Consider the following 57,671-nt stretch of genomic DNA (forward strand, 5'->3'; position numbering starts at 1 on the left):
TTTTATTCCTTTTGTAACCTTAGGCGACCCTAATTATGAATGGAGTTTTGAGATTATCAAAACACTCATTGATAGCGGTGTGAGTGCCTTAGAACTAGGCTTTGGCTTTTCTGACCCTGTAGCTGATGGAGCCATAATACAAGCGAGTAATTTAAGGGCATTAAAACACGCTAAAATGGACAAAAACTTTAAACTTCTCAAAGAGATTAGAGAGTATAACGCTCATATTCCTATCGGGCTTTTAGTATATGCGAATTTAATTGTGGCTTTTGGAATAGAAAAATTTTATGCCACAGCTAAAGAATGTGGTGTGGATAGCATCTTAATAGCGGATATGCCTTTAATAGAAAAAGAATTAGTAGAAAAACACGCTAAAAAACACGAAATCAAACAAGTTTTTATCGCTAGTCCTAACGCAAATCTTAAAGACTTAGAACAAATCGCTAATCATTCGCAAGGCTACATCTACACCTTAGCTAGAAGTGGGGTTACTGGTGCGAGCAATACGCTAGAAAATGACGCCACTAACATTATCAAAACCTTAAAATCCCTTTGTGCTACCCCATGCCTATTAGGCTTTGGCATTTCTAAAAAAGAGCATGTGAAAAATGCTAGAGATATGGGAGCAAGTGGCGTGATTTGTGGCTCAGCATTAGTAAAAATTATAGAAGAAAATTTGAGTAACAAAAACGCTATGTTAGAAAAAATTAAGGGGCTTGTAGAAGAGATGATGAAATGAGTTGGATTGGTTTTTAATGCCACCAACAACAAAGCTAATCCTAACACTTAAAGATTTGTTTTGATGTTTTTAGGCTTAGCGAAAGCCTAATCTTTTATGTTTTGGTATTTATCGCAGTTTTATCAGCCTAATAAATTTATCCCCCCTACTTTTTGTTGTAAAAAGCTAAGGTTTCATGTGCCTAAGATTTCCCCAAGAATTTATTTTTCTTGAAACAAGATTTTATTGTAATAGATTTATACCAAGACTATCTATTCGCCCTTTTCTTTTAAGTTTACGCACACTTTTTCATACCATTTTAAAATGGTTTGTGAAGTCATGGCAAGCCTCTCTCTATCTAGGTCACATATTTTCAAAGTCCCTTGTAGCACATAACATTGCCCAATACTATTGTCAGCCCAATCTAAAACCCTAACCGGTCGTCTATAAATAAGCCAATCATATTCTATTTTTGACACAGAATAATGGGCATCTTTCCTAATATCATACGCCCCACCAACCACTTGCACTAAAGCAATAAAGGTAGCTCCAGCTCTCATGGCAACAATATTATTGACTTTTACTTCATTTAAAAACTTAGCGATTTGGTTATTGTCATGTTCCCAATCATTTAATCCAATCAGACTATATTTCTTTAAGATATTAGTCGTATTTTTATGCATTCTTCGCTGGATTCGCCTTGATGCATTTGCCAAAAATGTGTTCCATTCAACATGTTTTTCTCCTATTCTTAATCTTTAATTAGATTGCTTAACTTATATTTACTAAAGCACAATAATAAACTTATTTTAGTTTTAGTGCTTCTGGGTTGCATAAAATAAAACCATCTCTAAATGGCACACTGGAAACCATTTTAAGATTTATCTCATGAGAAAATTCTACATAATTCAATAAAATTGTCCATAAACACTTCGCCTTTTAACCCTTTAGTATGAAATTCGTTTGCTATAGTCACACGAGAAGTGGTTGTAATATATAAGCTTTTTATTACCATTAAAACATTCGACACATCTATAAAAATATTCTAAATCTTATCCATAGCACTATCACTTCTAATGATACTAATGTGATAGAACTATTTTTGTAAGTTTTATATCAAAAACTATCCTTTATTGTTATGAAGCACGATAGCTCTTGCCTAAACCATTCATTGCAAAGAATGTAATTCTTTCGCAAAATTGGTCTAGTCGCAAATTCTTAAACGATTAGTTCATCTATTAACACACGAAATTCATTATCAATACTAATATATCCTCAATACCTTGTAGCTTTTGGTAGATTTTTTCCATATTCTTTTGTCTACTCTTAATTGCATTGCAATTTTTTATATAATTTTTTCCCTACTCTTTGAAATCGCAATGCCAAAGCTTTTGGATACTTAAAATGAAAACTCATAGTCCTTCCTTCAACAGGAATCAGTCCTATTTTACACTTGGGATATCTTACTTTTTTGGCTTCATTTCTTTTTAAAACCATTATTATAAGTTTGTTATCTAGACTGCTCCACTGTTGCTTTACCATGACTATAAGGACTAATTCCATTACGCATGATCTTATTTCTTTAAAAATAAATTAACAAGTTTTTGTAAATCCTTAATCACTTTTAACATATGCCACAAGAAGTATCCTATAAACACGAGATATGCATAGAATAAAACAATACTAGTAATATTTTTTATAATTTTTATTTTCAAAATATCTACTTTGAAATGATAGAAAATTTGTATAAATAATAAAAATATTAAAAAGTAAAAAAGAACCTTTAAAAACCCAACAAGTCTATTGAATAAGGGTATCACTAAAAAATTCCAATTATTTTCTTTAAGTTCATGAATAAAATCAGTTTTTTGACTAAATAACTGAATAGCTAAAGGAATAATTGCAATGCCAAAACCAAAGAGTCCAGCAATTAGTGTGATAAAAATATTGCTTAACTCTTGTTTGGATATAACTGAATAGCAATCACTTATAAAATTTGCATCAATTAGCCATAAAACCACACACAATAACAAAGCAATAGCACATACCTTTATTTTAATTTTGAGCATAGTAATTCTCTATTAAAGTCTTATAAATTTGCTTTGAATATTGCAATCTTTTTTCATGCTCCTTTAATGAACCAATATATTCATAGTAGGTTTCTACTTGCAAGTTTAAATGAACCAAATTTTCAAACAATTCAAAAGTTTCTTTTTCTTTCCCATCTTCTTTGCAAGTAATTTTCATATTTAAATCTATTTCGCCACTCATCATTTTGTCACATTTCTCCCTAAAGAAATGGTATATTTTCTCTTTAAGGTTTCTCTCATTAGGTTCTATCAGTAAAGAAGTTTTTAATTTAGCGTTTCTTCCCCAAATTAAATCACTCAACTCTCCATCTATATCTGGTTTACTAAAATATTTTTCTAAAGGAATATGTGATAACTCTATTTTTTGAATGTTATTGATTAAACCTTTCAAACGCTCTAAAATATCTTGTCGCTTTAATGACTCAAATATAAATTTTGAACACCCTAATCTTTCAACACCAATCTAGAGTTCGTTAATAGTTGCCGATTTACCGCCCTTCTCCATAATCAAAATATTCTCTTTAGACAAAAATACGCAATGGCTAGGAATTTTTGGGTGCCACTTATCACTTAACTCTGAACGATTAAGCATCTTTTTTTCTTTGTCTTCTATCATCATAAAATCTAAATCTTTAGCCAGCAAAAAACAAACACAACCTACTGGTATTCCATCTTTTAAAAATTCATTTCTATATTCAATAGAATCAAACCAAATAGAAATTTCTCGTTTATTGCCGCTATTTAAAATCCTTGCATCACTGGCCGGCGAATCACTATCTAACTTACCAGCCATATTTATCAAAACTTCATCTAAAGGTTTAGTAAATAAGTCCCTTTCTGTTTTGACCTTATACACAAATGCTCTGAGTTTACCCATAAAACTATCCTTACATACTAAATACTTACACTAATACAAGTCAACTGAATGCCCAATCTATATTGTGAATACCTTAGAACTATTTTAATCAATCTCTTGCATGAACAATCTTAATGTACTTGTGTATTTTTTTAACAGATTTCTCTTTTAAATCTTTTTTATCTTCTAGAATTTTTAGAAACTCTATCACTCGTCGACCCAACTATTCAAAACGCTTTTCTATGCTCTCTTTATCCTATTTTTGATATTTTTTAACTATATCTTGGGTTATTACAAAGCTTGTTATTTTCTTGTTGTTACTCATATAAACATCACATTTTTGTTTAAAAATCCTTATTCTCAGCTTGATTATTTTTGCACTCTGCCAAAAGAGTAAGGTTGCCTAAAGAATGAGTATATTTTTCTCTTTCTTTTTCATCACTAAAATCTTTGAGCCACTGGACTACTTTCGCTAGGATTTTGGGGCAAAATATGTTCCAAAAATACTTGATAAATGGATAAAATTTAGGATTATCTACACGATAATATTCCATTAGAAGTAAAATATATTTTGAAAATGGCCTTTTAGCAAAATTAGAAACTTTCAACAGCTCCAAAATTTCTTTGCATTGTCTCCCTGAATACCTAAATTCTGTCTAATTTTTCTCTTAACTTCCTCTAAAGTTTTTTCTCTTTAACATCCTTAATAATTGCAAAACTAGTCTCCCTAATCACATCAGATCTCCTTCCTTTAAGCAAATTCTAGCAACAATACTACACTAACAACTTTTTAAGACTTTCTATATGCCCATATTTTCACATGTGTAGCACATAAAATACTCCTATAATAAACCTTATGCTTTAAGTGTTTTAAAAGGGCTATGTGAACATCTTTCTCATTCTCCAATACTTTTTTATACGAAACAGCAAAATATTCAAGCTCTCCCATAATCACTAAAATGCTTTTTTGTAAATTCCCATTTTTATCTAACCATTCTTGCAAAAGTCCCTTACTTAAAGCTACTTTAGGCTTACTTCCCTTAAGATAATAAAGATAATTCAAAGGTCTTTTTAAAATTCTGCTTTATGCCTATGCCCTTAAAATAAGCACAACCCACATCATAATGTGCGATAGCATTGCCTAAATCAGCAGATTTTTCATAATACACAAAAGCCTTTTTTAAATCTTTCTCAACATACTGTCCACGAATATACATATTTCCTAGACTATGATGTGAAATGGCATTGCCCAACTCAGCAACCTTAGAATAACACTCAAACGCTTTTTTGAAAATTTTGTTCTGTTTCTCTCCCCTCAAAATACATATCTGCTAAACTTCCATATAAACTAGTGTCTCCAAGTTCTATGGCTTTTAAAGAATGTTTAAAGCATTTTTCACTATTTTGCCCTATACTTTCACAACCATCTCTAAATATATTTGCCAAAACAACACAACTCTCAATGTCGCCAAGGTCTGTAGCGTTTCAAAACATTCTATGGCTTTATTATAATCTTGCTACACACCCAAACCTTGCATATACAATGTCCCTAAGTCATACCAAGAGTCAGTATCCCCTAGCGATGTGGCTTTAGAATAATATTGGAACACTTATTCATATCTCCCATTATTACACATTTGATAAGCAATACTACCATATTCACTTGCAGTTAGATTATCTGTCATTTTGCACTCTTTCGTAAACTATTACTAAAAATCAAGTATAACAAAATTTTCTATGCAAATTATCATCTTACTTTTTAGCATATACCATCATGACATCTCTTGCTAGTCTCCAAGCCAAGTTATTATGCCATCAATACAATATAAAATAAGAACCTGTAAGAATAAAAGAAAATACCTGCGATTCTATAAGTCTCACTTCTTATCAAAGCTTAGCAGAACTAGAATTGGTTGAAAGTTAAAAAATGCTCATGACAAACCGATATAAACAAAGCATCAAAAAACTAAGAAAGAAATAAATCAAGAAAAGCTTTAAAAACATTTCCCTATCCCTGCACCGACTTACATTCCCACTCTTGAAAAGAGCAGTATTATCAGCGATGAAGAGCTTGACTTCCAGGTTCGGAATGGTTAACTGGGTAGTTCCTCTTCTCTAAAGACACAAGGAAAAGGGAGTTAAAAACAAAATCGTTGTTTGTTCTTAACTCCCCTTTCTACTAGGGAAAATATTTTTAACAAAGAAGATTGTTAATCGCCTATAAGTTCTCGTAAAACCCAATCTCTCTTACACTCAGTAAGGCAGTGGTAACTTATCCATGCTTAATTGTCGTTATTTTATAAAAAAGCAAAAAACAAGCCAAACGCTCTATTAGTAGTAGTCAGCTAAACATATTACTATGCTTACACATCTACCCTATCAAGCACATAGTCTTTGTGCGAGCTTCAGGGAAAGTTAATCTTGGAGTTGGCTTCCTGCTTAGATGCTTTCAGCAGTTATCACATCCGTGTGTAGCTACCCAGCGATGCTCTTGGCAGAACAACTGGTGCACCAGTGACACGTCCATCCCGGTCCTCTCGTACTAGGGACAGCTCTCCTCAACTTTCCTACGCCCACGGCAGATAGGGACCGAACTGTCTCACGACGTTCTGAACCCAGCTCGCGTACCGCTTTAAATGGCGAACAGCCATACCCTTGGGACCTGCTCCAGCCCCAGGATGCGATGAGCCGACATCGAGGTGCCAAACCTCCCCGTCGATGTGAGCTCTTGGGGGAGATCAGCCTGTTATCCCCGGGGTACCTTTTATCCTTTGAGCGATGGCCCTTCCACACAGAACCACCGGATCACTATGACCGACTTTCGTCTCTGCTTGACTTGTATGTCTCACAGTCAGGCTGGCTTGTGCCATTACACTCAACTTGCGATTTCCAACCGCAATGAGCCAACCTTTGCAAGCCTCCGTTACTTTTTAGGAGGCGACCGCCCCAGTCAAACTACCCACCAAGCATTGTCCTGCCTGTGGATAACACAGGCCAGTTAGCTAACAGAAACATCAAGGGTGGTATCTCAAGGATGGCTCCATAAGAGCCAAAGCCCTTACTTCAAAGCCTCCCACCTATCCTGCGCATGATATTCCCATTAGCAGTGCTAAGCTGTAGTAAAGGTCCACGGGGTCTTTCCGTCTTGCCGCGGGTAGGAGGAATTTTCACCTCCACTACAATTTCACTGAATCTCTGGTTGAGACAGCTCCCATCTCGTTACGCCATTCATGCAGGTCGGTATTTAACCGACAAGGAATTTCGCTACCTTAGGACCGTTATAGTTACGGCCGCCGTTTACTCGGGCTTCAATTCAACGCTTCATCTTGCGACTGACGCATCCTCTTAACCTTCGAGCACCGGGCAGGCGTCACACCTTATACTTCCTCTTACGAGTTGGCAAAGTGCTGTGTTTTTGGTAAACAGTCGGGAGGGACTCTTTGCTGAGACCACATTGCTGTGGCACACCTTATCGCGAACTTACGGTGCTAGTTTGCAGAGTTCCTTAACCAGAGTTCTTTCACGCGCCTTAGAATACTCATCTCATCTACCTGTGTCGGTTTGCGGTACGGACGACCATGGATATGCTTAGAGGCTTTTCTTGGCACGACGGTATCAGCGATTCTCTCTTTGTTCTAAAAGAACTCAAAGAGCCTGTCAAGTTTCGAATACAGAGGTGGATTTGCCTTCCCTCCAATCTACGCCTTTCGACTAGCACTTCCATCAGCTAGCTCGCTTAACCCTATGCGTCCCCCCATCACGCTCCATAGTCGGTATGGGAATATTAACCCATTTGCCATCGCCTACCCCTTTCGGACTCGGCTTAGGACCCGACTAACCCTACGATGACGACCATCGCGTAGGAAACCTTAGATTTACGGCGGATACAATTCTCATATATCTTATCGTTACTCATTCCTGCATGCTCACTTCTATACGCTCCAGCACTCCTTACCGGTATACCTTCAACACTGTATAGAACGCTCTTCTACCACTGTGCATCAGCACAATCTACAAATTCGGTGTCTATCTTAGCCCCGTTATATTTTCAGCGCATGACCACTAGACCAGTGAGCTGTTACGCTTTCTTTAAAGGATGGCTGCTTCTAAGCCAACCTCCTGGTTGTTTGAGTAGCCACACATCTTTTTCCACTCAGAATAGAACTTAGGGACCTTATTTGGTAGTCTGGGTTGTTCCCCTTTTGACGATTGATTTTATCACCCACCGCCTGACTCCCAAGATACGATAAAAGGTATTCGAAGTTTGATAGGGTTTGGTACCGCGGCGAGCAGCCCTAGCCCAATCAGTGCTCTACCCCCTTTTATTATCACTTGAGGCTATACCTAAATATATTTCGAAGAGAACCAGCTATCACTAAGTTTGTTTGGCCTTTCACCCCTATCCACAGCTCATCCCAACCCGTTTCAATGGGTACGAGTTCAGTCCTCCACGCGCTATTACACGCGTTTCAACTTGGCCATGGATAGATCACTTAGCTTCGGGTCTGCAGCATCTGACTAAATCGCCCTATTCAGACTCGCTTTCGCTACGGCTTCGCATACGCTTAACCTTGCCAGATACCACAACTCGCAGGATCATTATGCAAAAGGCAGTCCATCACCCTGATAAATCATAGGGCTCTGAATGATTGTAAGCAGATGGTTTCAGGTTCTATTTCACTCCGCTCACTGCGGTTCTTTTCACCTTTCCCTCACGGTACTTGTTCGCTATCGCTCAAAGAGTAGTATTTAGGGTTGGAGAGTGGTCTCCCCGGCTTCAACCAAGATTTCACGTGTCTCGGCCTACTCTGGATACTGCTACCTAAGAACACCTTGTCGCATACAAGGCTATCACTTTCTATGGCTTACCTTTCCAGGTAACTCTGCTAAAGTGTTCTAGTGGATATTGCAGTCCTCAACCCCGAATGCAAGCACTCGGTTTGCCCTCTTCCCCTTTCGCTCGCCACTACTTAGGGAATCTCGTTGATTTCTTTTCCTCTAGTTACTGAGATGTTTCACTTCACTAGGTTCGCTCTCTATATTAGAGTAACTAATATCTCTATTAGTTGGGTTGCCCCATTCGGACATCTACGCATCAATGCTCCTTGACAGCTCCGCATAGCTTATCGCAGTCTAGTACGTCCTTCATCGCCTCTCTTTGGCAAGGCATCCGCCATCTGCTCTTAAAAGCTTGTTTTAAATTCTAAAATATCCTTTAAAACCCGCCTTTTTATATAATGAATAACGACAATTGCATGAATATTCTTCAACACTACCACTGCCTTACTGAATATAAGACAGAGTAATTGTAGTTTTACTTTACTTTTACATAGGCTATTAACAATATTAAATCAAATAACTTCGTTTTAGTGATAACTTGCTAAAATGTTTTGATTAAAAATACCCATAAACTCTCAAACCTTAAACCCAAATCTAAAAAGTTTGACTTTAATCAAATCTCTTTATATTTTTGCTTTTTAAAGTCTGTTAGCTCTTGGTTAAATTTAATAACTTTTAAGCTTGTCGTTAAAAACGAAATGTAATTATAGACACGCAATGCTTAAAGTTTGCTTAAATATAAAAAGATTTGGGGAAAGATTGAAAAATAAGTTCAATAGAAGGGTTATTAGGCTGTTGTGAGTGCCTTGAATAGGTGGTTAAGGGGTATTAGGAGAGTAAAAGATTGAATTTGAAAGAAGTTGCGGTGATATTAGAGAATAGATAGAGAAAAAAGGGGGGGTTAATTTGTGGGGTTGGAGAGTTCTGCTTGGTATTGGAGTGTTTTGTTAGTAAGGAGTAGAGCAAAAGATTAAAAAAATTGGTTTTTCATTTAGACTTGATTTATGCAACTCTCTATGTTCGCCAAGTAAAATGCTTGGCGAATGCCAAGATGAATATAAAATAATCAAATGTTTTAAGATATAATAATCTCTGTTTCAAATATCTCTAAAGTAAAGGAAAAGGCATGTCATTTAAGCTTAAATGTGTGTGTGTGTGTGTTGCTCGCATTATGTGCGTGCGGTAGTGATAGTTCTAAAACTAAAGATTATTGGGTCAAACACGAACAAGAAACCCAAGAAAAATTAAAAGAGTGTGAAAACACTTACGCCCAAGCTCTCTTAGGCTCTAAACAACCAAGCAATGATTATATTGCTATGTGCCAAAAAATAGATGAGGCTAATCGTGAAATAAAAGCCATTAAAGCCAAACAAGAGAGAATCAAACAGCTTGCCCCCACAGCAGAATGTCTCATAAATGTGTCTAACAATTTCAAAAAAGAAGGTCTTAAAGCCTTAGAAAAAGACTATGCATGTTTAAATACAGCAAAAAGCTTTTTATCTAATAATTGGAATAATCCAAGGGCTACTGATGAGCAAATCTCTAGTTTTAAAAAAGATGACAATAAACGCACTGAAATTTTAGGGGTGTGTTTCAATAAAATGGCAGAAAGCTTGAAAAAAGAAGGCGATTTTAGCGCTCTTAAAACCGAAGAAACTATGGAATGTAAAAGCGCTTACCAATCGCAATATTTAATCAAACAAGCATTACAAGAAAAAATAGCTAAAGAAAAAGCCCAAGCAAAGGCTTTGCAAAAGAAAAAAGAAAATGAAAAGCTTATGGCTAGTTGCTTTATAACTTTGGTCAAACATATTGCCAAAAGTAAAAACATAAGCAACGCCTTAGCTAAAGAAGATAAAAGAAGTGCATGTGAAAATGGGGCATCTACCTACAATAGAACGCATGAAATTTCAAAATTCTATCGTTACAATGTGAGTATGGCTGGCACTTATATGAACAAACAATATGCCCCCGGATTTGATGGCATTAACAAGCAAGGTCTAGAAAAGGCTATTAGTTGTTTTAAAAAGATAGGCGAGAGCATTAAGAATACGGGCAATTACCCCACAATGGGCGAAAAAGAAGCGAGTATGTGTGCAGGAGCGATTACAGCCTTAAAAGGTCCTGGACAATACTTTGGCGGAATGTGGTAGATAACAAGAAAGAATAAGGATATTCTATGCGCTACATTATGGCTTTCTTTGTCCCTTGGCTAGTGTTTTTTACTATAAAAAGATTTATTAGTGGCGTTTGCCTATTTTTACAAATCACTCTTATTAGTTGGATACCCGCAATAACCATGGGCAATTATTGCCACGAATGGCTACCATAGAAAAATCCAAAAATTAAAAAATGAGTTTTAAAAGGGTTATTAATGGATATTGAAAATCATTTGGATAAAAATCAAAAAACACGCACTTATACTTACAAAGTGTTTGAGGCTCAAAGTTTTTCACCGCTTATAGAGGCTTTTGGCGGAGTTTTGGCTATGATAATCAAGGTATTTTTTACAGGATTATGGCTCTATTTTGGACTCAAAGCACTCTTTTTTGAAGGGTTTTTTAGTGGTGTGGTTATTTTAGGCATCATTGCCTACCTTGTGTTTAAATTTATCAAAGACTACAAAGAGCTTGTTATTTTCAAACAAGCTTGTGCAAAGCTAGATGGCATGGCTAAAATTGAAAATGGCATTTTTGTCTATCCCGGAATGGGTCCTATTGCTTTCCCCCAACACCATATAGAAATCAATATGAATGAACTAGAAGAAGTGGCTGACACCACTTATTCTAAGGCTGAAGTTCAAGAAGTTCAATCTAGAAGTCGCCCTAGTTTCTTCTCTATGCTTAACCCTTACGCCGACACAACAAGCCGTGTTTTAAGCTCGCAAGCTGTAGTGTATCAAGAAGTTTATTCCATATTGTGTGCCGGAACTTTTGGGCAAATCACTTTAGAATTTAAAAGCACAGAAGATAAAGCGGCGATTAAAAGCTTGTTAAGAGCTTACGCTAAAGAAAATGGGCTAGACATTCATTTTGCGTAAAATTTTACGCAAAATGGATACATAATGCCATTGATTATAAAAACCTAAGAAACTGCAAGCCAACCCCTAAGCTCACCTATTGTCATTTCTTAATGTTTTCAAGATGAGCGTTTAGTTTTTCTGCTAATTCTTTATGCTTGTTGAAATAGTCTAAAATAAACTCGCACAATTTTTGTGCCATTGCTTCTTTATTTGAAATACTTGCTATAAAATCCCCATCTAGGCTATTCTCAGCAAATTGAGTTTCTACAAACTTCCCTTCTTTAAAATCAATATGGCAAGTATCCGCATAGTAGCTTCTTAAGGTGCTACTCATACTTTTATCTTCCCTACAAGATTTTTCAAATTCCGCTTCAATCTGCTCTTTATCAACAGGTTTTAGTGCTTCATGTTTTCTAAATCCTACGAATGCTTGATACATAAAGTCCTTTAAAAACCCAAAATCAAATGTATAACATTGCTTTCTTATTTCATATTTAACACTACTAAAACCCTTAGGAGCTATTCTTAGTAAAAATTCCGATGAACCACTTTTATGTTCAACACGCTTTTGCATTCTATTTTCATCGCTCATGTTACGATTAACATTAACTTCCCATTCTTTATCCCAGCTCTCTCTTTCAATTTTCTCTTTTAAAAGCTCTTCAACTTCTTTGAAAAAATCCATAGCTGCTTCAACTCTAAAATTATCAAAACTCCCAGCTACTTCTTTAGCCATTTTGTAATTGACTTCCATTATTTTGTGTAATTCGCTATTCATGTTTTGCTCCTTATGATAAAGTTTGTCTAATAATTTGTCGTATTGCTTGAAAATCACGCTAAAGTCATTCAAATCGCCCACTTCTTTGGCTTTTGATTTGAGTGCGCTTACTTCTTTCAAGCACTCTTTTATCCATTCTTTTATCTCTTTTTCATAGCAAAGGTTTTTAAAAAGTATGCCTTGCTCTAAATTTTCTAATTTAAGAATGTTTTCATTATTGCCCTTATAAAATAGCTTTGTCCTATTCTCATTTAATGCAAAATCGCCTAAGCTGTATTCGCTAGGCAAACGCTCTTTGTCTTTAGCCAAATACAAAACACAAATATCTTGTGCATCCTTAACTTGATAGTCCTTAACTACGCCTAGAATATAATCAGAAATTTGATTATCACAATCGCCTGCGTATATCTTATTTTCTAAAATAATATGTTTAAACCCATCGCTTAAAAACAAATCCATTCGCCTACTACCATTTGTAGCAACTTCTTTTTCAACAATTTTAGTATCCGCACTATCAAAGCCAAAACCCTCTAAATGACACACCTTTAAAAACGCTTTTAAAAACAAGTCTTTTTGATAGTGTGCTCCCCTAGGGTCTAAGAATGAATGTAAGATTTTAGAATGCCTTACTTCATCGCTCTCACTCATCAGCACGCTAAACACATTATAATCATGCAAACCCCTGGCTCTTTTTATTTCAAGCTCTTTTAAAGCGAGTTTTATTTCATTAAAAAAAGTTCTATAATCACTCATTTTCTACTCCTTAAATTATTCCTTATGGCTTTTATCATAACTCCCCCCACAATACCATGTAAAGCTTGTAATCCCACTCAAAGTGTTGCACAACTCCTTTTTTGCTTGTGGGTCTAGCAAGTTTTGACTCTCTAGCACCTTAAAAGCTTGTTCGTTTAGCATTCTTAAATTGCGGTTGATATTGACTAATGGCGTAACTAACGCACCCGCCCCTGCTTCATAACAAGTATGCCCATCAACCCAATAAGCAAACGACCTGCTAAGACCTTTCACTTCTTCAGCGATTTTTTCTTGCTGTTTGACTAAATTTTGCGTTGCTTGTGTCATAGTTTCTAACGCTGTAGCCATTCTTTCTAAAATTTCTTTATTCTCACTCATTTTTTGACTCCCTTTTTAACTCACACGCCTTTAAATTTTCTGTAATTTTCAATTAAAGGTTTAATATCATCTTTAAAAAGAGCGATATAATCATCACTTAGCCCTATAGTGCCTGTAGGGTGTGGGAAAGCTACAACTTCGCATTTTTCAAAACTTTGAAACCCTACCCTAAAAGACTTGCCTTCAAAAGGCTTAGTGATATAATTTGGCTCATTTTTAGCCTTACCTAGAAAATTTTCAGCATAAGGTTTAATCCTTTCATCATTTAAAGCTTCTAGCATATTGATTCCAAAAAAGAATAACAATTTAGGCTCTAGGACTTCTATATATTGTAAAAAATTATCTTTATGCTCTATCAGTTCATCATCAAAATTTTTTGATTTAGTATCCACCCAATTGATATTGATAAGGCTCTTTTCAAACGCCCCCATCTTCTCTTCTTCACTCTCTAAGGCACAATCCCATAGACTAAACCATTTAGTAATGCGTTTTTGAAATCTAAAGGGGATAGTAGGAAAATAATACGATTGCTCTTCTTCGCTAACCTTTTTGATAAACTCCGCATTCACATTATCTGGCTCTTCATCTACACCTACTCCATAATTTAACCCACAAATCACTAATCCATGCTTTTTATTAAACTCATTGACATTCATGCCAAAAACTAAATTAAGACCTTGCATACTTGCTCCTTTTTATTAACTTTATTAACCCCACATGCATATAGGAAACGCCTAAAATATGGGGTTGAAAAAATTAAATGCGAAATTTGAAAAATTGAGTGGCTAGGTAAGAGCCTAGATGAAGAGTAATAAGAAATTTTAATCTTACAAGAGAGAGAGAGAGAGAGAAGACAAATTTTTAAGAATGAATTTCATTGTCAGCAATCCCTAATTTTTGATATACCCAAAATTATAATCAAAAAATTTTAACAGATACACAATGAATTTTTAGGTCATTTGATACTCAAAAGGCGTTTTTCTTTAAAATCTTGATACTCTTTGAGAGCGTAATTTACAAAAGGTTTAATCGCAATCCCCCCACGAGAGACAAAATCCCCATACACTTCCAAATACTTTGGCTCTAGCAATTCTACCAAGTCAAGCAAAATCGTATTGATACAACTCTCATGAAAACTTCCATGATTTCTATAACTGAATAAATAGAGTTTTAAAGACTTGCTCTCTACCATTTTATCCTTAGGAATGTAGCGGATATATATCGTGCCAAAATCTGGTTGTGCAGTGATAGGACAAAGGCTTGTAAATTCCTTGCATTCTAAAGTAATCAAAGGTTCTAAATTAGGGTTTGGGTTAGGAAACGCCTCCAACAAATCCTTGTTGTATTCAAAAATATAGGGCGTTTTAGTGCCTAAGGATTTGAGATTGAGTTCATTATGGGGGTTCATTAATATTCCTTGATTTAAGTTATAATAAGGTTATTTTAACCCATTTTTTAGGAAACTTATGAATAAACGCATAGAAACCATTATGGCTCTACTAGATGAAAAAAAGGCTTTTGATATTACGCATATTGATTTGTCTAAAACCCCCTATCTAGTAGAAGATGTCATTATCGCAACCGCCTTGGCTAGTAAGCATGCCCTTTCTTTACTAGATACCCTTAAAAATACCCTTAAACCCTTAGGCGAAGTCTTTTATCAAGTAGATGAGTCTAGCGAAGAGTGGATTATCATTGATTTGGGGGATTTAATGGTTCATCTTTTTACAGAAGATTGCCGTAAAAAATTTGATTTAGAAGGGTTTTTGAATACCTACAAAAGCGAGCAAGCTCATCAAAACGCCTAAAAAACTTATCGCCATACTAGGAGCTAGTGGGAGCGGAAAGACCGCCCTTTCTATTGAGCTGGCTCAAAAATTAGACGCTGAAATCTTTTCTTTGGATTCTTTGAGTATTTATAAAGATATTAATATTGCGTCCGCCAAACCAAGCCTAGAAGAGCGAAAGAATATCAAGCATTACGCCCTAGATTATCTCAATATTGATGAAAAGAATAACGCCCAAATTTTTAAAACGCTTTTAGAAGATGCTATTAGAGTATGCCCTAAAAAGATTTTACTCATTGTTGGGGGAAGTAGTTTTTATCTCAAATCCATTTTAGAAGGCTTAAGTGAGATACCAAAGCCTAGCAAAGAGCAAATTTTAAAAATAGAGCAAGAAATCAACGCCCTAACTAACCCTTATGAGTTTTTAAAATCCATTGACCCTAACACAGCTTTTAAAATCCACTATAACGACGCTTATCGCATTCATAAGGCTTTAGAAATCTTTTATCTCACGCATACGCCCCCAAGTGAGTATTTTAAAAAAAATCCTAAAAAACCCTTTGAGCATGCCATATCTTTATTTGCTCTTAGCATTAATAAAGACACACTCCAAAATAACATCAAAAAACGCACTAAAAACATGCTTAATCTTGGTCTTATTGAAGAAATCAAAGCCCTTTATACAAAATACCCCAAAGATTCACAGCCTTTTAAAGCCATAGGCGTTAAAGAGAGCATTCTTTATTTAGAAAAACGCCTAACCCTTGGTGAGCTAGAAGAAGCCATTTTTTCTAACACGATGAAATTAGCCAAACGACAAACCACTTTCAATAAAACACAATTTCAAAATCTCTGTATGGGGGGTATTGAAGAAATTAAACGAGCGATTTTAAAGACAAGCCATTTTTAACATCAAGAACAATTTATTTGTTTATCAAAAACAAATAATATTAAAAACTCCAATGTTGTGGCATCCGCTTGAATTTATGTTCAATTTTTGTTATATTTTGGTTTGGCAACATCAAATACTAAGGATTTGGCAATGAAAATATACTCTTCTAAGGCAATTGCCAATGAGTTTATCAGCTTGGCTAAATACGAAAACAAACAACTCACTCAAATGCATATCCACAAACTTATTTACTTTGCACATGCTATCTCTCTTGTTTTACATAAGCAGGCGTTAGTTCAAGAAGAATTTAGGGCGTGGCCATTTGGGCCAGTCCTAGTGGATCTCTACAGAGAATTTAAAGATTTTGGGAAAAATCCAATTGATAGGTATGCAAAAGGTAGCAAAGGAATGGTTGAGCCTAGCGATAGTGAAACACTAGAAATTATCAAAAAAGTATGGGAAGAATTCAAGGAGTACGAAGGATGGCAACTATCACAATTCACTCATGTCAACAACTCTCCTTGGAAAAATAACTTTGAAGAAGGGCAATCTAATACCATTCCTAATGAAGAAATTTATGAGTTCTACAAAGATAAGGTCAGTATAGATGAATAGCATGTTCAAAAACGCTCAGAATCAAAACATTGCAAAACAAGATGAATATAATGCCTTTGGAGAAACTTCCAGATATGATGATATAGACAATAAAAAACGCTTGCAAGAACTTGAAAAAATTAATCAAGAGATGAAATGGAACGAGGAAATAAATAAACAACGAAAATATTGGACTAAATTCATCTTTGGAGTAATTTTTACCTACATCATAGTCATTATCCTAATCTTTTGTGCAATTGGGTTTGGATGGTTAAAATATAACGACTCCAGCGTTGTGAATATCTTTCTTGGAACTACGAGCGTGCATGTTATTGGCTTGGCTTATATTGTTGCAAAATGGCTATTCCCGCATTTAAAAGATTCCAAACCTTATGATGCGCAATAATTCAACCAATATCAAAGCATCAGAAGCACAAGTTAATAACACTAAAATTTAGGAAACAATAGATGAATGCACAAGCCTTGTTCCAAAGTTTTTATAGCATTCAAAGGTTATGTCATGCAAAATAAAATTATCCCTATTTTTATGAGTTTTGACAAAAATTATGTGATGGGGGCAAGCGTAAGTATTTACTCTTTGCTAACCCATGCGAGTAGGCACACTAGCACCATAGATTTTAGCCTTTTAACCCCCCCCCCCATTTTAAACACCACCGAACATTCTAAAATTTTTTATAAAATCCATTGTTTGATTAAAGGAGTGGGTTTAGAGCAACAAAACAAGCTCTTAAAAACCATTGAGCCTTTTAAAGAATTTGCTTCATTAGACTTTATAGATATTAATTCATTAGATAGCTCTATAGAAAGCTATCTCAATAAGTCTTGCTCTGAGCGTTATGGCGGGCTTATTATCTTATGCAGACTTTTGCTCGCTTCCATATTCCCCCACTATTCTAAAATCATCGCTGTAGATGTAGACACCGTATTTCTAGGCGATATTGCAAGCGCTTATTTTGCTTTAGATAATGACCCCACTAAATTACTTGGCATGGTTAAGGACACTTTTTCTCATCTTTCTTTTGAATCTTTCTGTCGTTTTATTGAACGCACTTGCAAGAAATTTGAAATTGATTTCTCACATTTTAGTAAAAACGAATTAGAACGCATTCATCAGGGCTTCAACATGGGGTTTTTTGTGGCGCATTTAGACTTATGGCGTAAGGTAGGGTTTGAGAAAATTGCTTTAGAGTTTCTAAAAACTAGGGGGAAAGACCTTTTTTATCCGGAGCAATGCTTGATCAATATGGTGTTTTTTGAACGCATTTTAGAGTTGCCCTTAAACTACAATTGCTATTCTGACTTTTTCAACCAACACTACCACAAAAACATTGTCATGCTTCATTTCATCAAATACAAGCCTTGGAACTCTATAAGTTCTTTAAATAGGCGTTTGATTTGTTATGAAGCACAAGCGTGCTTTTGGCTCACAAACCTTTTTAAGACCCCTTTTAAAAACGATTTTTTAAAAGAACGCCTTGAGATGACTAAAGATAGAGAAATGCAATCTTTTAAAACTCATATAAGGTCTCAAACGATTAAGGCTTACCTTTGCTTTAGAATAAAGACTTTCTTAAGGTCTTTTTTGGAAACTAGGTATTAAAATACACTTTTTAGAAATTTTTCTTATGCTTAATTAAAACTCTAAAATAAGGACATTTACCATTTACAGATAAATCCTTACCATCATTTCCTTTCCTAAAACCAATAATCTCAAACTGCTCAGGGTTGAACTTGTGCAAAAAAGTTATAGGGACTCCCATAGAGCCCTCATAGTCCAAAGGTATATCTATAGTTTTATTCACATTAATTCCATCAAAATTATCATATAAATCATACTTATTTTTATGATATTTCTTTGTGAGCAATAATATCTCATATCTTTTTGTATAATCTAAATTTGTGAGCCATAAACAATTATTAGGAGAGATTAAACGATTGCCTAAGCCATCAATTTTAGTTTCTGTGCCATAAAGTTCATAATGTTTTGGAACAATAAAACTTGAAATTCCCCTACCAAGATGCACACCTAACCATGCTTTATTATTTTTAATTAGGGTAAAAATATTTTTGTAGGTAATTGCGTTGATATTTCCAATAATTAAAAATTTCTTGTTATATTCGGTTAATTGTGCTACAAACTCTCTAAAAAGTGAAAAAGGTGGATTAGTTACTACAATATCTGCCTCTTTTAGTAATTGAACGCTCTCTTCACTACGAAAATCGCCATCTCCTTCAAAAAATTTCAATCCATTAATGGTTGTTTGCCAGTCCTTTTTTCCTTCATACTCGCAATAAAATCCCTTTGAGATTTTATTGCTATTACTAGATATTTCTGGTTCCATATAACAAGCAGAAATTAATTTTTTAAGCCCTAGTTCTTGAAAATAAGCAAAAAAATATTTGAAAAAATTACTTACCCTTGCATCATCGCAATTACAAAAAACAACCTTATCTTTAAAATGTTGTTTATAATGTTGCAACTCATTTTCTATGTCTGCCAATTGCGTATAAAATTCATCGCTTTTCAGTCGTTTAGCTTTTTGTAATGCTTGATTAGTTGCTTTTCGCATTATTTTTACCAATAATTTGATTAAAAAGTGAGCTACCTAAAACCTTAAGAGAGGTTCTAGCTACTTCAAGCATGATTTCAAACATTTTATTTAAATCCCATCTTTGTCCGTCTCCTTGCGTGTAAATTGAGGTGGCTTGCAACATGATAGTTCTATCCCTATATTGAATAAACTTATTTTTACATAAATTTTGATTGATAGGCATTCCATAATTAGCTGCCGTTAATTTATCTAATCTATTGAGAACCCCAGAGTTATATTCAAGAGTTACCACCCTCCCATCAGGTCTTTTTACTGATATGGTTTGAGTTAAAAAATTAGAACCTTCTAAGAACAAGATGTAAGGAAAATGCAATTCTTTGAGCATAAAATTAGCCATCTCCGCAATATTTTTATACGCTCTTTCTATAGCATTCCCAGCCTGCATTAAATCTTGATTGCTATACTTACCCACCAATATTCCTTTTTGAATATTTTCTATATCTTTTCCTTGATGTTTGGCTTCTGTTATTAGTATCACTCTCCAATTTCCATCATCATCTTTAACCTCAATGATACCTCCATCAGGTTTTATCTTAGAACTTTGAATAAACAAAGTCTTTCCAAGTTCATCATCAAGCCCCTGCAATACAGAATTGATTTCTTCTTTGGTTATACTTGCTCTGTGCCTAAACGATAAATTCTTAAATTCATTTTCAAGTTTTTGCATAACAAGTTTAGAGATGCTACTCACACCCATATCATGCAATCTAGCCTCATCAGTAAATATGTTCGTAACGCCCTGAGATTCTTTATGCTGCTTGCTTAATCTTTGAGATTGATTTTTCTTAGCCATTTTCCTACCTTAAAACCTTAACTTCTTCTTCTAAATGAATGCCCCATTCTTGTAATACTCTAGTCTTGGCTAGTTCTATCAATTCTAGTGCTTCTTCAAATTCTGCATTACCCAAATTCACTAAAAAATTCGCATGCTCTTTGGCAAAGCCCACTCTTTTAAGACAATAGCCCTTTAAGCCCACGCTTTCTAAGAGTCTTCCTGCATAATCATTAGGCGGATTTTTAAAACAGCTCCCAAAATTAGGCAATTTAGGATGGCTTTTTCGCATGCTTTTACACGCTTTAAAAACTTCTTCTCTAAAGTTAGGCACTTTTTTAAATCTCGCTCTTAAAACAATGCCATTAAACGCACTGCTACGATAACTTAAGCCTAAATTCTTATTCTCTAGCCATTCATTATTGATATAAGCACTTTCTAAAATATTTTTAATTTCAAATTCTTTCATGCCGGCATTCATTTTGATTAACGCCCCTAAAGTGCCGGGTAATTGCCCTAAAAACTCCAAACCCCCCAAATTGTTCGCCCTAAAATAACCAAAAATTTTAGCCGCATTTGTCGCCCCCCCTACTTCAATAGTTCCGCCCCTTTCGCAAATATAATCATAATTTTTACCAAGCAAAGCGAGATTTTTAACTCTAGGTGCGACTAAAAGATTGTTCGCTAGACCTATAATTTGATATTCTTTAGAGATTTCATCATCATTTTCTAAAACACTCACTTTTAAGGGTGTGCCAATTTTCACGCTACTATAGCGAGAAAAATCAATGATTTTTTCTAGCATTTCTAGCCTATGATTTTAGGAATGAGCTTGATTAAGGTTTTTGTGTAATCTAAAAGCATGTTAGTCATCCAAGGCATGGTTAAAATGATGACGCCAATCACGGCTAGAATCTTAGGCACAAAGGATAAAGTCATTTCATTGATTTGAGTGGTCGCTTGAAAAATACTCACTAATAGCCCCACCACTAAGCCCACTAATAACACCGGTAAAGAAATCATTAAAGTGATTTTATAAGTTTCAATGGCGAGTTTCATCAGTTGTTGTTCCATTTATACTCCTTTAATTGCCTTTATTTTTAGGGGGTTTGTAAGATTTCTTCCAACTCTTTAGAGCTTTTTTCAAAAGGTTGTAAGGCGTTTTCATCTTGCATTAAAAATTGCTCCATTAAAGCCTTTTTATTAATTGCTTCATCAAGTTCTCTATCATTTCCCATTTGGTAAGAACCGATACGAATGAGCATTTCATTTTCTTTCAATAACGCATACAAACGGCGGAATTTTCTCGCATTTAGGTTTTGAGACTCGCTTGTTATGTCTCTAGCTACCCTTGATGCGGAGTTTAGAATATTGATAGGCGGATAGATACCATAATCAGTTAGCTCCCTACTTAGGACAATATGCCCATCTAAAATACTTCTAGCTTGGTCAGCGATAGGGTCGCTTAAATCATCGCCCTCTACTAGCACGCTAAAAAAGGCGGTGATACTTCCCTTGCCCTCTTCTTTGCCAGCTCTTTCCATAAGCTGGGGTAATAATGAAAGTGCCGATGGGGGGTAGCCTTTGGAAGTGGGCGGTTCGCCTAAGGACAGACCGATTTCTCTTTGAGCCATAGCAAAACGAGTAACTGAATCCATCATAAATAACACATCTAGCCCTTGATTTTTAAAATACTCCGCCACGCTCATCGCACAAAACGCCCCATATTTTCGCATTAAAGGGCTATCATCGCTTGTGGCGACAATTAGCACGCAAGAGCTTAAATCCCCTTTGAGATTCTTTTCTATAAATTCAGGTATTTCTCTACCCCTTTCGCCTATTAGAGCAATCACTTTAATTTGTGCTGAACAACCCCTAGTAATCATGCCCATTAAAGTGGATTTACCCACCCCAGAACCTGCAAAAATACCTAGTTTTTGCCCCTTACCACAAGTTAAAAGCCCATCAATGCTCTTTACCCCTACACTAAAAACCTCATCAATCAAGCCTCTTTTTAAGGGGGCAATAGGGCTTGTAATCACAGGGGCTAGGCTCTCATAATCTAATGCCCCCTTATTATCAATGGCTTGTCCTAAAGGGTTTAGCACTCTTCCTAAAAGATTACGACCCACAGGAAAAGTCAGCCCCTCTTTTAAAAACAGCACTTTATCGCCAGCTCTAGTGCCTTCTATAAAACTAAAGGGCGTGAAACCAAATTGCTCTTTTTCTACCACTACGACCATTCCCACACATTCTGTGCCATCGCTTTTTTCAATCTTAACCACATCGCCCACTGATGGGTTAAAACCATTCGCATAAACGATATTTGGCATGATTTTTTTCACACTCCCATAACGGGGCGATAAATCAAAATTTTGATTCAAGCGGTTTTTAAGCGATTTTAGGGGCATTTAAAACTCTTTAGTGAATAACACTTCAGTAATTTGGCGCACATTCTTAACTTTATTCACATGGATAATGACATCAATCGCACTCTTAAAATACGCTTGCATCAAATCCTTATCTAAAGAATGCGAATAACGCATGCCTAAATTCAATGAAAGAGCTTCTAAAGTTTTTTTGGCACTACTTGCATGAATGGTTGAGAGCATGCCCTTATGCCCCGTGTTTCCTAAACGCAAAAATAACGCCGCATTTCTTGTGTCAATCTCGCCTACAATGAGCCTATCAGGGTTTAGTCGCATAGCCATATTCAGGGCATCTTCATAATTAAAGCACCCATTTTCTTGCTTACCCACTAAAAGCCCTATAGAATTTTCAAACGCCTTTAAATCTAGCTCTTGACTATCTTCAACGCTCACAATTCTTTCATTTTTATCCACGCCATTTAAAAGAGCGTTTAGTAAGCTTGTTTTCCCACTTGAAGTCTCTCCACTAATGAGAATATTATGCCCCTTTAATGCTAAGTCTTTTAAGCTCTCTTTATCGCTTGTTTTAAAAGTAAAATCATCTAAATTTAAAGGTTTGAGTTGTGGCACACGGATATTAAGCGTAATTTGATTGTTAGTGGTAATGCTAAAATGATTCGCACTCACTCTATAGCGTGTAAAAGGAATAGAGCAATTAAGCGTAGGATGAAATTCATCAAAAAATAACCCCCTAAAACTTGCTAACTGCTCACAAAATCTCAGTAAAAATTCCTTGCTAAAAAGTTCAGCTTTGATTTTTTCTCGTGTGTTATTGACTTTATAAAGCCAAAGTTCTTGTTCGTTATTGATAATAAGTTCTGTAATGCCACTTTCTAAAAAAGGCGTAAAATGAGCGATTAGGGCTTGTAAAACTCTATGGGTTTGTAAAGTTTGCAAAGCCCTATTCCCTTATTGCTGTTCTTGTAAGACTTGCTCGCAACGCTTACAAGGGGTATTTTCTAACTCACTTTTAAAACGCCAACATCTTGGGCATTTAAAAGATGGGGCTTTAAAAAGCACAAATTTTTGGTTTTGGCTTAATTTTTCTTTAGCCATATTTTCTTTGGATTGCCCCACAAAGCTTACCATAAGCAATTCTTCTACTAAGTTTTCATTGAGCGTTTTGTCTTTAACTTCAATGCCACATTCTAGTGAATTTTTAATTACGCCTTCTTTTTTCAATTTGTCTAATTCTTCACTAAAGACAGAACGCAATTCTAAGATTTCTTTAAAATCTTGCTTTTTTAGTTCTTTAATGCGAAGTTTTTCTAAAACCTTAATATCTTTTAAGTCAAACACATCTCTAGCTTCTAAAAACGCACGAAGCACTTCGCTATGTTCTAAGACTTCTTCAATCGTGTGCGTTAAAATCGGAGCTAGAAAATAGCACAACCTACTAGCTACAGCGAGCAAAACCATTTGAATGGCTCGGCGTTTTTCATTGTCTATGCTATCACAATACAAGCTATCCTTACAAGCATCTAAATAAATCCCACTCAATTCATTAGTAACAAACGCCATTAAAATATTCAAGCCCTTAACAAAATCATGCTCTTCAAACGCACGATTAACTTCATCGCTCATGCTCTCTAAATTCTCTAATAAGAAACTATCTAAAGAGCTAAAAGTATGGGGGCGTTCTAAATCTTTAAGTGTCATATCGCTAAAATTAGCGAGCAAGAATTTTAAGGTGTTGCGGAATTTCTTATAATGTTGCTCAGTTTGGGCAAAAAAGGTTTGAGAGACTCTTAAATCGTTTTGATAGTCATTAAACGCCACCCATAAACGCACAATATCGCTCCCATGCTTTTTGAGTAAGCTATCTAAGGACACGACATTGCCCTTAGATTTACTCATCTTTTCGCCCTTTTCATCTACAATAAAGCCATGCGTAATGACCTTTTTAAAAGGGGCGATATTATTTAAAATACAGCCTAGTAAGAGCGAGCTTTGAAACCACCCCCTATGCTGGTCGCTCCCTTCTAAAACAACATCGCTAGGACTTTGCCCCTTTGTCCCCTTATAGTCTTCTAAAACCGCCTTAAAGGTACTAGCACTATCAAACCACACATCTAAAATATGCATGACTTTTTCATAGTGTTTGGCATCATCTTTATGACTAGGGGGCAACAAATCCACTACGCTATATTCCCACCATACATCACAACCCTTTTCTTCAAAAAGCTCTGCTACATGCTCTAGGATTTCTGTTTCAAAACAAGGCTTATTCGTGCGTTTGTCTATAAAAAAAGCTAATGGCACACCCCATTTTCTTTGCCTACTCAAGCACCAGTCAGGGCGATTCTCTATCATGGTTTTTAGGCGGTTTTTCCCACTAGATGGCACAAATTCCACTTTCTCAATCGCATTTAAAGCCACTTCTCTTAAAGTTTTTTTAGAGCCATCATTTTGAATAAAAGGCTCATCCATTAGAATAAACCATTGCGTCGTTGCTCTATAAATCACAGGCTTGTGCGTTCTCCAACAATGCGGATAGGAATGCTCAATTTCTTGTTCTAATAAGAGCGAATCGCCTAGTTGCTTGATAACATCTCTTTGAGCTTCAAAAACATGCCGACCCACATAGGCATGGCTTTGGCTACCAAACAATTTCTTTTCAATCACGCTTTCATCATAGCAACCCTTTTCATCTACAGGCATAAGAAATTCTATCTTATGGGCTTTAAAATCTCCTTCATAGTCTAACCACAACCTATAATCATCTTCGCCATGTCCAGGGGCAGTATGGACTGCCCCTGTGCCATCTTCTAAACTTACATGTTTGCCTAAAACAACTAAAGATTTCCTTTGATTGAGAGGATTTAGTGCTACCAGCTCTAAGTCTTCTAGTGTTAGCTCCTTTGCGGCATATTCTCTTGAGTCAAATTCAGCTGGATTTCTACTTGACATAAATTCATGCGCAATCTCACTATCTACCACTTTTAAAGCGACTAACTTCTCATGCAAGGCTTTTGCAACGATATAACCCTTTTTGGTAAGCACATAAATGGTGTCTTTTTTTAGAGCAATGCCAACATTCGCACACAAAGTCCAAGGCGTGGTCGTCCAAATCACTAAATGTGCCTTACTAACCCCTAGTTTTTCTAAACTCTCATCATTTAAGCTAAATGCCACAAACACTGAAGGCGATTTTTTCATCTTATATTCCACTTCAGCTTCAGCTAACGCACTCTCACACGCATAACTCCAATAAATGGGCTTATGGCGTTCTTTTAAAAGCCCTTTTTTAGCCACTTCTACTAAGGCTTTATAAATGCTTGCTTCAAATTTAAAATCCATCGTTTTATAAGGCTCTTCAAAAGCCCCTAAAACGCCTAATTGCAAAAACTCATTCTTTTGGATTTCTAAAAATTTCTTAGCATGCTCTCTACATTTTTCTCTAAAAAGCGTGGGGTTATCTAGGCTTGTTTTTTCTTTTTCTAATTGCTCTAAAATCTGTTGCTCAATGGGTAAGCCATGGCAATCCCAGCCGGGCGTATAATAAACTTTCTTCCCCTTAAAATACTCTCTTTTAACCACAATATCTTTTAAAATTTTATTGAGTGCATGCCCTAAATGCAAATGTCCATTCGCATAAGGTGGGCCATCATGCAAAGTGAAACTTCCATGATTGCTCTTTCTTTCTTGCATGCGTTTAAACGCCTTTTGTTCTTGCCATTTGGCATAAGTCTTAGGCTCATTAACGCTTAAATTCCCTTTCATAGAAAAGGTGGTCGCATTTAGATTTAGGGTATTTTTGTATTCTTTCATTTAATTATCCTTATTGTTTTGTGGCGTTTTTAGATTCTATGTAAAGGTGCGTGTCTTTTCTAGGCACATTTTTTAAAGTAGGCACTTGTAAAATAATGTATTCTTCTACCCCTTTTAAATAGTGCAAACTAATAATATCGCCCACTTTTACTTCCTTGCTAGGTTTAGTGCAACTACCATTAAGTTGCACAGCCTTTTCATTACACATATCTGTCGCTAAAACACGCCTTTTAACCAAACCCACTGATTGTAAAAATTTGTCTATTCGCATGCGTTTATTTTACCTTATTCTTTAACTTTTTACTCATAACTTATGGTGGTTTTAGTTTTAGCATGTTAGCATTTAGCAACCACTCTTTTTAAGGAATTTGTTTGAAATTTTATGTTGTGTTTGTGAGTTTGTTAGCCACCCTTTTATTAACATCTTGTTTGCCCCCTAAAGGCCATCGTCCAAGCTTAGTGAGTGTTTTTATCGCCCATCAAGGACAAAGTGTACGCACCTACTGGCGAAAGATTGATAGAGAGGTTGTTGCTAAACATAACGCCCTACTTAAAGAAAATCAAAAAGCAAAGCTCAAAGACCCTAGGGGACGCCTATTTGCATTAGGGCGCAATCATCTATTGCCCTTATGGAAAAATAGCTCTGCTTTGGCTAAGCTTCAGACTTTCAAACTAGAATCCGGATTCTACTACTTGGATTCATTTAGTATCCACACTTCAGAAGGCATGTTGCAAAGCTCTCCGGGTTATCCACACTTAAGAAATGGCTATGACTTCAAAAACAACCGCCCCTTTTTCCTAGCTTTTGAAGTCAAGCCTAATAGCAATATAACGCTTCCTAGCGTAGAATTGAGTTTGATTAGAACTTCTAAAGGCTTTTTAGGGGTATTTTTGTTTAACAATAATGAAAAAGGAGCTAATACGCAATGGATTGAGGGGAGCTTGAATCAAGAACTTAAAAATATTTCCTTAAAAGATACATGGGAATTAAAACAATAGACCATTAAAGCCTTTTTTAAAAAAGCTTTAAAACCGATACACATAATCCGCACTCCATGTAACATAACTCTCAAAAAATCCTCTAGGGATTTTTACTTGCATAACTCTTACACTCTCACAAGTCTTTGGCTTTTTCTTAAAGCAACTTGGAGCATCGCCATGCATACTTGCACTGAGTTCTAGCGTGTGGTGTTTATCACCCATTCTCAAACCTAACGAGCCATAGCCTTGAAATTGTGCGACCTGATTACGATAATTTCCAAGATACCCTGCTATAACACTCTCACCCCCTAGCCCAGCCCCTATGAAATAACCGACAAATAATTTATCGTTTTCATAAACATTGTGCAAAAAATCTATGAAAAAACTATAAGTTGACACACCTACAGCAGAACCATTAAAAGAAGTGGAAGTGCCTTTTATGGGCATAACAAACGCTTCGCCAAAATTTTGACCGTTGCCAAATAAAGCAGAAAGAATACCCTTACTAGGAACAATTCTTTCGTATTCGTATCGGTATTTTGCTTTTTCAATATAATTACCATATCTAGAAGCGTATAAAAAACCACCCCTAACCCCAAAACCCATTTTTTTAACTCTAACAGGGGCTATATATTGATAACCCACTTTAAAATTAAAGCCGTTTAAGATGGTGCTAGGATTTTTTCTTTCTAAGAATATTTGAGTTTCATAAGTCGGAATATATTTAGTCCAAACCAAACTATCCCTATAAGCGAAATTCCACGAATACATCCCACTATACCCAAGTCCAGCAAAAAGACCGCTTCTATCCACTCTTTTATGTTTAGGATTGATTTCTTGTTTGGCTAAAACTTCTTTAACTTTCTTTTCAATGAGTTCATTAAGCTTACTTTCATCTAAAGCATGGCTAAGGTTAAAACCTAGCATAGAGCATAAGACTATTTTAAAAAATTTCTTACTTGACTTTAAAATAATGGGGGGGGGGGGTAAATGCATATCTTTTTCCTTGTTTAAAAAATGATTTGAATATGCTAACACACTCAAGCTTAAATCAAGAAATCTTGTGTGCGTTGTTTAAACTATTAGATAAAAAAATCGCTTTTGTTTCAATAAGCGTTGATTTTAAAAATGATTAGAAAAAATCAAATCTATATTCTAAAAATATCTAAAATAATATAACGGCGTTTTTAGTTTATTTTAAATGCATACTTTAATTTTTTAAAACTAAAAACGACATTTTGAAGTAAAAATGAAATAAAGAATTAAAAAACTAGAGACAACCTTAAATAAGTTGCCCCTAGCTACACGGATATTACTCGTGGTGTCCGTGATGTCCGTGGCAACAACCTTCTTCGTGATGCTCGCCGTGATGTTTGCCATCATGACAGCAATTCTCTTCGTGATGAGAGCTGTGGTGATGGTGATGGTGTTCGCCACCGTGATAGTGATGGTGGTGTGTGTGGCTGTGATGATGATGGTGTTCACCATGATGTTCTTTATGACCTGACATGATGTCTCCTTTAATTGAAGTTTAAATCTAGCTTTCTTGCTAGGACTTTATTCTACAACACAAAAATCAATATTTTGTTAATCAATGTATTTTTGTGATTATTTTTTAAAAATACACACCAAAGCACAAAAATCTCAGAACCATCATATTATAAAATATAATGTTCTCAAAACTTCATCATTAGCAAAGCCCTTATTAAAATCTTTCAGTTTGAGTGAAAAAAGCTATAATTACTTGTCTTAATTTTTAAGGTATAATACTAGGAATTTAGAAATACTTATGGTAGTAGCTAAGAAGTCTTTAGGACAGCATTTTTTGATTGATGAGTCGTTTTTAGACCAAATTGTAGAGGCTTTGCCCCCCTTAGATGGGGTTAAGCTCGTAGAAATTGGAGTTGGTTTGGGCGATTTGACTCTTAAATTGCTAGATTTGTATGCCCTAAAGACTTATGAAGTGGATAGTAGCTTGTGTGAGAAAATGCAAGCAAGGTTAAAAACGCAAAAAAAGCCTTTTGAGTTAGAATTAATAGAGCAAGATGCGCTTTTTTTAAACGAGCAAGAGCCTTATTTTTTGGTTTCTAATTTGCCTTATTACATCGCTACTAGGCTTGTATTAAACGCTCTTAAAGACCCTAAATGTAGGGGTTTATTAGTGATGACACAAAAAGAAGTGGCGTTGAAATTTTGTGCTAAAGATTCACAAAACGCCTTAAGTGTTTTAGCGGATGCTGTAGGGAATGCCACTCTTTTATTTGATGTGCCACCTAGTGCGTTTAATCCACCGCCAAAGGTGTTCTCTAGCGTGTTTAGGGTCGTTAAAGACCCTTTCAAAGAGAAGGCATTAGTTCATTTAGCACCGACTCAATCGCCTTTTGAAGAAGCCCTAAAAAAAGGGTTTGAAACATTAGAAGATTTTTTGAAAGCTTGTTTCATAGCTCCTAGAAAGACGCTTTCAAACAATCTTAAAAAAAGCGTCTCTTACAGAGAAAAGCTTTCTAAGGTGTTAGAATTTTTAGAATTAGAAAATCAACCAACAAGCGTGAGAGCGTCTGAGATAAAAGACTATCTCAAGCTCTTAGAGTATGTTTTAAAAGGCTAAGTCCTTTTAAAAAATTTATGTGAAGGAATATACAAGTAATGACTAATAACGACAATAATTATGAAAATAATAACGAAAACACAAAAGCTAATTATGAGCCACGAGTAGGGGCGTTTGAGCGATTCACTAACCGCAAGAAGCGTTTTAATAAGGAAAATACCGAGAACAAAAACGAGACGCATCCAAATAGCAAAAAAGAACGCTACCCTAGCAAAAGAACGACTAACCCTAATTACAACAAACCTAAAAACGCCCCACAAAAAACAAGAAATTACGCCAAAGAAGAGCTAGATAAAAACAAAGTAGAGGGTGTAACAGAGATTTTACATGTGAATGAAAGAGGAACTTTAGGCTTTCACAAAGAACTAAAAAAAGGCGTTGAGACGAATAATAAAATCCAAGTGGAGCATTTAAACCCGCATTATAAGATGAATTTAAACTCTAAAGCAAGCGTTAAAATCACGCCTTTAGGAGGTTTAGGCGAGATTGGGGGCAATATGATGGTCATTGAAACCCCAAAAAGTGCCATTGTGATTGATGTGGGCATGAGCTTTCCTAAAGAAGGGCTATTTGGTGTGGATATTTTAATCCCAGATTTTTCTTATTTACACCAAATCAAGGACAAAATCGCTGGTATTATCATCACCCATGCCCATGAAGACCACATAGGAGCAACGCCTTATTTATTCAAAGAATTACAATTCCCCCTCTATGGCACACCCTTAAGTTTGGGTCTTATTGGAAGCAAGTTTGATGAACATGGTTTGAAAAAATACCGCTCGTATTTTAAAATCATTGAAAAACGCTGTCCCATTAGCATTGGCGAATTTATCATTGAATGGATTCATATCACGCACTCTATCATTGATAGTAGTGCATTAGCCATTCAAACTAAAGCGGGCACAATTATTCATACCGGCGATTTTAAGATTGACCACACCCCAGTAGATAACTTACCCACTGATTTGTATCGCCTAGCTCATTATGGTGAAAAAGGGGTCATGCTTTTATTAAGTGATTCTACTAACTCTCATAAAGCCGGCACCACACCTAGTGAAAGCACCATAGCCCCTACCTTTGACGCCCTTTTTAAAGAAGCGCAAGGCAGAGTGATTATGAGCACTTTCTCTAGTAATATTCACAGAGTGTATCAAGCCATACAATATGGCATTAAATACAACCGAAAAATCGCCGTAATTGGTCGCTCTATGGAAAAAAACCTAGACATTGCTAGAGAGTTAGGCTATATCCATTTGCCCTATCAGTCCTTTATTGAGGCTAATGAAGTAGCGCAATACCCCGATAATGAAGTCTTAATCGTAACCACTGGCTCACAAGGTGAGACTATGAGTGCACTCTATCGCATGGCCACTGATGAACACCGCCATATTTCTATCAAACCAAGCGATTTAATCATTATTTCAGCTAAAGCCATTCCCGGAAATGAGGCGAGTGTCTCAGCAGTATTGAATTTCTTAATGAAAAAAGAAGCCAAAGTAGCTTACCAAGAGTTTAATAATATCCATGTAAGTGGGCATGCCGCTCAAGAAGAACAAAAGCTTATGTTAAGACTCATTAAGCCCAAGTTTTTCTTGCCTGTGCATGGGGAGTATAACCATGTCGCACGCCACAAACAAACTGCTATAACTTGTGGAGTGCCTGAAAAAAATATTTATTTAATGGAAGATGGCGACCAAGTAGAAGTAAGCCCTAATTTCATTAGAAAAGTCGGCACGATTAAGAGCGGAAAAAGCTATATTGACAATCAAAGTAGCCTAAGCATTGATACTAATATCGTGCAACAAAGAGAAGAAGTCGCCAGTGTTGGGGCGTTTTTTGCCACACTTTTTGTAAATAAAAATAAACAAGCTCTTTTAGAAAGCTCTCAATTTTCTAGCCTAGGACTTGTAAGCTTTAAAGATGAAAAGAACTTGGTTAAAGAAATTCAAGGGGGCTTAGAGATGCTTTTAAAATCTAGCAATGCTGAAGTGTTTAGCCATTCTAAGAAATTAGAAGATTGTGTGCGTAATTTCATTAGAAAATCGTTGTTTAAAAAGTTTAGAAAATACCCAGCCATCATTTGTCATGTCCACGCGTCTTAATTTTAATGCTATCGCTACTCAAGTTCTAAGAGATGAAGCGAACGCACTTTTAGAGAGCGTTAAGCAATTTCAAACTTCTAATGATTTAGAAAAGATTGTCAAGCTTATTTTGGAGAGCCAAGAAAAGGGGGGCAAGCTTGTTGTTGTAGGCGTAGGCAAAAGTGCCTTAGTCGCTCAAAAAATCGTAGCCTCCATGCTAAGCACCGGCAATAAAAGTGCTTTTTTACACCCAACAGAGGCTATGCATGGGGATTTGGGCTTGGTGGATAAAAACGATATTATTCTAATGATTAGCTATGGGGGGGAATCTCAAGAATTATTAAGTGTTTTTTCTCACCTAAAACGCTTGAGTTATAAAATCATCACCATGACTAAAAGCCCTACTAGCTCACTCTCTAAATTAGGCGATTATTATTTGAGCTTGAAAATTGACAAAGAGGCTTGCCCTATTAACACCGCCCCAACAACTTCTACCACACTCACCCTTGCACTAGGCGATGCCTTAATGGCATGTTTAATGCAAGCTAAGAACTTTAGCAAAGAAGATTTTGCGTCCTTTCATCCGGGTGGGCTTTTAGGTAAAAAGCTTTTTGTAAAGGTCAAAGATTTATTACAAACCACCAATCTTCCTTTAATAACGCCCAACACAAGCTTTAAAAACGCGCTCATAGAAATGAGTGAAAAACGCTTAGGCAGTGCGATTTTAGTCAATGAAAATAACGAGCTTATAGGGGTATTAAGCGATGGCGATGTGCGTAGGGCGTTATTAAAGGGGCTTAGTTTAGATAGCGAAGTCAAGCATTTTGCCACTCTAAAACCTAAAAGCTTTAACCATTTAGACGCCCTTATTTTAGAGGCATTAGAATTTTTAGAACACCATAAAATCCAGCTTTTAGTGTGCGTAGATACTCAAAATAAAGTTTTAGGGGTCTTACACTTACACCAACTTTTAGAATTAGGGTTATCTAATGAAACCTAGCATATATGATTTTACTTTAGATGAATTAAGCCAACTTTTAAAACCAAGTTTTAGGGCTAAACAACTCTATTTGTGGCTCTATGCGAAGTATAAAACAAGCTTTAAGGACATGCAAAATAATTTTTCAAAAGATTTTATCGCTTATTTGGAGCAAGAATTTGTTTTGCGCACCATAGAAATCACGCATGTTAGTAAGAGCATTGATGGTTCTAAAAAATATCTTTTTAAGTCTTTAATAGATGGTCATACTTTTGAAGCCGTGCTTTTAAAGATGAAAGATAAAAAGATTGATGAAGAGAGTGGCGTAATACTAGAAGGGGAAAAATACACCGTATGCGTGTCTTGTCAAGTAGGCTGTCAAGTAGGCTGTGCATTTTGTTTCACTCAAAAAGGCGGTTTTGCAAGAAACTTAAAAGCGAGTGAAATTATCCAACAAGCCTTACTCATTAAAGAAGACAATAACTTACCTATTGAAAAAGCGCTTAACATTGTCTTTATGGGAATGGGCGAACCTTTGAATAACTTAGATGAAGTGTGTAAAGCGATTAAGATTTTTAATCACGGCTTACAAATTTCACCTAAAAGAATCACGATTTCAACCAGTGGCGTAGCCGATAAAATTCCTGTCTTAGCGAGCAAGAATCTAGGCGTGCAATTAGCCATATCCTTACACGCTGTAGATGATAAAACCCGCTCATCTTTAATGCCTTTGAATAAAAAATACAATATTGAATGCGTTTTAAATGAAGTAAGACAATGGCCTTTAGAACAACGCAAACGAGTGATGTTTGAATACCTTCTAATCAAAGACTTAAACGATAGTTTGGATTGCGCTAAAAAACTTTTGAAACTTTTAAATGGCATTAAATCTAAAGTGAATTTGATTTTATTCAATCCACACGCTGGCTCTAAGTTCCAACGCCCTAGTATAGAGAGCGCTAGAATTTTTGCAGATTTTTTAAACTCTAAAGGATTATTATGCACCATTAGAGAATCCAAAGCCCTAGATATTGAAGCAGCTTGTGGGCAATTAAGAGAGAAAAAACTTCATCATTTGCCCCAAAGTTAGTTCCTGTGCATCAAAAGTTATAAACGCTTAAAGAATTTTGTAAAACTTAAAAACACGCTGGAGCTATGATAATTATCTATCAGTTTGACATGTTCATAAGGCGTGTGTAAAACTTGATTGATAAGTGGAATTTTTGCCCCCAAAATCCAAAGCGAATTATCATGTCTAATTCTTAGTCCAAAAGTCAAATCCATATTAAAATCATTTAACATCTTATTAGAACTTTGAAAAGTATAAAGATTGGCCACCCCTAAAAGTCCAGCAAAAAGACCATAAGCACGAATAATTGCACGCTTTTCATAAAGTTTTATATCGCTATAAAAATTAAAAATGACATTTTCGCCTATACCAAAACGATATTGATTGAGCGAAGATAGACCATAAGTTTTGTAGCGTCCTGTATAATTATAGCGATAACCAAACTCAGCATAGGTGCTAAACCCTATGAAAGGATTCACATATTTTTGATAACCAAACTGAGTGTGCAAACCCAAAGAGTAGGTATTGGCTTTTAGGTTTTGCGTAGAAAAGCTTATGGGACTAGAACCCTTAGACAAGGAAGAATAATGATTGTTTGGAGTAAAGTTTGTAGGAGATATAAGATTGGGCAATGCAGTAGGTTGCGTATTGAATTTTGGGGGATTAGGAAAATTTGTAGGCGTTTTTAAGGTTATAGGGTTAAAATTGGGTATTGCATAAGTTTGTGGCCCTTTATGCTGTAATTGAGCAAGTTGTGAAGTTAAGGGCGTAAGCTCGGAATTGACACTTGATAAAATTTCATTCCCTTGTGCTTGCAAGGGGGCAACAATCTTTTTTATCTCTTCTTGCGAAAAATATAGCACGCCTAAATAATACGAATTGCTCCAACTATTGTATTCACAAAAACTTGCTTGATACCCACCCCAAAGACTAGGCACAGGAAGTTGTCCATGCCTATTAGCACAATATTTCTCTAATTGTGAACTTTTTACCCCCATAGCCCAAAAAGGGTCTTCTGGATTAGAAAAAACATTTAGCATATAAGGAATCATTTTTGTGGTGTAGTTATTCAAAAGAGTGTCAAAGTCATTAAAAGCGTTATGGTCTAAGGCTACTTGAAGCAATTCATAAAGCATAGAGTGTTTAAAGTTGCCTACAAAATTAGGATTGCCTATGCCATACTTATCTAAAAAGTTGAAAGCATCATGGATTTCTTTTTCATAAGTAGCGTTTGGCACACCATTAGTCCCTTGACCTCCCCCAACAACATTAGGGGCTTGGATAATCACCTTAGTGCCTAACTGACCGATATTAAACAGAGTGTTCCACACTTGTTCTACAGAAATATCTAAAGATTTATCCCAAGTAGGTTTAGGCACGCTGAACTTTCCGCAAGTTCCTCCATCAGACCCTTCTCCAAACAAAAGAAGCAACGCGCATGACCTACCATTATTGATGAGAGCAATATTGTTTAAATCATTGCCAAATTTCTTACCCACCATAAGTTGTTCCCAATTTTGATGGAACTCTTTAGCAAAATTTTGACTGATGGTAACCACTTCATTTAAGACTTGTTGCTTTAAATTTAAGGCTTCTTTGGAAAGATTATCTAACTTGGTATCAAATGCTTTAACAATGGAATTGTTTTTATCCTTTAAAAGCACGATTTTATCTTGCAAACTTTCTTGCATCATACCTATATTTTTATTTATATCCAAAAGTGCTTGATAAATGCGTGGAGCATCCATTAAGCTAATAGAATTAATATTAAAGTCTAAGGGGGGTGTTGTGTCGGCAACACCTAAATTCTTAGAAATCAAGGCGATTTGTTCACTCAAATACTGATAGACTACAACGCCCTGAGCCAAAAGAACGCTATGGTCAATATTAGCTTGATTGTATTTGTCGTAAAAATCACGCACCTTTATGCGTGCTTGAGCAATCAATTCAGCGTTTTGCTTTTCATAATAAGCAACTTTTTCATTCAAATAGGCTTGGTATTGTTCTAATCCCTCTTGTGAGTGGCCAACAAGCATGTTTTCAAAACGAGCGAAAAAATCATTTTCTTTGTTTTGATGTGTGGATAATTGTGCGACTTCTTTAGCAAACCTTAAAAGAATTTCTTTGGTTTGTGCTTGATTATTCCGCAAGCGTGCGATTGCATTTGCATAAGCTTGCTTTTTGAGTTGCGAAACCATCTCTGCATGCGAGTTACCTGTTGTTTGAATTATTTTAGTTATATTGAGATTATCCGAAACAGAAGAGCTAATCATAGCACCACCACCTGCTTCCATACCAAAGCTTACAAACACCCCATCCAAAGCCCCTTTTAAAAGAGGTGCATAATCTACTGGAATAGCATAAGCATAATAAAATACAAGCCCTACAAGACATAAAATTTTATTCATTTAAGGACCCTTTAACAAAACCAACTCTCCATACGCCTATGCCAAACATTAACTTCTACCATTCTAACAAAAAAGTTTTAATGTCTGCCAACGCATGATTAAAGATTGTTTTGTCGTTTTTAATTATCTACGATTACCTTTTTGCATAAATGCTCTGTCTTTAAGGCAAATTGTGAATGCCCTAGCATAGGGAGTGCTAGATTTTTTTGCAGACTTTTTAAACCCTAAAGGGTTATTATGTACCATTAGAGAATCCAAAACCCTAGATATTGAAGTGGCTTGTAGGCAATTAAGGGAGAGCTTAGCAAGTAGTATTTATTATAACTTAAAAAAAACTAAAATATTTTAATATCTTTAAGTATAAGAGAGTAAATATTGAGAGTGAAATCAAATGATTTTAATAAGCACTGGAGCTTATTCTCTCTTATACCAATCTATATAAAACGCACAAATAAGCACTCAAATATTCATTAGAGAATATATATATTGGCACCTATTGAGATTTTTAAATCTACTAAAATTAACTTAGGGAACATCAATTCTTCTCTCTAAAATCCTTATAAGCTCTACCATAAAGCAAACCTTTTGCTCTTTGTAAAATCTCTCAACCAATTTTAGAACGAGACAAACAACTTTCTTAAACAAATATGGCAAAAAAGAAAAATACTCTATTCTTAAAAACATCACTTAATAACACTGTGGATTAACAGCTGTTTTTCCTATAATATCCTAAGCTTGTGATTTTAACTTCACCCCTAGAAACAAGATATACATTTTAATTGCTACCAATATAGATGTTCAAATACTCTGCATAGCTAAACGCTAAGTCACAATAATTCATACTAAAAATTTTATAAATATTCTTACATTTTCTAATAGAGATTATTGGTTGGTTTCAAAAAACCAATTCTACATTCTAGTTAATAGCTATAGGATTCAAAATTTTTTTAAAAAATAATTAATACGCTCTACCATAGAATAGCCAATAACCCTCCATGACAAACCTTTTTAATTCTCCCATTTAGCATGTAGCATTCTTTTGTAATAATACATAAGATTGTCTAAAGATACATATTTTTATCTTAAATCTATACTTTCTCTATCATACAGAGATTATTCGCTAAGCGTTTTATACAAGCCATCTTAAACAAAAGTTTCTACAACAAATACCTGCTAGTGTTTGCAATTTCTTTTTAAAAACATCGGCAATTTTCTTTTTTTAAATACAAACTTGCTTTTGTTGGAGTTCGTAGCTTTTTGGGAGATTTTAATCTTTTTTATGCTTGTTTACTCTCTTTAACCAACTTTAACAAGCTATCATATAGGGCGATTTGAAACCCTTCTTTTTAAATTAATTTTTGCTTTTCTTTTTCATTTGGCACTCCTTCTTTTTCATTTTTTTGAAAGTTGCCAATAGATTCTTTCTTATTTTTGGCATTCACTTTTGTTGCTCCTCCCCCATCTCGTCAAACAGATTTTGTGCAAATCATCATTTTGTTTTTTGAAACTCTTTTTGCTACATTGGCACTTTCTGCTAACATATTACTACAAGCTTCTTGCATTTTTTTGCTCTTTCTTATACTCACTTGCCATTTGTAAGTATCCCTAAGCCATTGCATTATTCAAAGAAATCTCTTTGAATAAAAAATTTGCTATTTTACTTTCTTTGAGTTAATTCAAAAGTATTTTTATTGTGGCTTACTCATCCTCTTCTCAACAAAAAACTCCCCCTAACAAGCAAATTAGAAAACAATAGAAAAATAAAAAATAGCTAAGATAGAAAGCAAATACAACCAAAATATTTTACCGATAAACCGACAAATACCAAATAATCATAGGTTATAAGCAAAATGAAAAGATGAGATGAGTAGAGATAATCTTTCAAAACTAAGCAAAAAGAAGTTCTTCTTTTAGGTAATACTCTAATGGCTTTTAATAAGCGAATATTAAAAGCTCTTCTCTAGAAAGGAGGTGATCCAACCGCAGGTTCACCTACGGTTACCTTGTTACGACTTCACCCCAGTCGCTGTGTGTGCCGTGGGCAGTAGCTAGTTTAGCATCCTGACTTAAGGCAAACACAACTCCCATGGTGTGACGGGCGGTGAGTACAAGACCCGGGAACGTATTCACCGTGACATGGCTGATTCACGATTACTAGCGATTCCAGCTTCATGCAGGCGAGTTGCAGCCTGCAATCCGAACTGAGAGATGTTTTTGAGATTTGCTCCACTTCGCAGTATTGCTTCTCTTTGTACACCCCATTGTAGCACGTGTGTAGCCCTAGGCGTAAGGGCCATGATGACTTGACGTCGTCCCCACCTTCCTCCTCCTTACGGAGGCAGTATCCTTAGAGTTCTCAGCATAACCTGTTAGCAACTAAGAAAGGGGGTTGCGCTCGTTGCGGGACTTAACCCAACATCTCACGACACGAGCTGACGACAGCCGTGCAGCACCTGTTTTCAAGGTCTAGCAAGCTAGACACTCCACTATTTCTAGCAGATTCCTTCAATGTCAAGCCTAGGTAAGGTTCTTCGTGTATCTTCGAATTAAACCACATGCTCCACCGCTTGTGCGGGTCCCCGTCTATTCCTTTGAGTTTTAATCTTGCGACCGTACTCCCCAGGCGGGATGCTTAATGCGTTAGCTGCATTACTGGAGAGACTAAGCTCCCCAACAACTAGCATCCATCGTTTAGGGCGTGGACTACCAGGGTATCTAATCCTGTTTGCTCCCCACGCTTTCGCGCAATCAGCGTCAGTTATGTTCCAGCAGGTCGCCTTCGCAATGAGTATTCCTCTTGATCTCTACGGATTTTACCCCTACACCAAGAATTCCACCTACCTCTCCCACACTCTAGAATAGCAGTTTCAAATGCAGTTCTATGGTTAAGCCATAGGATTTCACATCTGACTTACTATCCCGCCTACGCGCTCTTTACGCCCAGTGATTCCGAGTAACGCTTGCACCCTCCGTATTACCGCGGCTGCTGGCACGGAGTTAGCCGGTGCTTATTCGTTAGATACCGTCATTATCTTCTCTAACAAAAGGAGTTTACAATCCTAAAACCTTCATCCTCCACGCGGCGTTGCTGCTTCAGGCTTGCGCCCATTGAGCAATATTCCCTACTGCTGCCTCCCGTAGGAGTCTGGACCGTGTCTCAGTTCCAGTGTGTCCGTTCACCCTCTCAGGCCGGATACCCGTCATAGCCTTGGTAAGCCATTACCTTACCAACAAGCTGATAGGACATAGGCTGATCTCTTAGCGATAAATCTTTCCCCCGTAGGGAGTATCTGGTATTAATCATCGTTTCCAATGGCTATCCCAAACTAAGAGGCACATAACCTATGCGTTACTCACCCGTGCGCCACTAATCCACTTCTAGCAAGCTAGAAGCTTCATCGTTCGACTTGCATGTATTAGGCACGCCGCCAGCGTTCACTCTGAGCCAGGATCAAACTCTCCATAAAAAGTGTTTGTCCTAAAGCTCTTTCTATTTTAAATGCGTATCACAAGAACTCGTTTTAATAATAAAACGGGTTGTGTTCTTAAGTATTACAACAATACAAAAAAGAAAGAAACTTTTTAAAATTAAAGGTTTAACAAAATGCTAACCCAAGTAAAATATTTTTCAATTATTAGAACCGTCTATTGAGAAGTGGAAGCTATAACCCTTCCAAACTCCCAAATAATCCGACTCTTAAATTTAGAATATCCCTTTTAAAAAGAACTTCTTAAATTTTGCTTAGTTTTCAAAGATCGTTTGCTTTAATAAGCTATCCTTGTGTTAAAAGACTTTTTTAAAAGCTCTTGCTGAAACAAGGAAGTGAAAGTATAGCTATACAAAGCTTAAGGTTTGCTTAAAGTATAAAGATTTTCTGGTTAAGTAAGTTAAAATTTTGGAGCGATTAGGTTTTGAGAAATTTAAAACCCACCAAAAACACGCACACACTCCCTAATAATATACCATTAAGCACTAGTTCACCCCCATTTTCAAGGATTATTCCCACACTCAAACTAGCCATTAAGTTCGCTCCAAAAATTGCTATAGCATTTAACTCTTGTAATTTGACTTGGTTTTTGGACTGAATGCTGTTAAACAAGAAAGTTCCCCCATTAAAACTCAACGACCATGCAATGCCTACAAAAATGAGCGATACTAAAAAGCCCCAAAAATCTTGGCTCATTAGAGCTACAATGCCAGCGATACCATAAAAAATCATGCCTATCACAATAAGTCTAAAAGGATTGAGTTTTTTAACTAAAAATGCAAGCAATAAGCTTGGAGCATACATGGCTATAAAATGCCACATCAAAACATTTTTGATTTCTTGTGGTTCATAATGTGCCATGCTTAAAGGCAGAGCGTTCATCATTAAAATCATTAAAGAAAAGCCCACAGCACATGATAAGGTAGCCCTTAAAAAATGGGGTTCTTTCAAGCATTCTAGTAGTGTTGCTTTTATCTTTGGCTTAGGGGGTAAGGGCATTAATTCTAAAAACATAGTGCATAAGAAATTCAAAGCACACAAGATTAAAACAAAAATGAATGAACCCACAAAAGGGGTATGCATAAGATGGAGTCCAAAATGAGCTAAATTAGGACCTAAAACGCCCCCTAGTATGCCACCCCCTACAATTAAAGCGCTCGCTTTGTAAGCATGATTTTGATTAGCATTTTTTAAAGCTTCATTAACTAAAAAGCGGTAAAAGCCATTTAGGGCTGTGAAAAACCCAAGCAAAAAGGTGGCTAAACAAAAGAGCCAAAAAGAGCCTTGAAATAAAGCAAGAATGGCTAACAACGCCCCACAAACCCCTACAAAAGCGCTCCACAAAAAAGCCTTTTTTCTGCCCAACTTGTAGATGATATTAGAAGAAAAAAATACCGCTATAAAAGCTCCACAAAGCGTTAGAGAGACAGCTAGAGTGCTGAAATTAAGCACAAAAGCACCCGCATGTTTATTGAGCTGTTCTACAAACCACTTCCCTGCTAAAGGGCTAGAAAAGGTTAATAAACTAATCACTGCCCCATTAAACCCCTGAGACAGAAAAAGTAGGAAGATGTTTTTGTTAAACATAAACACTGCCCCCAAACGCAACTCATAAATAGCCTAAAAGATACGCTCTTTTTTTAAATCATTCAAAAACTGCGTAATATTTTCTTTAGGAATAATCAATAGAGTTTGTTGATTTTCTAAGGTGCTACTAGCAATTCCTATAAACTCTCCCACATCACTAAAATAAGGTCTTCCCCCCCATAATAAGCTCCCTTTCTTAAAGGAACTTTTGGGCAAGAAAAATTTTTTGGATTCCAAAAGTTCAGATACGGAAATGTCCGTAGTCTGTATAGAAAAAGAATTTTCATCATCAAGTGCAGGGTAGTAAAGCTCCGAATTTGATACTTCCTTGTTTGAATAAGAGCTTAGATAGAAAGTTTGAGCATACTTGGTGTAAATCCTAGCGTGGTAGTAGCTTTCTTCTCTTTTATGGCAATAGTCATCTCTAAAATCTGAAGTTTTTAAAAGCGAAAGCCCTTTACTTCTATCAATCGTCTCAAGACGCAAGCTCGCTACACAAATAAGTTCTTTAGTGCTGTCATCTTGCATTTTGGCTAAAATCATCTTAGGATACAACCCATTAGAGTAAAGTGTCTCAGAAGAGGCGATATAATGCCCATTCTCTAGTAGAGTTGCATAACCTTGCTTGTAAGTTCCATCGCTGAAATACACTTTCAATAATGCAACAGAATAAATCCACTTAGGAAGCGTCAAGTCTATAGGGGGGTCATTTCTAATGATTTCAATAGGATAAAATCCTTGTATGTAAGGGTCAATACCAACTTCTTTAGCACTCATTACACTTGGCATACCCAACAAAAACAACGCCTTACAACAACCAACTACTAATCTTGTCTTTTTTCTCAAATCCATTAAGTTAACACCAAACAACTATCATTAAAGCTAGTAATTTTTCAAAAACAACTCAAGCCACTATCGGCTAAAATACCACTTGTTTTAATTTACTGCTATAATACGCACTTGAAATATAGCCAAAAACACCATGTAAAAAGGATTTATTAGGATTATGGACTCTATCAAAACTTACGATATTAAAGAAGAAGAACTTGCTAAGTGTGCTTACGCTACCCTAAAAACAAATCAAGGCAGTTTGACATTAGAGCTTTTTTACAAAGATGCACCCCAGGCGGTGAGCAATTTTATAACTTTGGCTAAAGAAGGCTTTTATAATGGTCTTAGCTTCCATCGTGTGATTGCAGGCTTTGTAGCTCAAGGGGGCTGTCCTTATGGCACAGGCACAGGCGGTCCTGGACATCGCATTAAATGTGAAGTAGCTAATAACCCGCACAAGCATAAGCGGGGTTCTCTCTCTATGGCGCATGCTGGAAGAGACACTGGGGGAAGTCAATTTTTCTTGTGCTTTGTGGATTTACCCCATTTAGATGGCGAGCATACCGTCTTTGGCAAAATCATCAATACAGAAGGTCTTGCCGTTCTAGATAAAATCAAGCAAGGCGATATTATAGAGGGCGTTACCTTTGATTCTTCTCTATAAGGCGAGATACTAAACATGCTCATACTCAGTCGCAAAGTTAACGAAGGAATCATTATTGATGATAACATTCATATCAAAGTGATTTCTGTAGATAGAGGGAGTGTGCGTTTGGGGTTTGAAGCACCTAATAACACCCTTATTTTGCGTGCTGAACTCAAGGAAGCCATTGTCTCAGAAAATCAAAAAGCTTCCATAGCCGTAGATGAAAGCTTGTTAGAAAATATTAAGAAAGCTATTAAAACCTAGATGCTTTGCTGTTTTGAAGCCTATCCTAAAATCAACATTTTTTTAAAGATTCTCCAAAAAGAAGGGACTTATCACAAACTCATCTCTCGCATGTGCTTAGTAAAAGACAAACTAAAGGACACTATCAGCATTAAAAACGCACCATCTTTTTCACTCAAAGGAAATTTTGATTGCCCCATAGAAGAAAACTCGCTTTTTAAGGCTCTCCAAGCGCTAAAAAATTTTTTAAAGCAAAAAAACTTCTCAAATTCTCTTGTAAAATCTCTAGATACTCTGGCGATTGAAGCGGAAAAAAACATTCCTACTCAAGCTGGATTAGGCGGTGGGAGTGCTGATGCTGGGGGGCTTATCTATCATTTGAATGAAGTTTTTGAGCTGCAACTAAGCTTAGAAGAGCTTTATTCTATCGGTTCTTTAGTGGGTGCGGATACAAACTTCTTCATCTCACAATATCAAAGTGCGAATGCGACTTCTTATGGCGAAGTCATTGAACCATTTAAAGAAGACTCTTTAACAAATCGCATAGAAATCTATGTGCCTAACAATATTTCTTGTAGCACAAAAGCTATCTATCAGGCCTATAGCCCTAAAACTTGTTTCTCTCAAACGCATATGTGGCTTGAAAAACCTAGTTTAGAATGCTTAAATACCTACCACAGAAGCGAACTTAACGACCTTTTAGAGCCAGCCCTACTCACGCACCCCACCCTAAAAAACATAGAGAGCGAACTAGGTAATGAGTGGTTTTTTAGTGGGAGTGGGAGTGCGTTTTTTAGGCTAAAGCGTGCTTAAAAGGGGGTTGAATTGAAACTCATTGCTAACAATAAAAAAGCCTATTTTGATTATGAAATTTTAGAGACTTTAGAAGCAGGGTTGGTGCTTTTAGGCTCTGAAGTAAAAGCTTTAAGACAATCTAGGGTGAATTTAAAGGATAATTTTGTTAAAATAATCAAAAGAGAAGCTTTTTTATTTGGTGTTCATATATCATATTTAGATACAATCCATGCCTATTATAAGCCAAATGAAAGGCGAGAGCGTAAATTGCTTCTGCATAAAAAGCAATTGCTCAAATGGCAGGCTGAGGTATCCAAAGAACGCTTGAGTATTGTAGGGCTAAAGCTATATTTTAACGAACGAAATAGAGCTAAAATCCAAATCGCTTTAGTGAAAGGAAAAAAATTGCACGACAAAAGACAGAGCCTAAAGGAAAAAGCGCTCAATAAAGAAGTTCTTGCTAGTTTAAAACACCACTTTAAAGGATAAGTATGAAAGAAATGGTAGATTATGGGATTATAGGGTTTTTGTTGTTTCTATCCGTAATAGTTTTAGCTATCGCTATAGAAAGAATGTGGTTTTTTGCTACGGTGCGTGTAGATGACTACACAGACAGACGCAAATTAGAACTAGCCCTACACAAACGCTTGACTCTAGTAGCCACTATCGGTTCAAACGCCCCCTATATCGGTCTTTTAGGAACCGTTGTAGGGATTATGCTCACTTTTATGGATTTAGGCTCTGCGGCAGGCATAGATACTAAGGCAATTATGACTAACCTAGCCCTTGCTTTAAAAGCAACCGGTATGGGACTGCTTGTGGCTATTCCTGCAATCGTTATTTATAACTTGCTTGTGAGAAAGAGCGAAATTTTAGTAACTAAATGGGATATTTTCCACCACCCTGTTGACACTCAATCAAATGAGATTTACTCACAAGCATAAGGACTAGCGGTGAAAAAAGTAGAATCAATGAATGTGGTGCCTTTTATTGACATCATGCTTGTTTTGCTTGTTATCGTGCTTACAACAGCATCTTTTGTGCAAACTTCAAAGCTTCCTATTAGTATTCCCCAAGTGGATAAGGATAGCACTGATTCTAAAGATGTCTTAGATAAAAAGCAAGTTACCATCGCTATTTCTAACAAAGGCACATTCTATTTAGATGATAAAGAAATTAGTTTTGATGTCTTAAAGGAAAAGGTTTCAGCCTATCCTAAAGATACCCCCATTGTCTTACAAGGCGATAAACAAAGCAATTTAGATAGTTTTGTAAAGGTTGTAGATTTATTACAAACAAACGAACTAAAGCAACTTTATATCCTTGTTGAAGATAAAAAGGGTCAAACGGAGTAGCTTTTAGTCAATTTTTAGCATTCTTTGGCTAGAATCTACGCTTATGTTTAATATTGATAATAAAAGGAAGTTTAAGAAATGAAACGCACTTACCAACCCCATAACACACCAAGAAAGCGAACGCATGGCTTTTTGGTAAGAATGAAGACAAAAAACGGACGCAAGGTTATTAATGCCAGACGAGCTAAGGGCAGAAAAAAGCTTTCCGTCTAAACTTTATAGTTCTTTAAAAAATAAGAGCGAGTTTGATAGGGTTTATAAAAGGGGTTTTAAAAAGCATAACCCTTTTTTTTCGCTGTATGTTTTGGATTTGAAATCTTTCAATAGGGTTTCGCAACGCTCACAGGCTTTTTCAAAAGAGCAGCAATCTCTCCGGCATTCGCACACGGCTTTTTGTAACTCTAGCGATAAAGACACAAAAGCACTTTTTCTGTTGGGCTTAAGTGTTTCTAAAAAAGTGGGTAACGCTACAAAGCGTAACCTTGTCAAACGCCGTTTTCGCTCATTAGTTACAAGGCATGTTGCCCTTTGTAAAGGGTTTGCTCTAGTGTTTGTGCCTAGAGGCGATTGCTGTCATTTGGATTTTTGGACTTTAGAAAAGCATTTCTTAGAAATGATGGTTTCAATCAAGAACTATGCGAATAAAGCGTTAAAGGATTTTAAAAAAGGAACGACCAATAGCTATGCAAAATGATAAAACACCTTTTTTAAGTGTTATTCTCACAACATTAATTAAATGTTACCAACGCTTTTTTTCTGTTTTTAAGCTTTCAAGCTGTCGGTTTTATCCCACTTGCTCTAATTATGCTCTATGGTTGCTCCATTTTGAAAATCCCCTCATTGCTATAGGCAAAATCATTCTAAGAATACTTTCATGCAACCCCATTTGTTCTGGGGGCATTGCTTATCCCATTACCACTTGTTTAAAACGCCCTAATTTGCTCAAACCACACCACAAAATTTTTAAAACAATCATTTTTTGGCTCATTCCTACCACAAAGAGCCACACAGCTTATTACATCATTAAGGTTTAATCAAAATGGATAAAAACAATAACACTAATCTCCGCCTGATTTTAGCGGTTGCTCTCTCTTTCTTGTTTATCACCCTTTATACCTATTATTTTCAAAAGCAAGAAAAACCAACCGCTCAAAGCCACAAAGAAATAGCCTCAAATCACTCCAAAGCTTCTAGCCCTAACGCACCAAGCATAAACTCTCAAAGCTCTAGCACTCCCCAAATAATACCCCAAGAAAATTTGTTAAGCACCATTTCTTTTGAGCATGCTAAAATTGAAATTGATTCTTTGGGGCGTATCAAACAGGTTTATCTCAAGGATAAAAAATACCTAACCCCTAAAGAAAAAGGCTTTTTAGAGCATGTAAGCCATCTTTTTAACCCCAAAGCAAACTCACAAACCGCCCTAAAAGAACTCCCCCTTTTAGGTGTGGATAAACTCAAGCCTTTAGAAGTGCGTTTTTTAGACCCTACGCTCAATAGCAAAGCCTTCAACACCCCTTATAGCGCTTCAAAAACACATCTTGGACCTAATGAACAACTCATTTTGACTCAAGATTTAGGCACTATTACACTCATTAAAACCCTAACTTTCTATGATGATTTGCATTATGATTTGCAAATCACTCTCAAAGCCCCCAACAACGCTATTCCTAGCTATGTTATTACTAATGGTTATAGACCGGTTGCTGATTCAGACAGCTATGCATTTTCAGGCGTGCTTTTGGAAAACAATGACAAAAAGATTGAAAAAATTGAAGATAAAGATGCTAAAGAAATCAAGCGTTTTTCTAACACTCTCTTTTTATCTAGCGTAGATAGATACTATACCACCTTGCTCTTTACCAACGATTCTAAAGGTTTTGAAACCTTAATTGATTCAGAAGTCGGCACAAAAAATCCCTTAGGGTTTATCTCTCTCAAAAACGATGTGAATTTGCATGGCTATATCGGACCTAAGGATTACCGCTCTTTAAAAGCGATTGCACCCATGCTCACTGATACTATAGAATATGGGTTAATCACTTTCTTTGCAAAGGGCGTGTTTGTTTTGCTGGATTATCTGTATCAGTTTGTAGGTAACTGGGGCTGGGCTATCATTCTTTTAACGATTGTGGTGCGTCTTGTTCTCTATCCCTTAAGCTATAAGGGTATGGTGAGCATGCAAAAACTCAAAGATTTAGCCCCAAAAATGAAAGAACTTCAAGAAAAATACAAAGGTGAACCCCAAAAATTGCAAGCTAACATGATGCAACTTTACAAAAAACATGGGGCTAATCCGCTAGGAGGCTGTTTGCCCTTAATCCTACAAATTCCGGTGTTTTTTGCTATCTATAGAGTGCTGTATAATGCTGTAGAATTGAAGAGTGCTGAATGGATTTTGTGGATACATGATTTGTCTGTAATGGACCCGTATTTTATTCTCCCCTTATTTATGGGGGCTTCTATGTATTGGCACCAAAGCATCACGCCAAACACCATGACAGACCCCATGCAAGCAAAGATTTTTAAGCTCTTGCCCCTATTATTCACTTTATTTTTAATCACTTTTCCTGCAGGTCTTGTGCTGTATTGGACAACAAACAATATTCTTTCTGTTTTACAGCAATTCATTATCAACAAAATTTTAGAAAACAAAAAGCATTCCCACTCCAAAACATAAAGGTTTATCATGCAAAATTCTGTTGAAATCAAAGCCAAAACTTTAGAAGAAGCACTCGTTCAAGCTTCTATAAGCCTTAATTGTCCCATTATCAACTTACAATACGAAGTGATTCAAATGCCTTCTAAGGGCTTTTTAAATATTGGTAAAAAAGAAGCCATTATCCTAGCCAGCGTTAAAGAAAGCCCACAAGCTCCCCTACCCACAAAAACTGAAGAAAACAACGCATGCGAAATGCTTGATATACAGCTAGAAGCCACTCAAAACCTTTTGCTTGATGAATTAAACAAATTTCCCAAAGAAGTAGCCCAAAAGCCCATTCAAGCCTACACCCATAGCGAAGATGAACTCAGCCAGATCAGACAAGAATTAAAAGACCTATTCTCTCATCTCCCCTATAAAATTGACAAAGTGGAAGTCAGCCTTTATGAACCAGGGGTTTTATTGATTGATATAGATGGCGAAGACTCCGCCCTTCTAATCGGCGAAAAGGGTTATCGCTATAAAGCTCTTTCTTACTTGCTATTCAACTGGATTCACCCCGCTTATGGCTATAATATCCGCTTAGAAATCTCCACTTTTTTACAAAATCAAGAAAAGGTTATGGATGCCCATTTACAAAGCGTGATTATGAGCGTGCATGAAGTAGGAAAAGCCCAAATGAAAGCCCTTGATGGCGTTTTAACCTATATCGCCTTAAAGAAATTACGAAAAACTTTTCCTAATAAATATGTCTCGCTCAAAACCAACCTAAACGATGAAAAATACATCGTTATCAACGACTTTAATAATGAATGAAACCATTGTAGCTATCGCCACCCCCTTAGGTAAAGGGGCGATTAGCATTGTTAAAATCAGTGGCAACAACGCCCTAAGCATTCTCAAGCAACTCACAAAAAAACAGGACTTTACCCCTAGATACGCCTATGTGTGCGATATTTTTTCTAACGATATTTTGCTAGACAAAGCCCTAGCACTCTATTTCAAAGCTCCCTATAGTTTCACAGGCGAAGATGTGTGTGAAATCCAATGCCATGGAAACCCCCTTTTAACTCAAAACATTCTTCAGGTCTGTTTGAATTATGGGGCTAGGCTTGCCAAACCTGGCGAATTTAGCAAAAGAGCCTTTTTAAACCATAAAATGGATTTGAGCGAAGTTGAAGCAAGTGTCCAGCTTATCCTCTGCGAAGAGCAAAGCTCTCTAAACGCCCTAGCCAGACAACTCAAAGGCGAATTAAAAATTTTCATAGAAGACGCTAGAAATACCCTTTTAAAACTTCTAGCAAGTTCAGAAGTCTTAATTGATTACAGCGAAGAAGACATTCCTAGCGATTTTTTAGACGAAGTGTCTATAAGTCTAGAAGCCCAAATCGCGTGTTTTAAGGACTTACTGGACTTTTCTAACGCACAAAGAGAAAGAAGCAAAGGGCATGCCTTAAGTATTATTGGCAAACCTAATGCTGGCAAAAGCTCATTATTAAACGCCATGCTTTTAGAAGAAAGGGCTTTGGTGAGTGATATTCAAGGCACCACTAGAGATACCATAGAAGAAGTCATAGAATTAGAAGGGCATAAGGTGCGTTTGATTGACACCGCCGGCATTAGGGAGACTACAGATAAAATAGAGCGATTAGGGGTTGAAAAAAGCCTTAAAAGTTTAGAAAATTGCGACATCATATTAAGCGTATTTGATATTTCTAAACCCCTAGAAAAGGAAGATTTTAACCTTATTGACACCCTAAATCGCACCAATAAGCCCTGCATCATTATCCTCAATAAAAACGATTTATCGCCCAAGTTAGAACTTGAAACATTAAAATCTCATCTTAAAATTTCTTATTCCTTACTAGAGACAAACACTCTTGATACAAGAACTTGTTTAAAAGATTTGAGCCAAAAAATCAGCGAATTTTTTCCTAAACTAGACACACAAAACAAGCTCTTACTCACTTCCACAGCCCAAAAAAACGCCCTAGAAAACGCTATTAACGAATTACAGAATGCTAGAGAACACTTAGAAACCTTAGAACTCTTTTCCTACCATATCCTAAGCGCCATAGAAAATTTGAATGCACTCACTCGCCCTTATGAAACCAGCCAAATGCTAGATAGCATGTTTAGTGAATTTTGTTTAGGTAAATAGATAAGCCATCATTTATCTCGCTTGCGAGCTTAACTAACAAACCCACAAATAGCAAGCAAAAAATACCACCAAAAAACAAAACTTTAAAAAATAGCTAAAAATCATTTTATACTATTAGTAAATCAGTGTTTAACAAAATCTTTTTAACACTCTTTTTCCAGTAGCATAACAACAATTAAAAAACAGACTAAATAAAAGATTAAACACAATTTATTAGCATTCATTCATAGATAAAACACACAAAGATTAAACCTAAAATGAAAAAATCATCAACATTTTTCAAGTCTTTCTATCTCTGTATTCAAGGGAGTTCTTTGAGAGGTTAAGGGCGTTTCAACTTGGATTACTACCCCCCCCCCCCCGTAATTTTAAGGTTTTTCTAAAATTTGTTTGAATAAACTAAGTTTCAAGTTTGGCAAACAATAAGAAAGTTTGGCAAAGAGAAATCACTAACAAAAGGAAAAATATGAGAAAAATTGTAATACTTGCTTGCCTTAGCGTTGCAAGTCTTATGGCAGAAAGTAATGGCGTGTTTTTAGGAGGTGGGTTTCAATATTCTAATTTAGAAAACCAAAACACCACTCGCACTCCAGGTTTGACTAACGACACCCCCTTAAGCATGTCTGTTTTTAATAACCCTGCAGCCCCACAAGCTCCTGTAGCACAAGCTCCAGCACAAGCTCCACAAGCAGAAACACAAGCAAAGTAAAAGGAATAGTCTATGAAACAAATATCTTTAAAATTAGTGTCATTAGCACTTAGTGGTGCGCTATTGAGCGTTTTAAACGCTCAAGCTCAACAAGAAAGTGAAAGTAAAGGTAACGAAGTTAAGCAAGCAAAACAAGAAAGCACACCAACAGCCCCTAAGCCACAGCCCACCTTAAAAGACTTATGGCAAAATTTTCAAACAGCCAGCGAAGGCCTTCAAGAGTTTAACCGGCAAATGTATGGCACAGGAAATTCACCAGAAACGGCTAGTAATGGGAGCGTGTATTATAATTATAATAGCGCTATTAATTCTTTAACAGAATTAGCCAACACCTTATATGGGGCTAGAACAACAAAAGATGGTAAAACCACTATCAGTCCAGCAGTAAGTTCTCAACAAGGGACACCAGGTTATGATGCAACACAAGGCTACAAGCAAGGAACTAACAGCTTAAGCTCTCAGTATGATGCCCTTATGGGAAAGCTATATAGTGCTGATGGTAGAACCTATACTCCAAGTAGTGATGGCAATGTTACTCCAGTTCAAGGCTCACTAGCACAAAGATACAATGAAGCCCATCAAAAATACGAAACCGCACAAAAACTTTATGATGATATTTATACCTTACTCTATGGGGATAACGGAGGAAATCCAGTTACAGATAGCAACAAAGCTGCAATAGATAGCTTGAAATCTTTAACTAGCACAGGAGCTAGTAGTGCAACCCCACTTGGCATCTCAATTGTCTTAGATAGCGCTAAGGCCTTACAATCAGCTCTATCAACGGCCATGGCAAATAATATTGTTAAAACTAGCGTTACTAGTATCAACACAGCTGTATCTAGTGTCGTGGGTAATATAGTTACTACTTTGCAAAGCTTGATTCAGACTAAAGATGGTAGCACCTCTTGGGCTACAGGAAAAGAAAGCGCCGCAAAAACCACTTTAACAGGTTTAGCAAACCAAATAAACACCTTAAGCACTCAAGCTACAGGGGCAATCACTACGAATTTAACTTCTACTAGAAAAGCTCTCGTTCAAGGCTCTGGTAAACCTAAAAAAGGTCAAACTCCAGGCACCCTAGAAAAACCAGCTCCAGACAGCCTTATGGGTCAATACCAAGCAGCGATGCGACAACTCTATGGTAACACAACCGTTAATAGTGATGGTCAAGTCGTTCCGGCTAAAGATAGCGTAGCAGGTCTCTTTGATGCGGCTATTAGCGCGTATGAAAAAGCAGCAGATGCCCTACTTGGTGTTACAGCAACTATTCCAGAAGCTGAAGGAAAAGCCGCAACAACACAAGAGGTGCATGCCATTGTTACGGATAATACCGGTGCTATCAAACAAGGTACAAAACCAGAACACTCCACAACAACAAAAGATTTACAAACCACCTATCAAACCCTCCAACAAGATTTGAATGGTAACCCAGCCACAAAACTCACAGGCGCTATCGCTAAAGTCCAAGCCGCTAGCCAAAATTTAGCCCAAGCCATAGAAAAAGAAGCTTCAAGCCTTAATATCAATAGCATGAGTGCTACAGCAAGTGGTATGTCTAATATGAAAACCCAAACTTTAACTCTAAGCAGTGCTATAAGCACGCTTAATACTCTAGGGGCTTATGGCAATCTCAGTTCCTTAAGTTCTACTCTTAGCACCCTAGCTACCACTCAAGGGGCTTTAAGCACTCTTTTAAACTCTGCAAGTGCAACAGTGGGGCAATTAAATACTAGCTCTAGTGCGGTCATAGACACTATTAATAAAGCCTTGAGTGAAGTCAGTGCGGCTTTAGTTAATCTCACACCTGTTGCCACACCAGAAGCAGCAAAGAAACCAGAAGCGAAAGTAGAAAGTGAGAAAAAACTCGTAATTGTTACACAAAAACTCGCTGCAACAAATACTAGCCCCACACAAGCCCTACTTGCAACCATTCAAGGCACTCTACAAAAACAAAAACAAGCCTTACTAAGCGTGAATAAGAACATCAAAACCGCTATCAATCAAGCCAAACAAACCCACAAGCCAAGCGTTACCAACACCAACAACTACGGACAAATGTATGGGGTGAATGTGATGGCAGGTTATAAGCAGTTCTTTGGTAAAGCCAAGCGATGGGGTGTAAGAGCTTATGGATACTATAGCTATAATCATGCTAACCTAAGCTTTGTAGGGAGTAAGCTAGGTATCTTAAGTGGAGCCTCTCAAGTGAATGACCACACTTATGGCGTGGGCTTTGACGCTCTTTACAACTTCTATGAAAGCAAAGAGGGCTATAATACTGCTGGTATGTTCTTTGGATTTGGAGTAGGGGGAGAAACATGGATGGTTCAAGGGGAGAGTTACTATAAAGCTCAAATGCAAACTTGTAATAGCAGCACCAATTGTTCTGCTTCTATGAATACTACTTATTTCCAAATGCCTGTTCAAGTAGGCTTTAGAACTAATTTTGCTAAACATAGTGGCATTGAGTTAGGCTTTAAGTTGCCTTTATTTGTGAATCAATTCTATAAAGAAAGAAGTGAGAATGCAGCCATAGATGTGTTCTATAAGAGAAACTTTTCTATGTATTTTAACTACATGATTAATTTCTAGGGTCTTTGTTCCTAGAGATTTTATGGTTTCTTGGGTCTAATTTCTAGAGATTTTTGCTTCTTTTTCTTAGTAGAGAGTTTTCTCTCTATTAGTATTTCTTTCTGATTATGTATTTGATTATTTTGTTTTTAAAATTTTGTTTCAATTATGAAATATCAAGCCGTTTTAATCTCTTTTTAAAACTCTAAATTTCAAAAAAAATTTCTATTGTATATAATGAATGCATGCACAAACCAACAAGGATATTTGATGAAAAAATTATTCGCTCCACTTTTATTATTCCAACTCTTAGAAGCCCATGATAAAAGCGGCTTTTTCATAGAAGGGGGTTTTGAAACCGGGCTTTTACAAGGCACAGAAATTAGAGAAGAAAAAGTAACGACCGGTAAGAATGTCTATGAAGATTACTTGCCTTTAAACACGATTTTAAAAGGAGCAACTAATTTATTTGGTAACGCCCAAGCTATATCACAATTACAATTTTCATCTTTGCATCCGGTTAAGGTGAGCGTGAGTGGTGCTAATTTGGTTGTAGAAAATTTTCTGCCTTATAATTTAAACAATGTTAAGCTTTCGTTTAAAGATAGTCAAGGCAAACTCATTGATTTGGGCATGATAGAGACCATTCCTAAGCAAGCCAAAATCGTTATCCCCGAAAAACTATTTGATAATTTCAAAGATATTACTCCTAATGCTACTTATCAAAGTTTTGAAGTTTCTAGCACAAAGTTTTCAGATGTTAATACACAGAGATTGTTTAAAGTGTTAGATACCATGACGACGGATTTGGTGGTAGAATATAAGTCTCCGCCTACTTTTGATTCTTGTCAATACCATACGCAAGCAGGTCATAATACATGTTATTCACCCTTTAATGCAAAAACCGCTGAGGAATTTACTAATTTACTTCTAAATATGTATGCGGTTTTAGATTCAAAATCATGGCAAGAAAATATAAAAAACGCTCCCTTTGATTTCGTGAATAGTTGGCATCCTGGAGATTGCCATTTTAAAGCATCAGATTGTGTGGCTCCTGGCAAGAATGGACAAGTTGAATCCAAGTTTCAAAAAGATGTGGTTTCCCCTGAAAAAGTTATAGCCGATTTTAGAAGTACTATGCACCTTGAAGTTTCAGTCTTAAATAATGCTGGGGTAGATGGCATAGGATTAGGGCAAGTTACTTGGGGAAAATTGGGCGTTGTTGCTTGGGCATTAGACCCTAAAACACTTTTTGGTGCTGGTTATAAACATATTAATTTAACCGCTTTGAGAACCATTTTGCACGAATTTAGCCACACCAAACACTACAGCCATAATGGAAACATGACTTATCAAAGAGTGCCAAAACCTGATGGCACAGGCGATTCTGATGGTATTCCTTATGATGTGTGTTCTAGGTTTGGTCATAAGGGTCAGCCCACATATCCAGGTGATTTTCAAGGTTCAGTCTATCCTAATTGTGCTAATGTCCCAGCAGGCTTTACCGGATTGACTATGGCTGTGTGGCAACAACTCATCAATCAAAACGCTCTGCCAATAGATTATGCTGATTTGGGTAGTCAAAAGGATTATAAACTCCATGCTAGTTTAAACACTTCAGATTTAGCCAATTCTATGCTTAGCACACTCAAACAAAGTTTTCTGGTTGCTTCAGCTCAAACAATAACTAATGATGTTTCAAAAAACTTTAAAACCCCTATGCTAGGGTTTAACTTTAAAATGGGTTATCAGCATTACTTTAATAATTTTATAGGGTTAGCTTATTATGGTATTGTCAAATACAATTATGCTAAAGCTAATAATGAAAAAATCCAGCAATTGAGTTTAGGAATAGGCACAGATTTATTATTAGATTTTGTTACTACTTATACTAAAGCTTCAAAGGATAGCAAGAAGAAAAGCTTTTCTTCTTCTTTTGGCATGTTTGTTGGTGTAAGGGGTTTGTATAATGGTTATCATGTGTTCAATCAAGTTCAAAGAGCTAAGAATGTAGATGCGACTACAGGATTGAATTATCGTTACAAGCATTCTAAGTATTCTGTAGGTATTAGTGTGCCTTTAATAGAGAGAAAGGTTAGTATCGTTTCTAATAGTAGTGTTTATAACGCTGCTATTAGTTTGAATGAAAAAGCGAATGATTTTAAGGTGTTTTTTAATTATGGGTGGGTGTTTTAAGGAGTAAAAACAGACTTTTTTTGCCTTTTACCCCCCCTAAATTTAGAAAAAAAAAAAAACGATTTTTTGCCCTGTATAATAAGGCTGTAAAATCAAGTGTAAAAGGATAACTCCGTATGAAAAAAACCTTTATATCTCTTTGTTTGCTTTATGCTATCGCTCCTATAGAAGCGTTTGCCCACCAAAAAAGCGGCTTTTTCATAGAAGGGGGTTTTGAAACAGGCTTACTACAAGGCACAGAAAATAAAGAAATTCCCATTAAAAAAGTCCATAACACCTATGAAGATTATTTTCCTACAAGCACGATTGCAAGAAATTCTTCAAATCTATTCACAGATTCTCAAGAAATTTCAAAGCTAAAGTTTTCTACTTCACGCCCTATTAAAGTTACTTTAGACAACCATAAAAAGCAAGTCGTTGTAGAAAACTACCTGCCCTACAACCTAAATAATGTGCGGCTTTCATTTAAAGACGCTTTGGGCAATTTAGTGAGTTTAGGTATTTTAGAGACTATCCCCAAACACGCTAAAATCCTTTTAGACCAAAGCTATTTTCAAAATATAAGTTTAATCAACCCTAATGCGTCTTACCTAGATTTTCAAGCCACTAGCACACAAAAATCAGATACAAGCACGCAAAACTTACTTGAAAAACTACAAAATACCACAACAAATTTAGAAGTGAGCTATGTCAATCAGCCCACTGATTTTCAAAGTGAGTTTTGCAAAGATAAAAATTGCTCATTCACGCCTTTCACTGAAACAACCGCCAAAGAATTTACTAATTTGCTCTTAAATCTTGCATCTGTGATTGACTCCAAATCATGGCATGACAATATTATCAACGCTCCTTTTGATTTTTCTGATAAAGCCATGCCAGATAGGAATGGAAAAGTCCCTACAGGAAGTAAGACTATCTCGCCACAAGACATCATAGAAAAACTAAGAAAAGATATGGGGTTAGATATTTCGGTTTTAACAAGTAATAGTGGCTTCTCTCACTGGGCTGGGGCTAAAGCTATCGCACAAGCTGGCTCTCCCCCAAACGCTAACGCTAAAATGGCTGTTAATGAAAAGGGTATCAATCCTAACACTTTTGTTGACAGAAACAATAAAAGTAATAACAGAAATAAGAAACCTGAACCACACAGCCCTAACGCTTATAGTCTAAGTCTTGGTATATCCCCCCTTCTCAAAGCCTATGCAACGGCTAAGGGCTATGCTAATGGGGGCAATATGGCTGACCAGCATGTGCCAAGCCCTTATCAACCCAAAAATAACACCACTCTACGAAGCGATGGTATTCCTTATGATGTCTGCTCATCTCATAAAGATAATTTTCCAAAGTTTACAAACTCCGTCTACCCTACTTGTAGCAATGTGCCAGCTGGATTTGTAGGCATCACTTATGAAGTGTGGAAGCAACTCATCAATCAAGATAAATTGCCTATTAATTTTTTGGATTTAAACAATCAAAAGAATTATTTAAATCCCCTTGAATTTCCTAACACCCTTTTTGGGGCTGTTAAAGAAAGCTTGCTCATTTCTAGTGCTACAACTAGCGGCGTTTCAAGCGTTTTACAAAAATTCAAAGCCCCCATTCTAGGGGCTAACGCTAAAATAGGCTACCAGCATTATTTCAATAATCTCATCGGCTTGTCTTTCTATGGCGTTGCTAAGTATAATTATTCTAAAATCAACGCTAAAGAAGTCCAACAAATCGGCTATGGTGGGGGGCTAGATGTATTGTTAGATTTTGTTACCACTTATGCTAAATCCAAAAACAGCTCTAAGAAACGCTTCGCTTCTTCTTTTGGCGTGTTTTTTGGAGCTAGGGGAATTTATAGCAACTACAGCCCTTCTAAAACCTTCAAAAAGCCTTTAAAAAACACTCTTAATGTCCATGCGGTGGGAGGATTTAGTTATCGCTACAAGCATTCTAAATACTCTGTAGGCGTTTCTGTGCCGCTACTTAGAAATCGTATCA

55 protein-coding genes and 3 rRNA genes (2 of these 58 running past the window's edge) are annotated in these 57,671 nt (G+C 36.3%); 31 read left to right on the forward strand and 27 right to left on the reverse strand.

The genetic code is table 11. From position 1 onward, the window contains the following. Positions 1-739 carry the 3' portion of a tryptophan synthase subunit alpha gene (gene trpA, locus HCD_RS00575; RefSeq protein ID WP_014658674.1) on the forward strand. The gene continues 50 nt to the left of window position 1, outside the view, so only the last 739 of its 789 coding nucleotides appear in the window; its start codon lies off the left edge, out of view; the stop codon is at positions 737-739. A gap of 251 nt (positions 740-990) precedes the next feature. On the opposite strand, the gene HCD_RS00580 is transcribed toward trpA, so the two are convergent. The 10 genes from HCD_RS00580 to HCD_RS00625 all read right to left on the reverse strand — a co-directional run bounded on the left by HCD_RS00580 (position 991) and on the right by HCD_RS00625 (position 8,861). Next, entirely contained in the window at positions 991-1,434 is a 444-nt protein-coding gene (locus HCD_RS00580) for a hypothetical protein (protein ID WP_227624867.1), read from the reverse strand. 858 nt (positions 1,435-2,292) lie between these two features. After that, positions 2,293-2,787 carry a hypothetical protein gene (locus HCD_RS00590; RefSeq protein ID WP_014658677.1) on the reverse strand — a complete coding sequence of 165 codons (495 nt, stop codon included), beginning with the start codon at positions 2,785-2,787 and terminating at the stop codon, positions 2,293-2,295. Further along, a complete protein-coding gene (locus HCD_RS00595) occupies positions 2,774-3,199 on the reverse strand; it encodes a hypothetical protein (RefSeq protein WP_014658678.1) in 426 nt (141 codons plus the stop codon). The genes HCD_RS00590 and HCD_RS00595 overlap by 14 nt, the downstream gene beginning before the upstream one ends. 72 nt (positions 3,200-3,271) lie before the next feature. Further along, positions 3,272-3,685 (reverse strand): hypothetical protein, encoded by a 414-nt coding sequence (locus tag HCD_RS00600; protein ID WP_014658679.1) that lies wholly within the window; start codon positions 3,683-3,685, stop codon positions 3,272-3,274. Positions 3,686-4,008: 323 nt separating this feature from the next. Then, the gene (locus HCD_RS00605; RefSeq protein ID WP_144005826.1) at positions 4,009-4,218 is read right to left on the reverse strand and encodes a GmrSD restriction endonuclease domain-containing protein; all 210 of its coding nucleotides are present in this window, start codon (positions 4,216-4,218) and stop codon (positions 4,009-4,011) included. A 236-nt stretch (positions 4,219-4,454) separates the two neighbouring features. Beyond that, entirely contained in the window at positions 4,455-4,667 is a 213-nt protein-coding gene (locus HCD_RS00610) for a hypothetical protein (RefSeq protein ID WP_144005827.1), read from the reverse strand. A gap of 37 nt (positions 4,668-4,704) precedes the next feature. Further along, positions 4,705-4,917, reverse strand: a complete 213-nt coding sequence (locus tag HCD_RS08690; RefSeq protein ID WP_014658682.1) for a tetratricopeptide repeat protein — start codon at positions 4,915-4,917, stop codon at positions 4,705-4,707. A gap of 22 nt (positions 4,918-4,939) precedes the next feature. Next, positions 4,940-5,110 (reverse strand): SEL1-like repeat protein, encoded by a 171-nt coding sequence (locus HCD_RS09265; RefSeq protein WP_014658683.1) that lies wholly within the window; start codon positions 5,108-5,110, stop codon positions 4,940-4,942. A 565-nt stretch (positions 5,111-5,675) separates the two neighbouring features. Continuing rightward, a 5S ribosomal RNA gene (rrf, locus tag HCD_RS00620) occupies positions 5,676-5,793 on the reverse strand. 181 nt (positions 5,794-5,974) lie between these two features. Further along, positions 5,975-8,861 (reverse strand): 23S ribosomal RNA (locus tag HCD_RS00625). A 799-nt stretch (positions 8,862-9,660) separates the two neighbouring features. Here HCD_RS00625 and HCD_RS00630 point away from each other — a divergent pair. Genes HCD_RS00630 through HCD_RS00640 form a run of 3 tightly spaced genes read left to right on the forward strand, consistent with a single transcriptional unit; the run spans position 9,661 to position 11,543 of the window. Continuing rightward, complete coding sequence (locus tag HCD_RS00630) at positions 9,661-10,656, forward strand: hypothetical protein (protein WP_144005828.1); 996 nt, start codon at positions 9,661-9,663, stop codon at positions 10,654-10,656. A gap of 38 nt (positions 10,657-10,694) precedes the next feature. After that, positions 10,695-10,835, forward strand: a complete 141-nt coding sequence (locus tag HCD_RS08695) for a hypothetical protein (RefSeq protein ID WP_227624874.1) — start codon at positions 10,695-10,697, stop codon at positions 10,833-10,835. 42 nt (positions 10,836-10,877) lie between these two features. Then, positions 10,878-11,543, forward strand: a complete 666-nt coding sequence (locus HCD_RS00640; RefSeq protein WP_014658686.1) for a hypothetical protein — start codon at positions 10,878-10,880, stop codon at positions 11,541-11,543. Positions 11,544-11,625: 82 nt separating this feature from the next. Here the strand turns inward: HCD_RS00640 and HCD_RS00645 are convergent, their stop codons facing one another. The 4 genes from HCD_RS00645 to queF form a co-directional block, all read right to left on the reverse strand. Further along, a complete protein-coding gene (locus HCD_RS00645; RefSeq protein WP_014658687.1) occupies positions 11,626-13,056 on the reverse strand; it encodes a PD-(D/E)XK nuclease family protein in 1,431 nt (476 codons plus the stop codon). A 15-nt stretch (positions 13,057-13,071) separates the two neighbouring features. After that, a complete protein-coding gene (locus HCD_RS00650) occupies positions 13,072-13,434 on the reverse strand; it encodes a hypothetical protein (RefSeq protein ID WP_014658688.1) in 363 nt (120 codons plus the stop codon). Between the two features lie 20 nt (positions 13,435-13,454). Next, complete coding sequence (locus HCD_RS00655; protein WP_014658689.1) at positions 13,455-14,117, reverse strand: hypothetical protein; 663 nt, start codon at positions 14,115-14,117, stop codon at positions 13,455-13,457. A gap of 272 nt (positions 14,118-14,389) precedes the next feature. Further along, positions 14,390-14,842 carry a preQ(1) synthase gene (gene queF / locus HCD_RS00660; protein WP_014658690.1) on the reverse strand — a complete coding sequence of 151 codons (453 nt, stop codon included), beginning with the start codon at positions 14,840-14,842 and terminating at the stop codon, positions 14,390-14,392. 58 nt (positions 14,843-14,900) lie between these two features. Between queF and rsfS the strand changes: the two genes are divergently transcribed. The 5 genes from rsfS (at position 14,901) to HCD_RS00685 (ending at position 18,328) form a co-directional block, all read left to right on the forward strand. Further along, on the forward strand, positions 14,901-15,242 hold the full coding sequence (gene rsfS / locus HCD_RS00665) for a ribosome silencing factor (protein ID WP_014658691.1): 342 nt from the start codon (positions 14,901-14,903) through the stop codon (positions 15,240-15,242). A gap of 13 nt (positions 15,243-15,255) precedes the next feature. Continuing rightward, on the forward strand, positions 15,256-16,131 hold the full coding sequence (gene miaA, locus HCD_RS00670) for a tRNA (adenosine(37)-N6)-dimethylallyltransferase MiaA (RefSeq protein ID WP_081482770.1): 876 nt from the start codon (positions 15,256-15,258) through the stop codon (positions 16,129-16,131). A 132-nt stretch (positions 16,132-16,263) separates the two neighbouring features. Continuing rightward, positions 16,264-16,728: a Panacea domain-containing protein gene (locus HCD_RS08700; protein WP_014658693.1), complete on the forward strand. Its 465-nt coding sequence runs from the start codon at positions 16,264-16,266 to the stop codon at positions 16,726-16,728. Continuing rightward, positions 16,721-17,113 (forward strand): hypothetical protein, encoded by a 393-nt coding sequence (locus tag HCD_RS00680; RefSeq protein WP_014658694.1) that lies wholly within the window; start codon positions 16,721-16,723, stop codon positions 17,111-17,113. Before HCD_RS08700 ends, HCD_RS00680 begins: the two co-directional genes overlap by 8 nt. Positions 17,114-17,227: 114 nt before the next feature. After that, the gene (locus tag HCD_RS00685; RefSeq protein WP_041594803.1) at positions 17,228-18,328 is read left to right on the forward strand and encodes a glycosyltransferase family 8 protein; all 1,101 of its coding nucleotides are present in this window, start codon (positions 17,228-17,230) and stop codon (positions 18,326-18,328) included. A 10-nt stretch (positions 18,329-18,338) separates the two neighbouring features. On the opposite strand, the gene HCD_RS00690 is transcribed toward HCD_RS00685, so the two are convergent. Genes HCD_RS00690 through HCD_RS00725 form a run of 8 tightly spaced genes read right to left on the reverse strand, consistent with a single transcriptional unit; the run spans position 18,339 to position 26,583 of the window. Then, entirely contained in the window at positions 18,339-19,301 is a 963-nt protein-coding gene (locus tag HCD_RS00690; RefSeq protein ID WP_041594858.1) for an adenine-specific methyltransferase EcoRI family protein, read from the reverse strand. Beyond that, positions 19,282-20,133, reverse strand: a complete 852-nt coding sequence (locus HCD_RS00695; RefSeq protein WP_014658697.1) for an EcoRI family type II restriction endonuclease — start codon at positions 20,131-20,133, stop codon at positions 19,282-19,284. The genes HCD_RS00690 and HCD_RS00695 overlap by 20 nt, the downstream gene beginning before the upstream one ends. A gap of 4 nt (positions 20,134-20,137) precedes the next feature. After that, positions 20,138-20,917, reverse strand: a complete 780-nt coding sequence (locus HCD_RS00700; RefSeq protein ID WP_014658698.1) for a UDP-N-acetylmuramate dehydrogenase — start codon at positions 20,915-20,917, stop codon at positions 20,138-20,140. 2 nt (positions 20,918-20,919) lie between these two features. Continuing rightward, positions 20,920-21,186, reverse strand: coding sequence for a flagellar biosynthesis protein FliQ (gene fliQ, locus HCD_RS00705; protein ID WP_014658699.1), 267 nt, complete (start codon positions 21,184-21,186; stop codon positions 20,920-20,922). A 26-nt stretch (positions 21,187-21,212) separates the two neighbouring features. Next, positions 21,213-22,523: a flagellar protein export ATPase FliI gene (fliI, locus tag HCD_RS00710; RefSeq protein ID WP_014658700.1), complete on the reverse strand. Its 1,311-nt coding sequence runs from the start codon at positions 22,521-22,523 to the stop codon at positions 21,213-21,215. Next, complete coding sequence (locus HCD_RS00715) at positions 22,524-23,438, reverse strand: CpaF/VirB11 family protein (protein WP_014658701.1); 915 nt, start codon at positions 23,436-23,438, stop codon at positions 22,524-22,526. Positions 23,439-23,450: 12 nt separating this feature from the next. Beyond that, positions 23,451-26,312, reverse strand: a complete 2,862-nt coding sequence (gene ileS, locus HCD_RS00720) for an isoleucine--tRNA ligase (RefSeq protein ID WP_014658702.1) — start codon at positions 26,310-26,312, stop codon at positions 23,451-23,453. 10 nt (positions 26,313-26,322) lie between these two features. Next, positions 26,323-26,583, reverse strand: coding sequence for an RNA-binding S4 domain-containing protein (locus HCD_RS00725; protein WP_014658703.1), 261 nt, complete (start codon positions 26,581-26,583; stop codon positions 26,323-26,325). A 101-nt stretch (positions 26,584-26,684) separates the two neighbouring features. Between HCD_RS00725 and HCD_RS00730 the strand changes: the two genes are divergently transcribed. Then, entirely contained in the window at positions 26,685-27,311 is a 627-nt protein-coding gene (locus HCD_RS00730; protein ID WP_014658704.1) for a hypothetical protein, read from the forward strand. A 27-nt stretch (positions 27,312-27,338) separates the two neighbouring features. On the opposite strand, the gene HCD_RS00735 is transcribed toward HCD_RS00730, so the two are convergent. Continuing rightward, a complete protein-coding gene (locus HCD_RS00735) occupies positions 27,339-28,289 on the reverse strand; it encodes an outer membrane beta-barrel protein (protein ID WP_014658705.1) in 951 nt (316 codons plus the stop codon). 334 nt (positions 28,290-28,623) lie between these two features. Here HCD_RS00735 and HCD_RS09270 point away from each other — a divergent pair, with 334 nt between their 5' ends. The 5 genes from HCD_RS09270 (at position 28,624) to rlmN (ending at position 34,051) form a co-directional block, all read left to right on the forward strand. Continuing rightward, positions 28,624-28,800: a hypothetical protein gene (locus tag HCD_RS09270; protein ID WP_158308543.1), complete on the forward strand. Its 177-nt coding sequence runs from the start codon at positions 28,624-28,626 to the stop codon at positions 28,798-28,800. A 282-nt stretch (positions 28,801-29,082) separates the two neighbouring features. Beyond that, entirely contained in the window at positions 29,083-29,901 is an 819-nt protein-coding gene (gene rsmA, locus HCD_RS00745; protein ID WP_014658707.1) for a 16S rRNA (adenine(1518)-N(6)/adenine(1519)-N(6))-dimethyltransferase RsmA, read from the forward strand. Between the two features lie 38 nt (positions 29,902-29,939). Beyond that, positions 29,940-32,003, forward strand: a complete 2,064-nt coding sequence (locus HCD_RS00750; protein ID WP_014658708.1) for a ribonuclease J — start codon at positions 29,940-29,942, stop codon at positions 32,001-32,003. Next, a complete protein-coding gene (locus HCD_RS00755; RefSeq protein ID WP_014658709.1) occupies positions 31,987-32,982 on the forward strand; it encodes a KpsF/GutQ family sugar-phosphate isomerase in 996 nt (331 codons plus the stop codon). The genes HCD_RS00750 and HCD_RS00755 overlap by 17 nt, the downstream gene beginning before the upstream one ends. After that, on the forward strand, positions 32,972-34,051 hold the full coding sequence (gene rlmN / locus HCD_RS00760) for a dual-specificity RNA methyltransferase RlmN (protein WP_014658710.1): 1,080 nt from the start codon (positions 32,972-32,974) through the stop codon (positions 34,049-34,051). The genes HCD_RS00755 and rlmN overlap by 11 nt, the downstream gene beginning before the upstream one ends. Positions 34,052-34,068: 17 nt before the next feature. Here the strand turns inward: rlmN and HCD_RS00765 are convergent, their stop codons facing one another. From HCD_RS00765 to HCD_RS00780, 4 genes are all read right to left on the reverse strand, one after another. Beyond that, positions 34,069-36,438: an outer membrane beta-barrel protein gene (locus HCD_RS00765; RefSeq protein WP_014658711.1), complete on the reverse strand. Its 2,370-nt coding sequence runs from the start codon at positions 36,436-36,438 to the stop codon at positions 34,069-34,071. Between the two features lie 1,964 nt (positions 36,439-38,402). Continuing rightward, positions 38,403-39,905: ribosomal RNA gene (locus tag HCD_RS00770) — 16S ribosomal RNA — on the reverse strand. Positions 39,906-40,343: 438 nt separating this feature from the next. Then, a complete protein-coding gene (locus HCD_RS00775; protein ID WP_144005829.1) occupies positions 40,344-41,513 on the reverse strand; it encodes an MFS transporter in 1,170 nt (389 codons plus the stop codon). A 33-nt stretch (positions 41,514-41,546) separates the two neighbouring features. After that, positions 41,547-42,365 (reverse strand): hypothetical protein, encoded by an 819-nt coding sequence (locus HCD_RS00780; protein ID WP_081482772.1) that lies wholly within the window; start codon positions 42,363-42,365, stop codon positions 41,547-41,549. A 154-nt stretch (positions 42,366-42,519) separates the two neighbouring features. Here HCD_RS00780 and HCD_RS00785 point away from each other — a divergent pair, with 154 nt between their 5' ends. The 16 genes from HCD_RS00785 to HCD_RS00855 all read left to right on the forward strand — a co-directional run. Further along, on the forward strand, positions 42,520-43,008 hold the full coding sequence (locus tag HCD_RS00785; protein ID WP_014658715.1) for a peptidylprolyl isomerase: 489 nt from the start codon (positions 42,520-42,522) through the stop codon (positions 43,006-43,008). Between the two features lie 15 nt (positions 43,009-43,023). Continuing rightward, positions 43,024-43,254, forward strand: a complete 231-nt coding sequence (locus HCD_RS00790; protein WP_014658716.1) for a carbon storage regulator — start codon at positions 43,024-43,026, stop codon at positions 43,252-43,254. Continuing rightward, the gene (locus HCD_RS00795; RefSeq protein ID WP_014658717.1) at positions 43,255-44,046 is read left to right on the forward strand and encodes a 4-(cytidine 5'-diphospho)-2-C-methyl-D-erythritol kinase; all 792 of its coding nucleotides are present in this window, start codon (positions 43,255-43,257) and stop codon (positions 44,044-44,046) included. It begins immediately after the preceding gene. 12 nt (positions 44,047-44,058) lie between these two features. After that, complete coding sequence (smpB, locus tag HCD_RS00800; protein ID WP_014658718.1) at positions 44,059-44,517, forward strand: SsrA-binding protein; 459 nt, start codon at positions 44,059-44,061, stop codon at positions 44,515-44,517. Positions 44,518-44,519: 2 nt separating this feature from the next. Beyond that, complete coding sequence (gene exbB / locus HCD_RS00805) at positions 44,520-44,972, forward strand: TonB-system energizer ExbB (RefSeq protein WP_014658719.1); 453 nt, start codon at positions 44,520-44,522, stop codon at positions 44,970-44,972. Positions 44,973-44,981: 9 nt separating this feature from the next. After that, positions 44,982-45,383 carry an ExbD/TolR family protein gene (locus HCD_RS00810; RefSeq protein ID WP_014658720.1) on the forward strand — a complete coding sequence of 134 codons (402 nt, stop codon included), beginning with the start codon at positions 44,982-44,984 and terminating at the stop codon, positions 45,381-45,383. Positions 45,384-45,461: 78 nt separating this feature from the next. Beyond that, positions 45,462-45,596, forward strand: coding sequence for a 50S ribosomal protein L34 (gene rpmH / locus HCD_RS08850; RefSeq protein WP_001847286.1), 135 nt, complete (start codon positions 45,462-45,464; stop codon positions 45,594-45,596). After that, positions 45,556-46,077 (forward strand): ribonuclease P protein component, encoded by a 522-nt coding sequence (gene rnpA, locus HCD_RS00815; RefSeq protein ID WP_014658721.1) that lies wholly within the window; start codon positions 45,556-45,558, stop codon positions 46,075-46,077. Before rpmH ends, rnpA begins: the two co-directional genes overlap by 41 nt. Beyond that, the gene (gene yidD, locus HCD_RS00820) at positions 46,067-46,417 is read left to right on the forward strand and encodes a membrane protein insertion efficiency factor YidD (protein ID WP_014658722.1); all 351 of its coding nucleotides are present in this window, start codon (positions 46,067-46,069) and stop codon (positions 46,415-46,417) included. Before rnpA ends, yidD begins: the two co-directional genes overlap by 11 nt. A 5-nt stretch (positions 46,418-46,422) precedes the next feature. After that, on the forward strand, positions 46,423-48,063 hold the full coding sequence (yidC, locus tag HCD_RS00825) for a membrane protein insertase YidC (protein ID WP_014658723.1): 1,641 nt from the start codon (positions 46,423-46,425) through the stop codon (positions 48,061-48,063). Between the two features lie 9 nt (positions 48,064-48,072). Next, entirely contained in the window at positions 48,073-48,861 is a 789-nt protein-coding gene (locus HCD_RS00830) for a Jag N-terminal domain-containing protein (protein WP_014658724.1), read from the forward strand. Continuing rightward, positions 48,854-50,206, forward strand: a complete 1,353-nt coding sequence (gene mnmE, locus HCD_RS00835; RefSeq protein WP_014658725.1) for a tRNA uridine-5-carboxymethylaminomethyl(34) synthesis GTPase MnmE — start codon at positions 48,854-48,856, stop codon at positions 50,204-50,206. Before HCD_RS00830 ends, mnmE begins: the two co-directional genes overlap by 8 nt. A gap of 466 nt (positions 50,207-50,672) precedes the next feature. Then, positions 50,673-50,915, forward strand: a complete 243-nt coding sequence (locus HCD_RS00840; protein WP_014658726.1) for a hypothetical protein — start codon at positions 50,673-50,675, stop codon at positions 50,913-50,915. 12 nt (positions 50,916-50,927) lie between these two features. Beyond that, positions 50,928-53,510, forward strand: coding sequence for an outer membrane protein (locus HCD_RS09495; RefSeq protein WP_014658727.1), 2,583 nt, complete (start codon positions 50,928-50,930; stop codon positions 53,508-53,510). A 249-nt stretch (positions 53,511-53,759) separates the two neighbouring features. Then, complete coding sequence (locus HCD_RS00850) at positions 53,760-55,685, forward strand: porin family protein (RefSeq protein WP_014658728.1); 1,926 nt, start codon at positions 53,760-53,762, stop codon at positions 55,683-55,685. 116 nt (positions 55,686-55,801) lie between these two features. After that, a protein-coding gene (locus tag HCD_RS00855; protein ID WP_014658729.1) for a porin family protein crosses the window boundary here: on the forward strand, positions 55,802-57,671 show its 5' portion. Its footprint extends 86 nt past the window's final position; 1,870 of the gene's 1,956 nt are visible here — the first part of the coding sequence; it begins with the start codon at positions 55,802-55,804; its stop codon lies off the right edge, out of view.

It is taken from the genome of Helicobacter cetorum MIT 99-5656, assembly GCF_000259275.1.
Taxonomy (GTDB): Bacteria; Campylobacterota; Campylobacteria; order Campylobacterales; family Helicobacteraceae; genus Helicobacter; species Helicobacter cetorum.

Excerpts from the sequence above, each read along its gene's own strand:
- rsmA (WP_014658707.1), top strand. The coding sequence starts at position 29,083 with ATGGTAGTAGCTAAGAAGTCTTTAGGACAGCATTTTTTGATTGATGAG.
- HCD_RS00680 (WP_014658694.1), top strand. The coding sequence starts at position 16,721 with ATGAATAGCATGTTCAAAAACGCTCAGAATCAAAACATTGCAAAACAA.
- HCD_RS00650 (WP_014658688.1), bottom strand. The coding sequence starts at position 13,434 with ATGAGTGAGAATAAAGAAATTTTAGAAAGAATGGCTACAGCGTTAGAA.
- fliI (WP_014658700.1), bottom strand. The coding sequence starts at position 22,523 with ATGCCCCTAAAATCGCTTAAAAACCGCTTGAATCAAAATTTTGATTTA.
- HCD_RS00645 (WP_014658687.1), bottom strand. The coding sequence starts at position 13,056 with ATGAGTGATTATAGAACTTTTTTTAATGAAATAAAACTCGCTTTAAAA.
- HCD_RS00685 (WP_041594803.1), top strand. The coding sequence starts at position 17,228 with ATGCAAAATAAAATTATCCCTATTTTTATGAGTTTTGACAAAAATTAT.
- HCD_RS00725 (WP_014658703.1), bottom strand. The coding sequence starts at position 26,583 with ATGCGAATAGACAAATTTTTACAATCAGTGGGTTTGGTTAAAAGGCGT.
- exbB (WP_014658719.1), top strand. The coding sequence starts at position 44,520 with ATGAAAGAAATGGTAGATTATGGGATTATAGGGTTTTTGTTGTTTCTA.
- HCD_RS09270 (WP_158308543.1), top strand. The coding sequence starts at position 28,624 with ATGTCCGTGGCAACAACCTTCTTCGTGATGCTCGCCGTGATGTTTGCC.
- ileS (WP_014658702.1), bottom strand. The coding sequence starts at position 26,312 with ATGAAAGAATACAAAAATACCCTAAATCTAAATGCGACCACCTTTTCT.
- HCD_RS00840 (WP_014658726.1), top strand. The coding sequence starts at position 50,673 with ATGAGAAAAATTGTAATACTTGCTTGCCTTAGCGTTGCAAGTCTTATG.
- HCD_RS08695 (WP_227624874.1), top strand. The coding sequence starts at position 10,695 with ATGGCTTTCTTTGTCCCTTGGCTAGTGTTTTTTACTATAAAAAGATTT.
- HCD_RS00590 (WP_014658677.1), bottom strand. The coding sequence starts at position 2,787 with ATGCTCAAAATTAAAATAAAGGTATGTGCTATTGCTTTGTTATTGTGT.
- HCD_RS00850 (WP_014658728.1), top strand. The coding sequence starts at position 53,760 with ATGAAAAAATTATTCGCTCCACTTTTATTATTCCAACTCTTAGAAGCC.
- HCD_RS00700 (WP_014658698.1), bottom strand. The coding sequence starts at position 20,917 with ATGCTAGAAAAAATCATTGATTTTTCTCGCTATAGTAGCGTGAAAATT.
- queF (WP_014658690.1), bottom strand. The coding sequence starts at position 14,842 with ATGAACCCCCATAATGAACTCAATCTCAAATCCTTAGGCACTAAAACG.
- HCD_RS00600 (WP_014658679.1), bottom strand. The coding sequence starts at position 3,685 with ATGGGTAAACTCAGAGCATTTGTGTATAAGGTCAAAACAGAAAGGGAC.
- HCD_RS00605 (WP_144005826.1), bottom strand. The coding sequence starts at position 4,218 with ATGGAATATTATCGTGTAGATAATCCTAAATTTTATCCATTTATCAAG.
- HCD_RS00775 (WP_144005829.1), bottom strand. The coding sequence starts at position 41,513 with ATGTTTAACAAAAACATCTTCCTACTTTTTCTGTCTCAGGGGTTTAAT.
- HCD_RS00640 (WP_014658686.1), top strand. The coding sequence starts at position 10,878 with ATGGATATTGAAAATCATTTGGATAAAAATCAAAAAACACGCACTTAT.
- rsfS (WP_014658691.1), top strand. The coding sequence starts at position 14,901 with ATGAATAAACGCATAGAAACCATTATGGCTCTACTAGATGAAAAAAAG.
- HCD_RS00795 (WP_014658717.1), top strand. The coding sequence starts at position 43,255 with ATGCTTTGCTGTTTTGAAGCCTATCCTAAAATCAACATTTTTTTAAAG.
- fliQ (WP_014658699.1), bottom strand. The coding sequence starts at position 21,186 with ATGGAACAACAACTGATGAAACTCGCCATTGAAACTTATAAAATCACT.
- HCD_RS00750 (WP_014658708.1), top strand. The coding sequence starts at position 29,940 with ATGACTAATAACGACAATAATTATGAAAATAATAACGAAAACACAAAA.
- HCD_RS09495 (WP_014658727.1), top strand. The coding sequence starts at position 50,928 with ATGAAACAAATATCTTTAAAATTAGTGTCATTAGCACTTAGTGGTGCG.
- yidD (WP_014658722.1), top strand. The coding sequence starts at position 46,067 with ATGCAAAATGATAAAACACCTTTTTTAAGTGTTATTCTCACAACATTA.
- rlmN (WP_014658710.1), top strand. The coding sequence starts at position 32,972 with ATGAAACCTAGCATATATGATTTTACTTTAGATGAATTAAGCCAACTT.
- HCD_RS00830 (WP_014658724.1), top strand. The coding sequence starts at position 48,073 with ATGCAAAATTCTGTTGAAATCAAAGCCAAAACTTTAGAAGAAGCACTC.
- HCD_RS08700 (WP_014658693.1), top strand. The coding sequence starts at position 16,264 with ATGAAAATATACTCTTCTAAGGCAATTGCCAATGAGTTTATCAGCTTG.
- HCD_RS00695 (WP_014658697.1), bottom strand. The coding sequence starts at position 20,133 with ATGGCTAAGAAAAATCAATCTCAAAGATTAAGCAAGCAGCATAAAGAA.
- HCD_RS00780 (WP_081482772.1), bottom strand. The coding sequence starts at position 42,365 with ATGGATTTGAGAAAAAAGACAAGATTAGTAGTTGGTTGTTGTAAGGCG.
- rnpA (WP_014658721.1), top strand. The coding sequence starts at position 45,556 with ATGCCAGACGAGCTAAGGGCAGAAAAAAGCTTTCCGTCTAAACTTTAT.
- mnmE (WP_014658725.1), top strand. The coding sequence starts at position 48,854 with ATGAATGAAACCATTGTAGCTATCGCCACCCCCTTAGGTAAAGGGGCG.
- rpmH (WP_001847286.1), top strand. The coding sequence starts at position 45,462 with ATGAAACGCACTTACCAACCCCATAACACACCAAGAAAGCGAACGCAT.
- HCD_RS00735 (WP_014658705.1), bottom strand. The coding sequence starts at position 28,289 with ATGCATTTACCCCCCCCCCCCATTATTTTAAAGTCAAGTAAGAAATTT.
- HCD_RS00655 (WP_014658689.1), bottom strand. The coding sequence starts at position 14,117 with ATGCAAGGTCTTAATTTAGTTTTTGGCATGAATGTCAATGAGTTTAAT.
- HCD_RS00790 (WP_014658716.1), top strand. The coding sequence starts at position 43,024 with ATGCTCATACTCAGTCGCAAAGTTAACGAAGGAATCATTATTGATGAT.
- HCD_RS00755 (WP_014658709.1), top strand. The coding sequence starts at position 31,987 with ATGTCCACGCGTCTTAATTTTAATGCTATCGCTACTCAAGTTCTAAGA.
- HCD_RS00785 (WP_014658715.1), top strand. The coding sequence starts at position 42,520 with ATGGACTCTATCAAAACTTACGATATTAAAGAAGAAGAACTTGCTAAG.
- yidC (WP_014658723.1), top strand. The coding sequence starts at position 46,423 with ATGGATAAAAACAATAACACTAATCTCCGCCTGATTTTAGCGGTTGCT.
- HCD_RS00765 (WP_014658711.1), bottom strand. The coding sequence starts at position 36,438 with ATGAATAAAATTTTATGTCTTGTAGGGCTTGTATTTTATTATGCTTAT.